The 57,671-nt window shown below is 44.5% G+C and carries 46 protein-coding genes and 1 pseudogene (1 of these 47 cut by a window edge); 29 read left to right on the top strand and 18 right to left on the bottom strand.

Annotation, left to right across the window (positions count from 1 at the left end):
* The first annotated feature begins 850 nt into the window (after positions 1 to 850).
* From AYJ58_RS15225 to trmY, 6 genes are all read left to right on the top strand, one after another.
* Positions 851 to 2,071, top strand: coding sequence for an EAL and HDOD domain-containing protein (locus AYJ58_RS15225; RefSeq protein ID WP_106650781.1), 1,221 nt, complete (start codon positions 851 to 853; stop codon positions 2,069 to 2,071).
* A 35-nt stretch (positions 2,072 to 2,106) separates the two neighbouring features.
* Positions 2,107 to 4,758 carry a hybrid sensor histidine kinase/response regulator gene (locus tag AYJ58_RS15220; RefSeq protein WP_106650780.1) on the top strand — a complete coding sequence of 884 codons (2,652 nt, stop codon included), beginning with the start codon at positions 2,107 to 2,109 and terminating at the stop codon, positions 4,756 to 4,758.
* Positions 4,751 to 5,998 (top strand): response regulator, encoded by a 1,248-nt coding sequence (locus AYJ58_RS15215; RefSeq protein ID WP_157825780.1) that lies wholly within the window; start codon positions 4,751 to 4,753, stop codon positions 5,996 to 5,998. Before AYJ58_RS15220 ends, AYJ58_RS15215 begins: the two co-directional genes overlap by 8 nt.
* A gap of 396 nt (positions 5,999 to 6,394) precedes the next feature.
* Positions 6,395 to 9,481 carry an EAL domain-containing protein gene (locus AYJ58_RS15210; protein WP_106650778.1) on the top strand — a complete coding sequence of 1,029 codons (3,087 nt, stop codon included), beginning with the start codon at positions 6,395 to 6,397 and terminating at the stop codon, positions 9,479 to 9,481.
* A gap of 237 nt (positions 9,482 to 9,718) precedes the next feature.
* Positions 9,719 to 10,000 (top strand): ATP-binding protein, encoded by a 282-nt coding sequence (locus AYJ58_RS15200; RefSeq protein ID WP_269801900.1) that lies wholly within the window; start codon positions 9,719 to 9,721, stop codon positions 9,998 to 10,000.
* 410 nt (positions 10,001 to 10,410) lie between these two features.
* Positions 10,411 to 11,007 carry a tRNA (pseudouridine(54)-N(1))-methyltransferase TrmY gene (trmY, locus tag AYJ58_RS15195; RefSeq protein ID WP_028759682.1) on the top strand — a complete coding sequence of 199 codons (597 nt, stop codon included), beginning with the start codon at positions 10,411 to 10,413 and terminating at the stop codon, positions 11,005 to 11,007.
* 28 nt (positions 11,008 to 11,035) lie between these two features.
* Here trmY and AYJ58_RS15190 read toward each other — a convergent pair whose 3' ends face one another.
* Positions 11,036 to 11,902 carry a LysR family transcriptional regulator gene (locus AYJ58_RS15190; RefSeq protein ID WP_106650777.1) on the bottom strand — a complete coding sequence of 289 codons (867 nt, stop codon included), beginning with the start codon at positions 11,900 to 11,902 and terminating at the stop codon, positions 11,036 to 11,038.
* A gap of 118 nt (positions 11,903 to 12,020) precedes the next feature.
* Between AYJ58_RS15190 and AYJ58_RS15185 the strand changes: the two genes are divergently transcribed.
* A complete protein-coding gene (locus tag AYJ58_RS15185) occupies positions 12,021 to 13,127 on the top strand; it encodes an NADH:flavin oxidoreductase/NADH oxidase (protein ID WP_106650776.1) in 1,107 nt (368 codons plus the stop codon).
* A 414-nt stretch (positions 13,128 to 13,541) separates the two neighbouring features.
* Here the strand turns inward: AYJ58_RS15185 and AYJ58_RS15180 are convergent, their stop codons facing one another.
* Both AYJ58_RS15180 and AYJ58_RS15175 read right to left on the bottom strand, forming a co-directional pair.
* Complete coding sequence (locus AYJ58_RS15180; RefSeq protein WP_106650775.1) at positions 13,542 to 15,329, bottom strand: DUF3413 domain-containing protein; 1,788 nt, start codon at positions 15,327 to 15,329, stop codon at positions 13,542 to 13,544.
* 66 nt (positions 15,330 to 15,395) lie between these two features.
* On the bottom strand, positions 15,396 to 15,614 hold the full coding sequence (locus tag AYJ58_RS15175) for a YejL family protein (RefSeq protein ID WP_011847036.1): 219 nt from the start codon (positions 15,612 to 15,614) through the stop codon (positions 15,396 to 15,398).
* A 77-nt stretch (positions 15,615 to 15,691) separates the two neighbouring features.
* Between AYJ58_RS15175 and yejK the strand changes: the two genes are divergently transcribed.
* Positions 15,692 to 16,720, top strand: a complete 1,029-nt coding sequence (yejK, locus tag AYJ58_RS15170) for a nucleoid-associated protein YejK (RefSeq protein ID WP_106650774.1) — start codon at positions 15,692 to 15,694, stop codon at positions 16,718 to 16,720.
* A 156-nt stretch (positions 16,721 to 16,876) separates the two neighbouring features.
* On the opposite strand, the gene AYJ58_RS15165 is transcribed toward yejK, so the two are convergent.
* Positions 16,877 to 17,875 (bottom strand): cytochrome-c peroxidase, encoded by a 999-nt coding sequence (locus AYJ58_RS15165; protein WP_106650773.1) that lies wholly within the window; start codon positions 17,873 to 17,875, stop codon positions 16,877 to 16,879.
* 482 nt (positions 17,876 to 18,357) lie between these two features.
* Here AYJ58_RS15165 and AYJ58_RS15160 point away from each other — a divergent pair, with 482 nt between their 5' ends.
* Entirely contained in the window at positions 18,358 to 19,230 is an 873-nt protein-coding gene (locus tag AYJ58_RS15160; protein ID WP_106650772.1) for a 6-carboxytetrahydropterin synthase, read from the top strand.
* 445 nt (positions 19,231 to 19,675) lie between these two features.
* Complete coding sequence (locus AYJ58_RS15155) at positions 19,676 to 20,539, top strand: M23 family metallopeptidase (protein ID WP_106650771.1); 864 nt, start codon at positions 19,676 to 19,678, stop codon at positions 20,537 to 20,539.
* A gap of 150 nt (positions 20,540 to 20,689) precedes the next feature.
* Here the strand turns inward: AYJ58_RS15155 and AYJ58_RS15150 are convergent, their stop codons facing one another.
* The 3 genes from AYJ58_RS15150 to AYJ58_RS15140 all read right to left on the bottom strand — a co-directional run bounded on the left by AYJ58_RS15150 (position 20,690) and on the right by AYJ58_RS15140 (position 22,641).
* A complete protein-coding gene (locus AYJ58_RS15150; protein WP_106650770.1) occupies positions 20,690 to 20,950 on the bottom strand; it encodes a DUF5062 family protein in 261 nt (86 codons plus the stop codon).
* Positions 20,951 to 21,257: 307 nt separating this feature from the next.
* Complete coding sequence (locus AYJ58_RS15145) at positions 21,258 to 21,953, bottom strand: VOC family protein (RefSeq protein WP_106650769.1); 696 nt, start codon at positions 21,951 to 21,953, stop codon at positions 21,258 to 21,260.
* A 175-nt stretch (positions 21,954 to 22,128) separates the two neighbouring features.
* Positions 22,129 to 22,641 carry a L,D-transpeptidase family protein gene (locus AYJ58_RS15140; RefSeq protein ID WP_106651838.1) on the bottom strand — a complete coding sequence of 171 codons (513 nt, stop codon included), beginning with the start codon at positions 22,639 to 22,641 and terminating at the stop codon, positions 22,129 to 22,131.
* A 172-nt stretch (positions 22,642 to 22,813) separates the two neighbouring features.
* On the opposite strand from AYJ58_RS15140, the gene AYJ58_RS15135 reads away from it, so the two are divergent.
* Positions 22,814 to 23,668, top strand: a complete 855-nt coding sequence (locus tag AYJ58_RS15135; RefSeq protein WP_106650768.1) for an ion transporter — start codon at positions 22,814 to 22,816, stop codon at positions 23,666 to 23,668.
* A gap of 47 nt (positions 23,669 to 23,715) precedes the next feature.
* Entirely contained in the window at positions 23,716 to 25,263 is a 1,548-nt protein-coding gene (locus tag AYJ58_RS15130; protein ID WP_106650767.1) for an MATE family efflux transporter, read from the top strand.
* Positions 25,264 to 25,494: 231 nt separating this feature from the next.
* Here the strand turns inward: AYJ58_RS15130 and AYJ58_RS15125 are convergent, their stop codons facing one another.
* Positions 25,495 to 25,692, bottom strand: coding sequence for a DUF2986 domain-containing protein (locus AYJ58_RS15125; RefSeq protein ID WP_106650766.1), 198 nt, complete (start codon positions 25,690 to 25,692; stop codon positions 25,495 to 25,497).
* Positions 25,693 to 26,057: 365 nt separating this feature from the next.
* On the opposite strand from AYJ58_RS15125, the gene yqfB reads away from it, so the two are divergent.
* Positions 26,058 to 26,375 carry a N(4)-acetylcytidine aminohydrolase gene (gene yqfB, locus AYJ58_RS15120; protein ID WP_106650765.1) on the top strand — a complete coding sequence of 106 codons (318 nt, stop codon included), beginning with the start codon at positions 26,058 to 26,060 and terminating at the stop codon, positions 26,373 to 26,375.
* 142 nt (positions 26,376 to 26,517) lie between these two features.
* Here the strand turns inward: yqfB and AYJ58_RS15115 are convergent, their stop codons facing one another.
* From AYJ58_RS15115 to AYJ58_RS15100, 4 genes are all read right to left on the bottom strand, one after another.
* Entirely contained in the window at positions 26,518 to 29,565 is a 3,048-nt protein-coding gene (locus AYJ58_RS15115; protein WP_106650764.1) for an efflux RND transporter permease subunit, read from the bottom strand.
* Positions 29,562 to 32,819 carry an efflux RND transporter permease subunit gene (locus AYJ58_RS15110; protein ID WP_106650763.1) on the bottom strand — a complete coding sequence of 1,086 codons (3,258 nt, stop codon included), beginning with the start codon at positions 32,817 to 32,819 and terminating at the stop codon, positions 29,562 to 29,564. The genes AYJ58_RS15115 and AYJ58_RS15110 overlap by 4 nt, the downstream gene beginning before the upstream one ends.
* Before the next feature lie 12 nt (positions 32,820 to 32,831).
* Positions 32,832 to 33,896 carry an efflux RND transporter periplasmic adaptor subunit gene (locus tag AYJ58_RS15105; RefSeq protein ID WP_106650762.1) on the bottom strand — a complete coding sequence of 355 codons (1,065 nt, stop codon included), beginning with the start codon at positions 33,894 to 33,896 and terminating at the stop codon, positions 32,832 to 32,834.
* A gap of 298 nt (positions 33,897 to 34,194) precedes the next feature.
* Positions 34,195 to 35,481 (bottom strand): citrate synthase, encoded by a 1,287-nt coding sequence (locus tag AYJ58_RS15100; RefSeq protein WP_071939348.1) that lies wholly within the window; start codon positions 35,479 to 35,481, stop codon positions 34,195 to 34,197.
* A gap of 415 nt (positions 35,482 to 35,896) precedes the next feature.
* Between AYJ58_RS15100 and sdhC the strand changes: the two genes are divergently transcribed.
* The 10 genes from sdhC (at position 35,897) to AYJ58_RS15050 (ending at position 46,915) form a co-directional block, all read left to right on the top strand.
* On the top strand, positions 35,897 to 36,292 hold the full coding sequence (gene sdhC / locus AYJ58_RS15095) for a succinate dehydrogenase, cytochrome b556 subunit (RefSeq protein WP_012089416.1): 396 nt from the start codon (positions 35,897 to 35,899) through the stop codon (positions 36,290 to 36,292).
* Positions 36,286 to 36,633 carry a succinate dehydrogenase, hydrophobic membrane anchor protein gene (gene sdhD / locus AYJ58_RS15090; protein WP_106650761.1) on the top strand — a complete coding sequence of 116 codons (348 nt, stop codon included), beginning with the start codon at positions 36,286 to 36,288 and terminating at the stop codon, positions 36,631 to 36,633. Before sdhC ends, sdhD begins: the two co-directional genes overlap by 7 nt.
* Positions 36,634 to 38,400 carry a succinate dehydrogenase flavoprotein subunit gene (gene sdhA / locus AYJ58_RS15085; protein WP_106650760.1) on the top strand — a complete coding sequence of 589 codons (1,767 nt, stop codon included), beginning with the start codon at positions 36,634 to 36,636 and terminating at the stop codon, positions 38,398 to 38,400.
* Positions 38,401 to 38,411: 11 nt separating this feature from the next.
* Positions 38,412 to 39,119, top strand: a complete 708-nt coding sequence (locus AYJ58_RS15080; protein ID WP_106650759.1) for a succinate dehydrogenase iron-sulfur subunit — start codon at positions 38,412 to 38,414, stop codon at positions 39,117 to 39,119.
* Positions 39,120 to 39,333: 214 nt separating this feature from the next.
* Entirely contained in the window at positions 39,334 to 42,165 is a 2,832-nt protein-coding gene (locus AYJ58_RS15075; protein ID WP_106650758.1) for a 2-oxoglutarate dehydrogenase E1 component, read from the top strand.
* A gap of 31 nt (positions 42,166 to 42,196) precedes the next feature.
* Entirely contained in the window at positions 42,197 to 43,387 is a 1,191-nt protein-coding gene (gene odhB, locus AYJ58_RS15070; RefSeq protein WP_106650757.1) for a 2-oxoglutarate dehydrogenase complex dihydrolipoyllysine-residue succinyltransferase, read from the top strand.
* A 105-nt stretch (positions 43,388 to 43,492) separates the two neighbouring features.
* Complete coding sequence (sucC, locus tag AYJ58_RS15065) at positions 43,493 to 44,659, top strand: ADP-forming succinate--CoA ligase subunit beta (RefSeq protein ID WP_106650756.1); 1,167 nt, start codon at positions 43,493 to 43,495, stop codon at positions 44,657 to 44,659.
* The gene (gene sucD / locus AYJ58_RS15060; RefSeq protein ID WP_106650755.1) at positions 44,659 to 45,531 is read left to right on the top strand and encodes a succinate--CoA ligase subunit alpha; all 873 of its coding nucleotides are present in this window, start codon (positions 44,659 to 44,661) and stop codon (positions 45,529 to 45,531) included. Before sucC ends, sucD begins: the two co-directional genes overlap by 1 nt.
* A 381-nt stretch (positions 45,532 to 45,912) precedes the next feature.
* Positions 45,913 to 46,320, top strand: coding sequence for a nucleoside diphosphate kinase regulator (gene rnk, locus AYJ58_RS15055; RefSeq protein WP_106650754.1), 408 nt, complete (start codon positions 45,913 to 45,915; stop codon positions 46,318 to 46,320).
* A 97-nt stretch (positions 46,321 to 46,417) separates the two neighbouring features.
* Positions 46,418 to 46,915: a GNAT family N-acetyltransferase gene (locus AYJ58_RS15050; RefSeq protein WP_106650753.1), complete on the top strand. Its 498-nt coding sequence runs from the start codon at positions 46,418 to 46,420 to the stop codon at positions 46,913 to 46,915.
* An 81-nt stretch (positions 46,916 to 46,996) separates the two neighbouring features.
* On the opposite strand, the gene fur is transcribed toward AYJ58_RS15050, so the two are convergent.
* A complete protein-coding gene (fur, locus tag AYJ58_RS15045; protein ID WP_106650752.1) occupies positions 46,997 to 47,428 on the bottom strand; it encodes a ferric iron uptake transcriptional regulator in 432 nt (143 codons plus the stop codon).
* Positions 47,429 to 47,685: 257 nt separating this feature from the next.
* On the opposite strand from fur, the gene cobB reads away from it, so the two are divergent.
* From cobB to corA, 4 genes are all read left to right on the top strand, one after another.
* The gene (gene cobB / locus AYJ58_RS15040) at positions 47,686 to 48,417 is read left to right on the top strand and encodes a Sir2 family NAD+-dependent deacetylase (RefSeq protein WP_106650751.1); all 732 of its coding nucleotides are present in this window, start codon (positions 47,686 to 47,688) and stop codon (positions 48,415 to 48,417) included.
* Positions 48,414 to 48,863, top strand: coding sequence for an ATP-binding protein (locus AYJ58_RS15035; RefSeq protein ID WP_106650750.1), 450 nt, complete (start codon positions 48,414 to 48,416; stop codon positions 48,861 to 48,863). Before cobB ends, AYJ58_RS15035 begins: the two co-directional genes overlap by 4 nt.
* A gap of 336 nt (positions 48,864 to 49,199) precedes the next feature.
* Complete coding sequence (locus tag AYJ58_RS15030) at positions 49,200 to 49,571, top strand: hypothetical protein (protein ID WP_106650749.1); 372 nt, start codon at positions 49,200 to 49,202, stop codon at positions 49,569 to 49,571.
* Between the two features lie 126 nt (positions 49,572 to 49,697).
* Positions 49,698 to 50,645, top strand: coding sequence for a magnesium/cobalt transporter CorA (corA, locus tag AYJ58_RS15025; protein ID WP_106650748.1), 948 nt, complete (start codon positions 49,698 to 49,700; stop codon positions 50,643 to 50,645).
* A gap of 210 nt (positions 50,646 to 50,855) precedes the next feature.
* On the opposite strand, the pseudogene AYJ58_RS15020 reads toward corA, so the two are convergent.
* Positions 50,856 to 52,117, bottom strand: a pseudogene (locus AYJ58_RS15020) (HD-GYP domain-containing protein).
* A gap of 118 nt (positions 52,118 to 52,235) precedes the next feature.
* On the opposite strand from AYJ58_RS15020, the gene AYJ58_RS15015 reads away from it, so the two are divergent.
* The gene (locus AYJ58_RS15015) at positions 52,236 to 52,931 is read left to right on the top strand and encodes a 2OG-Fe(II) oxygenase (RefSeq protein ID WP_106650747.1); all 696 of its coding nucleotides are present in this window, start codon (positions 52,236 to 52,238) and stop codon (positions 52,929 to 52,931) included.
* Positions 52,932 to 52,986: 55 nt separating this feature from the next.
* Here the strand turns inward: AYJ58_RS15015 and AYJ58_RS15010 are convergent, their stop codons facing one another.
* The 4 genes from AYJ58_RS15010 to AYJ58_RS14995 form a co-directional block, all read right to left on the bottom strand.
* A complete protein-coding gene (locus tag AYJ58_RS15010; RefSeq protein ID WP_106650746.1) occupies positions 52,987 to 54,336 on the bottom strand; it encodes an ATP-binding protein in 1,350 nt (449 codons plus the stop codon).
* On the bottom strand, positions 54,327 to 55,001 hold the full coding sequence (locus AYJ58_RS15005; RefSeq protein ID WP_106650745.1) for a response regulator: 675 nt from the start codon (positions 54,999 to 55,001) through the stop codon (positions 54,327 to 54,329). Before AYJ58_RS15005 ends, AYJ58_RS15010 begins: the two co-directional genes overlap by 10 nt.
* Positions 55,002 to 55,185: 184 nt before the next feature.
* Complete coding sequence (locus AYJ58_RS15000; protein ID WP_106650744.1) at positions 55,186 to 55,545, bottom strand: hypothetical protein; 360 nt, start codon at positions 55,543 to 55,545, stop codon at positions 55,186 to 55,188.
* 210 nt (positions 55,546 to 55,755) lie between these two features.
* Positions 55,756 to 57,078, bottom strand: coding sequence for a dicarboxylate/amino acid:cation symporter (locus AYJ58_RS14995; RefSeq protein ID WP_106650743.1), 1,323 nt, complete (start codon positions 57,076 to 57,078; stop codon positions 55,756 to 55,758).
* A 222-nt stretch (positions 57,079 to 57,300) separates the two neighbouring features.
* Between AYJ58_RS14995 and AYJ58_RS14990 the strand changes: the two genes are divergently transcribed.
* Positions 57,301 to 57,671, top strand: the 5' portion of a protein-coding gene (locus AYJ58_RS14990) for an Ig-like domain-containing protein (protein WP_106650742.1). Its footprint extends 3,115 nt past the window's final position; 371 of the gene's 3,486 nt are visible here — the first part of the coding sequence; its start codon is at positions 57,301 to 57,303; the stop codon falls past the right edge of the window.

Raw genomic sequence — 57,671 nt, 5'->3', positions numbered from 1 at the left:
GCCGGCTTGATTGTGTGAGAGACATTAAAGAGTCGTTATTGAACATCGGCAATGTTATTAATTTGCTAGTTTTAGGCGGTGATATTTATAGTGGGTCAATTTAGCCTGCTTACACTTCGATGCGGCCTAGATAATTCCTAGATCCCCTCAAAAAGTTGGGAGTACTCAAACCCATGCAGCAGTGGGGCACAGTCGAGTTATTGCATCAACCCTACAGGAGGATGCAATGACGTGTGTTTGTTGGTCTTGTGTTAATTTTTTCAGGTTAAAAAACGTAAGGGGAATTGCGAGATTTTGCTGATTTACGTGGACTGCAGATCTCAATCGTAAGATCTCTACTCGACATCACGCAACTCAATTTTGGACTAAGAACATTGTGCCTTGATGAGATTTGACAGCAAAAAGTCCTACATCTTCTGGTTAAGAAAAGCCGAAATAGCACTGCTGGTTAGATGAATTAGGGGATATTTAGTGGCGGCTTGAGGAGCGAAAGAGCAAGGGAAGGGGATTGAATGTCGAGGCCGCAGATGCGGCCTTTTTGTTGGGAGATGTTTATTTGTGAATTTAAAAACTATTGCGTCAAGTTTCTAGTTGGTAATTTAATTTGTATATGAATAACAAATGGCTACTACTAAATAGGTATTTTGTCATTAATTTGACAGTATTTTATTTTGGCGGTCACCCAACCTAAAGTTATTAAGTTTAATCCGTTAGTTATAGGTGCTTAAGTTAAATTCAGCGTTCGATGCATTACTTTGTTGAAAGTTCTAGTTCCGAGGTCTAGACTAGGAACTAATGGACTGGTTCACTAAAGATTAAAACTTGAGTGACAAAATTGAAGAGGTGACCTATGCGCTTTTATATGGCTAGACAACCTGTATTAAATAGACAGAAACATGTTGTTGCTTATGAACTACTCTTTAGGAATAGTCGGAACAATAGTTTTCCACAAGGTATAGCTGATAACGCCGCTACAGCAAAATTGCTCGTCAATAGTTATTTAAATATGGATTTAGATGATTTGACGGAGGGGAAACCTGCATTAATTAATTTCCCAACTCACTTTTTGAGTGATTATTTGCTATATATGTTGCCACATAAAAATATTGTGGTTGAAGTGTTGGAAACTGTGGAGCCTAGTGACGAGAATTTCATTGTAATTAAGCAACTATTTAATTTTGGTTATTATCTTGCTTTGGATGATTTCGTTTACTCAGCAGCATGGGACCGTTTTCTTCCATTTTTCAAGCTTATTAAAGTAGATATTGTTTCTACACCGCTAGATAGTATTGCTCAATTAATCCCAATATTTAGGAAGTATAATTTAAAGTTATTAGCTGAGAAGGTCGAGACACTTGCTGAATATAAACAAGCTAAATTGTTAGGATTTGATTACTTTCAAGGCTATTATTTTTTCAAACCTGAATTGATTGAAGGCTGTGAAATTGGTGCTTCTCAACATTTTATATTGTCAATCTATCATGAGGTTTTCAAGCCTGACTTTAGTTACAAAAAACTTGAGAGGTATTTTTCTCAAGATTTAGATTTAACTTATAAGCTACTTAGGTTTGTCAATTCAAGTCAATTTGAACATGTGACAGAATTTACCTCAATAAAGCAGACGATGATTTTCTTAGGAGAAAATAGACTTCGTAAGTTTGTTAGTCTTATTATTCTGGCTGAACTTAACCCAAACAAGCCAATTGTATTGATTCATAATACTATGATGAGAGCTCGGTTATGTGAGGAATTAATATCATTAATGGGATTTTCTTTTTTAAGCGAGTCTGCATTTCTAACTGGCTTATTGTCAACACTTGATGCCATTCTGGATAAGCCAATGGATAAAGCAATAGGTCCTTTACCATTAGATCAAAAAATCAAGAGTGCACTACTTAATAATCATGGGTATTTAGCTCATTGTTTACAGATGGCGGTAGCATATATGGAAGGGGATTGGGTTACCGTTGATTACTTCATAGAGGTTTATAAAATTGATCAAGACCTATTTATTGTAAAGTGTGACCATGTATATGGTTGGTTGAATCAGTATCAACGTTCAGTTCAATAGCGCTGATTGATAGTGAGAGATAAGGATATTTTATAATGAACGTGATTGACTTGAATTTGTTTGACTCTAGTGCTTTTTTGCTTTCTGCCGAGGGCGAGTGGCTAGAGGAGAATAACCTTTTTTTGGCAAATCCATTTTTAGTGAATGCTAGAGAATCTATTGCTTGTCACTTTAAAATAAATAATACCCCCCCCCTTGTTAATGAAAGTCTAGAGTTCAGTGATAAAATAATTAATTTTAAAGTCATAAAAATGATTGATGCATGCTTTGTTGTACTCTGTAATGTAGAAAATGGCCTGTTAATGTTAGATAAGCTTAAAAAACGTCAATTTGATCGCTTAGGCTTTGATGAGCTTTCAACACGTCAAACTGCAGTTGGTGTTATGAGTGTCAGTAACGAGGCTGTAATTGATCATGTTTTTTGTGAGTTTGGCTGTTTCTTTCCATACCTACACCTTCGAGAATATCTTAGTAAATCATTTTTTGATCTAATAAGAGATATTTTTAATAGCGAGTTTACTAGACGGGATAGCAGTAGAGTTTTAAGTTGGTTTAAATACAAGTTTTTAATGAGTAAGGAATTACTTTTAGTTTTTAAAACTAAGTCCGGTATGTATATCGAGTATCGAGACATTTTACTTGAGGATGGAACAAGACTGGGATTGCTTACCGACCTTACAAGTAAATATAAGAAGCAACATATTTTGGAAGAAAAATGCTCTGAATTGATTCAGTTTAATTGTGCTCAAAATGATTTTATTGCAACACTTGGACATGAGATACGTACTCCATTAAATGCAGTATTAGGTTTGATTGAACTTAGTTTAGGCCGTGTAAATGAACAAGATAGAAAGTTACTGTTAGTTGCATTTAGCACGGCAAAACAAGTTTTGTTACTTATTAATAGCATGTTGGACTTTAGGAAAGGTAATGAAATTAATTTAATTATTAAAAGTGATTCTGTAGATGTTAGAGCTCTAGGAGAGTCTATTATTGATGTGTTTAGTCTTCAAGCAAGCAAGAAAAATATTAATTTAGATTTTTATATGCCATTAGGGTTTAGCTCAAAAGTTATCTGTGATGAGGTGAGGCTTAATCAAGTTATTTATAATTTGATTTCTAACGCAATTAAATTCTCGAATAAGATTGAACCATCAATATTGCTTGATGTTGAAATTATCGATCAATCTTTTGAAAATGTGAAGATGAAGTTTTCTGTTATTGACAATGGAATTGGATTGACGCAAGAAGAACAATTAAGAATATTCGGGAAGTATGAGCAGGTGTTATCAGGTTCACATCGTCTGCATGGTGGTGTTGGTTTAGGGTTATATATTAGTCAGAGCATTTGCCATTCAATGGGAAGTGAGCTTGAGGTAGTTAGTCGAATTGGCGATGGAAGTGTTTTTTACTTTATTGTTGAATTTGATGTTGATGATAGTTCAATTGCGCTCGATGAAGCTATATTTCATCGTTCAAATATGAGGCATCCAATTACTTCATATACTAATAGTCCATGTTTTCATGAGGCTGTATCAAGATATTCAAACGATCTAAATTTCGAGTTGTTATTTTTGCCAAGTCATGAGTTGGTGAGTTTTGATACGGATAATTCAATACTTTTTGTTGACCTAAATCAACGTGATATTATTTCAAGGAATGAATTCATAATGAGTTTGTTCTCAAAGAAGGAAAGAGTTGCAGAGTTAAGTAACGTGTCGCTTTCTCGATCCCACTCTGATTACGATGTCATATCATACCCTCCACTTAAAATTAATCAGGTTATAGATTTTGTTAACGATAAAAACAAATCTAACATCACCGTTCTTGATAATACGATGGATTATAGTAGTGTAAGTGTGTTAGTTATTGATGATAGCCAAGACAATTTGTTTGTGATTGAGAAGCAATTATTATCAGTTGGGGTAGTGGTGACATGTGTGCAAGATCCTATGCAGGCCATTGAACTTTTTAAAACTAGTAAGTTTAATGTAATTATTTCTGATGTTGTAATGCCAACTATTTATGGCCCAGACCTTATTGCAGTTATTAGAGATATTGAGAACTATCGACAACTTGCTCCTTCGATTATTGTAATGTTGACGGCAGAACATGGGGATGAATGTAGGGATGAGTGTGTGCAGGCCGGAGCTAATAGTGTACTTGTTAAGCCGCTCGCTTTGGTTGAGCTAGTCCAGTTTTTAGATGATGTTAAAATGACCTTAAAAAATCACTCAAGTTTAGATATCAAAACTGTTAATAATGATGATGTTTCGTTGGTCAGTGACTTTTTCTGTTTAGATGACACAGTAGAGGAAATTGCTGATGTTTTACAGATAGTCGATTTTTCTGCGATATATAAGTTCGTTGGCCAAGATGTTACTGATGATGAGTTAGAATTTTTTCTTGAGCAATATTACAGTAATTTGCTGGTGAAGCGCGAAGCTCTGAGAACTGCAATTATGGATAATGATATTCGTTCTATTACTGCAATAAGCCATACTCTTAAGAGTAATTCTCTTTATGTTGGGGCTAAAAAATTAAATTTATCTTGTCAAGAGTTGGAACGTGTGTCTCGTAATAGTAATGTCGAATACAAGCAACTATTAGAGTTTTGGCAAGAAGTTGATGATGATTTATTCGCATTATCGGAATTTTTTATGCGTAGGAGTGATGTCCGTGGATAGGGTTAATTTTGAACATATCGTCCTCTTTACAAATGATCAAGATAATGACCGTTTATTGATCACTGTTCTTATACGTCACTTTTCTCGTATTCACGTGATTAAATCAAATACTGAACTTATTGAGCAGATCAAGCAGTCAACACCAAAAGTTATTCTTGTGGCAGCAGAAACATTGCAAGAGACTTTACTCATTTATTACGAAGCGATTGAAGAATTGCAAGCAGTAGATATTTGTGAGCATGCGGTTGTTAGTCTAATTCCAAAACACCAAGAAAAAGAAGCATATGAGGCTTATCGTAGCGGAGTGATTAATGATTATCTGATTGCAAGACCTATGTATGAAATTCATCGTGCAATTATTATATGTACTCATTTATTACGAGAGATTGGTCTGAGAGGTAAGAATAAAAGAGTTGAAGATTTTATAAATATTCAGGAAAATTACTCTTCGCATATTAAAGAAATTGTGCTTAAAGGTGTTCAACGTAAAATTGATTTAGAGCAGAGCTTTGAGTCAAACATAGCTGATATTGAGGCGTCGTTGGATAGGGCTGAGATGCACCTTGCAAGTAATAAGACTGCAGAGCTTGATTTAGCGTCATTGAAAAAAATATTATCGTTTATTCGTTCTAACGAGATTAGACCTGCTTTGTTGAAGTTGCAGAGTAAGGCGCTTCACTTACTTGAACTTGTTGTTACTGATGTTTCTAATGTGGCTATTGTTGCTGAAGCTCCTCTACCTGATGAGCTTTTAGAGGTTGAAAGTAAGACCGTGGAGAGTGTGGATACCACTAAGTATTCGTATAATAAATTATACACAGATTCAAAAAACGCTAATGTACCGATTGAGATCCCCGTGGTGCCAAAGATGTTAATTGTTGAAGATGATCATATTAGTTTGAACCTGACCATTATGCTTTTGAGAGCTTTTGCGATTGAACTCGATACCTCTTTGTCCGGTCGAATGGCCTTGGACTTACTGTCAAAGAAAAAATATGATGTGATTTTAATGGACATAAATCTTCCAGATACTAATGGCTTTTATCTTATAGACCACATTAATAAATCAAATGGCATTAATGCCAGCACGCCGATTGTTATGTTAACGGGTAATAAAAATAAGTCATCGGTACAGCAAGCCGTTTCTGTTGGTGCAAAAGGTTATATTATCAAACCACTTTACAAAGATTCGATTGTAAAACTATTTAGGAAATATGATATACCACTACATTTAAGATGATGTTATAAGATTTATTCATGAAAATAATGGAAGTTCTGACCTGTAATTCATGTCTATGAGTAAAGTATTACCTTTTAGGTATTGCGGTTTCGGATTAATTTTGTTTTACATCAGTGATCACTCTTCCTGATTTCACTCCATTTGCCTTTTAAAATCATTTGCATAGCTTAGTTGCAGTTTTTGAGTAGGTGACTATATTTTAGAAAGCTATTTATGTTGCATTTCAATGTTACCTATTGTTTTAATAGGTACTCATTGATAAATGCTTTGTTTTTGCACTATTGTCTTTAGCTTGAATGTGACTTTATTGAATGGCCATTTAGTTACTGGTTGATGAGAGTGGCAAACCAAGATAGAGGAAGTCGTTCGACTGGCGCTAGCTGTAATGGAGTGAGAATGTTAGATAATCAAAAGTCACGTACTCAATATATTGTATTGGCAGTGGCTATTTACGCGCTCGCGGCACTGGGTTGGATTTTTTTGTCTGACCAATTATTGCTAGTGCTGATTGATACTGAAACGGTATTTCGTCTTTCACTTGCAAAAGGGGTTTTCTTTGTATTTACCAGTGCGTTTATTTTTATTTTTGTTCTAAGAGCCGTTCCTGATCGACATCAAGTTCTTGCGAGAAATTTATTAGATATCACATTTTCCCATTCTGCTCCTATCCGCAATTTCACTTGGATTAAATACACGGTAATCTTTGTTTTCACCTTAATAACGCTTTGGTTTGCTAGTTATCTTACCGTTGAGCAACAGCAGCGTTTGTTGCTGCTTATCTTTATGCTACCCATTTCATTGAGTGCCATTTGTGGAGGATTAGGCCCGGGATTGCTGGCGACGTTACTGTCAGTTTTGTGCGTTTATTATCTCAATCCATCTATCAACAATTTAGACAATATCCATTCTATCGATTTTCTCCAAACGATTAGCCTTAGTGTTTATGGCATATTGATCAGTGCGTTAACTGGTTATTTACGGGCCTCATTGAAAAAGTTAGATGTCAATCATCAGTTACTAGACTCTATCGTTTCTCAAACTACTGATGGCATTTTTGTTAAGGATTTAGCAGGACGCTATCTGCTTATCAATCACGGTGCTGCCGCGCTGGTCGATAAATCTGTCGATAAAATTCTGGGCAAAGTTGACGCTGATATTTTTGACAATGAGTCTGCCAGTATTATCGAAGAAAAAGACCGTATGGTATTAAGTTCTGGACAGGTTATCACACAGAAAGAGCTGTTACATATAAAGGGTGAGCCTGCGATATTTCAAGTTACAAAAGGACCTGTTATCGATTCACAAGGAAAGATTTGTGGCCTATTCGGCATTGCGCGAGATGTTACGCTTCAAGAAACGAGTGCTGAGCAGCTACGCATTAGTGAGTCAAGTCTGAGATTGGCCCAGCAGTTGTCTGGCATTGGGAGTTGGGAGTGGGATTTAGTTACTGATATACACACTTGGTCCGAACAAGTGTTTGTGATTTATGGACTCCCATATATGCAAGATGCTCCAACTATGCCTCAGGTTGAGCCTTTATTTACTCCTGAAAGTTGGCAAGCACTCAGTGTTTTAGTATTGCGGTGTGTGGATACTGGTGAGGACTATGAATGCGAAGCAGAGTTTATTCGTCCCGATGGCTCTCACCATTGGATTATGGCGCGAGGACATGCGCAGCGCGATGAGAACGGCAAAATTGTTAGGTTGCATGGTACCGTGCAAGATATTACCCAAGCTAGGATGCTAAAACACCAATTAGTGGCACAAGCTGAACAGTTGCAACGGGTAATTGAAGGTTCTGAACAGGGCTTCTGGGATTGGAATGCGAGGACGGGTGAAGTACAAATTAGTCCAAGATTTGAGGCTATTTTAGGTTATCAAGCGGGTGAGATGAAGTTGACGGTGAAGAATTGGCGTCAGTATGTCTATGCTGAGGATATTCCTGAGATAGAAAGACAGGTTCAAAAGCATCTTACACATATCGCGGACAGTATAGATTTAGAAGTTCGTTGCATTAAAAAATCCGGTGAAATGTGTTGGATCCTGTGTAAGGGGCGGATTGTTGAAGTAGATAGTCACGGAAGAGCGTTAATGATTTCAGGAACCCAAGCTGATATCACTCTCATTAAAACCCATGAGGCTGAATTGGACCGAGTGGCAAATTTTGATGCACTTACGGGACTACCAAACCGTCGTTTGCTGTTAGATCGTTTTCAGCAAACTATCGCTCGTGTTAATCGTAATGGCAGTATCTGTGCAGTGTGCTTTATGGACCTAGATGGTTTTAAGGCGGTAAATGACCATTATGGTCACGGTGTGGGTGATCAACTGCTCGTTGCGATTGTAAATAATGTGTCGGTTGTTATACGTCAGCAAGACACTCTCGCTAGGGTTGGTGGTGATGAGTTTATTATTTTATTTGAAATGATGTCTGAAGAGGAATGTACTCAAGTTTTACAGAGAATTTTAACTGCCGTCGATCAAGATATTGTGTTAGATGGTAATAAATTTGTGCGCTTAAGTGCGAGTATTGGTGTGAGTTTATATCCTGAAGATAACGTTGATCCTGATATCCTACTGAGGCATGCCGATCAAGCTATGTATATGGCAAAAGCGGCAGGTAAGAATCGTTTTCAAATGTTTGACCCAGAAATTGACCGAAGCATTATTGCGCGTCGAACTTGGTTAGAAGAACTTAAAGCGGCTTTTGCGCGTAATGAGTTCGTCATGTTCTACCAACCCAAAGTGAATTTAGCTACAGGAAAAATTATTGGCGCCGAAGCATTAATCCGTTGGGATCACCCGCAGCGCGGTATAGTGGCACCAAGCGAGTTTTTACCTGATATTGCCGGAAGTGACTTTGAAATTACTTTGGGTGAGTGGGTTATTAATACTGCTGTAGCTCAATGTATGCATTGGCGAATGGATGGAAGACCACTTGCCGTCAGTATCAATGTGAGTGCCAGGCAATTACTGGCGGAATATTTTTGCGATTTCCTGCAGTCATCTTTGATGCAGCATCCTGATTTGGTTGTATCAGATGTTGAATTGGAGATTTTAGAAAGTGCCGCCATCGAAGATATGGCATTAGCGATTGAAATCTTAAAAGAGTGTAAGCGTTTGGGAGTCCATTTTTCCCTCGATGATTTTGGCACTGGTTATTCATCATTAACTTATTTACGCCAATTGCCGGTATCCAGTATCAAAATAGATCAGAGCTTTGTGCGTGGAATGCTGGAGAGTGATGATGATTTACGTATTGTGGAGGGTGTTATCCGCTTAGCTTCGGTGTTTCATCTCAATGTCATTGCTGAAGGAGTAGAGACGATTGCCCACGGTAAGAGTTTGGCTGATTTGGGCTGTCAGTTATGCCAAGGCTATGGCATTGCGCGACCTATGCCTGTGGGTGAATTTGCTATTTGGTATGACAAGTGGCCATCACAATATCAGCATATAAAAGGTGAGTTTGAGAAGATGGCCTAGTAAGTGATCTGTTCAACTAGGGTTGGACACATCACTATGATTACAGATGTATTGACCAGCGCTAGTACTCTGTTAGATCGTGTACGAGACATTCCTACGGAGCATTAGCGCGGTTAGACGTCAGCTCATTTCCTTAGACAGTCATGAGGCTAGCGTAATCTGTAATGGTCAGCAGCAGGCACTGGATCTGACCTTGACCGAGTTCAAAATGCACGCCAGCATGCTGATCCTGGCACTTTGACTGTACGATTTTACCGCTCGGGGGCAAGCTGTTATCTCAGCGTCGAAGGTGAAGGCCCTGGTATCCCTGATGAGGCAGCAAGCTACGTATTCGAAGCATTTCGCCGAGTAGATCCGTCTCGCTCTCGAAAAAGTGGTGGCAGTGGACTCGGTCTCGCAGGGGTTAAAACAATAGCTGAAGCTCACGGCGGCCACGTGGCCTGCCAGCCATCGGGTCGTGGAGGAACAATATTCGTCCTTTCTTGGCCTGTTAAGGCAAGTTTAGAGCCCCTTTCTTAATTTGTTTGGATGTTGGAATTATCTATAGGAAAGGTGACGTCCTGAGTGATTCCTGCACGTATGGCCACCGCGCTAGAGCATTGTTTAATCGGGAAATGCAGGTATTCCCTAATGCCCATTCGTTGTTATCCGAAATTGATTACAACTAATAGGATGTTATTTTGTTTGAATACGCTCAATTTGCTGTACTTGTCGCCTTGATATCGTATTTTCGTGTAAGTGTACATAAATTGTTGAGGTAATTAAAACGTGCAAAATCATATAATTTATGTTTAAATTTAGCAGGTTATGATTAAGCGGCTTACTATCATAGAGTACCAGGGAGTGGAGGTTCGAATACTTTCATACCGACCAAATTATATGCATTCGCCATTTAGCATTTAAGACATTATTGAGTAGGACATTTACCTATGCGCGCGTTTGTTTTACGAGCAAGATCAGCACCTACTGACAGTCAGTTGTTTTTGGCTTCTGTCGGCCAAGAGGCGCATACCGAGATTTTAGCTCATACCCTAATGAACACTATCTTTGTGGCTCAGTCCCATCGAAACGATGTTGTCGTTTATTTGGTGCTAGAAAGTACCCATGATTTTTCCCGCACTATTTGCTTCGATACGCGAAATATTTGCCATATTGGTGGTTTTCACGAACAAGCTTTGCTGACCAAAATTGCCAAGGCCTTAGATATTTCTCGGGGTATGACGAAAGAGCAAACTCGCGTTGTTGACGAGGGCATCAGTGTTAGCACTATCAGTTTTGAAAAGCTGGTGCAGGACCTCGCGGTCGATTATCAATTATTTATGATGGATAAGAAGGGCACTTCTATCCGTGAGCAGGAGTTTGTGGGCAATCCGTGCTTTTTGCTGACCGATCACATTCCTATGCCGAAGAAAAGTTTTAATACTTTGAAACGACTCGGTGCGCAAAAGATCAGCCTTGGGCCTAAGATGCTGTTTGCTTCCCAGTGCGTAGTACTGATCCATAATGAATTGGATATCAATCAGTAGCCAGTAGCCAGTAGCCGCTGAGCCCTATCTATATCTTGCCCTTTAAAAACGCGATCGCTTTTTGGGCTCTGCGTGACAAGGGCCATTCCGCGCGGTGGATAAGCCAAATGGTGTCTACAACTTGGCTGCCACATTCAACAACATAGATATCTTGTTGTCGTTCAAAGGCTTTGCGGGCGTATTGCGGGATGACTGTAAATCCGAGCCCTTTTGCGACAGGTTCGAGGATCAGGCTGATTTGGTTGGTAAATCCCCTACAGGGAATGTCTTGAATACCGGGATGACTTGGATATTTACGACTAAGCAGCCGAGTGGCCATGGCTTCGCCATCGGGATGGGAGATAAACCCTAGCCGTTGTAAATCAACCCACTCATGTTGTTTATGGCTTGCAGGTACCACAAGCTCAAGCGGCTCTTCGGTGAAATGCGTGCTGTGAATACGAGGATCGGATGGTTTTAAGGTTACCATGCCGATTTCATGTTCATTGGCTAACACTGAGGCGACTATTTCACTGTCAGGGGCAAAACGGTGGCGAATGTTTAACGCCGGAAAGGCTTGTTGTAGTTCGATTAATAACGGAAAGAGCGTTAAACCAATACTCCCCGGAGTGATAAGGCTAATATCGCCGACTTCAGCATCATCATGGACTAGTTTCTGCTGTAGGCGTTTTTGCGCGCATTCGACGTCTTTAACGTAGGTCAGCAGGTTTTCGCCAATCGGAGTTATTTCAAGTTGACGGGGGCGGCGTAAAAACAGTGTGCCGTATTCTTCTTCTAAGCGACTGATATGTTGGCTCACTGCCGCTTGGGTGATACCTATGGCTTCGGCGGTTCGGGTGAAGTTACCTTTCTCGACCAGAACCGCAAAGGTGTGTAACCACTGTGGATTTATCATAAGCAAACTTTATCAACTCTATAATCTGTGCGTGCTTTTAATTATGGCATGATAAGGCTAGTCTGTCGTCATTCAGTATTCCATTTCTTTTTGATTCTATTTGACACAGGAAACACCTATGGCCGATCTATTTTCATCCTTCAAACTTAAAGACATTACTCTCAAAAATCGTATTGCCGTTGCGCCCATGTGCCAATATCAAGCCACGGACGGACTCATCAACGACTGGCATCAGGTGCATTACTCTAGCCTTGCCCGTGGCGGAGCGGGTCTTGTTGTGGTTGAAGCCACTGCGGTTTCTCCTGAAGGACGTATTACCCCAAAATGCCTTGGACTGTGGAATGACGAGCAAGCCCAAGGTCTAGCTAAGGTGGCCAGCGCGATTAAAAATGCCGGCGCAGTGGCGGGGATTCAGATTGGTCATGCGGGCCGTAAAGCGAGTGCCAATATCCCGTGGGAAGGCGATGATCATATTCCCAATGGTGAAGGACAAGGCTGGCAACCAATTGCGCCGTCTGCTGTTGCTTTCGGTGCAAACTTACCTAAAGTACCAACGGCTATGACGATTGAAGACATTGAGCGCGTTAAAGCAGACTTTGTGGCGGCGGCAAAACGGGCTTTAGCGGCAGGATTTGAATGGTTAGAGCTGCATTTCGCCCACGGTTATTTAGCCCAAAGTTTCTTCTCAACCTATGCCAATGAACGCACCGACCAATATGGTGGTAATGCCGAAGGGCGTGGACGTTTTTTGTTAGAAACCATTGCCGCAGTCAGAGACGTTTGGCCACAGCATTTACCCTTAACGGCGCGATTTGGTGTGATTGAATTTGACCATAAAGATGAAGAAACGTTAACTGAATCAATCGCCTTGGTGAAGCAATTTAAACAAGCTGGGCTCGATATGTTAAACGTCAGCATTTGTTTCTCGACCCCAACGGTAAATATTCCATGGAGTCCGGCGTTCTTGGCGCCTATTGCTGCGCGGGTTCGCCAAGAAGTGGGTTTCCCTGTTGCGACGTCGTGGGGCATGGATAATCCACACCATGCCAATGCGGCTATTGAAGATGAACAAATGGATTTAGTGATGATAGGTAAAGCCTTTTTAGCGAATCCACATTGGCCATATCAAGCGGCGCAAACCTTAAAGATAGCGCGCCCATCTTGGGTATTACCCGCATCTTACGCCCATTGGTTAGAGCGTTACGCCACGGTTAAAGCCGATTGATTTTGAGCTGACGTGATTGCGAGCTGACATGATTGTGAACTGGTTGCATTGCGAGTTAACTTGAGAGTGAGCTGAGTTAGTTATCGTACTGGCTTGATTTTGTACAAGGTAAAGCAGGCCTCAAGATTCAGCACAAGTCTTAAAAGCCGTTATCCATGGATAGCGGCTTTTTGCTTTGTGAATACACCATATTTAGGTTGAAGGCACCGCGCGGCTGTAGCTTATATCAGACTCAGACTCAGACTCAGACTCAGATACTGTACTCTGATATTAATCTCTTATAGTGAGCTTTGAGCTGGGATTAGTGCGGTATTGAGAACTGGACTCTGATTTTTAGGCACTCATCCTGCCGTGTAGGGAATAAAAAAGCCCCAATCCGCAGGGAGTGGGGCTTCTTCAAGCAGAGGATTGAGATTAGTGATTATAGAAACGTCGACCTTCGCGCATCACTTCAATCAACTCAGGCGCACTCATTTTCTTATTGAGCCTATGTTCATAGTTTTCATCGTAAATACGGTATTTGCCGTGGCGGTCAATCACTGTCACTTCCGCTTCTTGATAGATAGCAAAAATACGGCTATCACCTATGTAGATCCACGTTTCTTTACTCGGTTGCAATAAGCTGCGGCCAGCGCTGTAATCTGTGGTGTTATTGGTGCAGCCGAGCACGTGGGTCATCAAAGTCGGCGCTATGCCGTAATGGCTGGTGCGGTATTTGACCTTAGACGCGCCCGTATTAGGCCAGTGGATCACTAAGGGCACTTTGACACTCTGTGGTGACAGGTTGCGATTCGCTTCGTCACTGTTACTGGTGAACATCTTGCCATTTACCCCAGTGATAATCACTAAGGTGTCGTTGGGCACATTGGCCAGCATTGCCTTAAGCTGTTGATCGACAAAATACAGTGATTGGCGATATTGATTAAACAGCACCTTTTGCGCAGGCATAAGGTCGGGATTGGCTTTCACGGTTTCAATGCCAAGGAAACCCACAGGAGTATCGAAATTTTCCGGCGCTTTTAAATTAACGAGCGCAAACCAAGGTTTATTTTGGATGCTGTGCCACTCGTTAAAACTGGCCACTGTGTGCAAGTCGGCATCGGCGCTGCCATTGGTTTCTTCAGCTATCACAGGATTGAAGTCATTAAACATCGCCTGTGACGAACGCAAATTAAGATTGGTTTCTGGCAGGAACAATCCCAGTTCATAACCCGCTTGCTGGAAACTTCTGGTCATTAGCGGACTGGTGCTATTAAAAATTCGCGCATCGCCATAACTGCCTTGCAGGCCGTAGAGTAGCGAAAACATACCGGTTCTAAATTGGTTGCCGCCGCTGAAATGCTGTGTAAAAGACTGATTATTTTCAGTGTATTGCTGCAAGAATGGCATGCTTTTGCCATCGACCATATCGGCACGCAAACTATCGATGGTGATCATCAACACATTGATTTTAGTGTCAGCTTGGCAGGTCAGTGGTTGCTCTGGATAATTGAGTACACTGGTATTGTGATTGACATCATCTCCTTGTGACGAGCCATCAATACCGTGACTTTCCATAAAGGAGCGCGCTGTCGCAGGGTACGATAAAGGATAAGTATCATCGAAACGGGTAATTTCAGTGATATCGGCGGCATCGGCCCAAATGTGGATTAAGTGGCTACTGACAAAACAGATACCCACTAAGGTGATGACTTTATTGCCTAAATTCAGTTTTTGGATTTTCTCTATCCGCTTCCACAAAAAGTTCGCTGCCGTGAGTTCGATTGCGATAATGGCGAGTGGCGTGACGATATAGGAAGTGCCATGGAGCAGGGCATTGAGATCCGCCCAGGCCAAATCGAAGGCGAAGGGGCTCAAGTGCATGCCGTAATCGGCGTAAACAATTGTATCGTACAATAAGATACAGAGACTTAGAGTCGCGATCACCGCCGCGACGCCTCTTAATATCTTCGAATATGGCAATATCAAGGTCAGTGGGAACAGACAGATCAAATAGGCGATAAAGGCGAGAAAGCTAAACTGACCAATAGTGCTGACGCTTAGATAAACCCAGCCATACCAAGTTTCTGGATAACCCACGCTGCCAAGATATCGGCTGCCGACTATCATGGCTAATATGCCATTGAAGAAGGCGAACCAATGTCCCCAGTTGATGAGCCGGGAAACCCGATCGCGGCTCATTTGCTTTTTTCGCTCGACCATAGTGATCCGCTTATTCCTAAAAGACCTTGTATCTTATATTCTTTTGACGATTATTACCCAGTTAACTTACTGGGATTTAACCGATTGTGCGAGTGCTTTTGCAAATTGTTCGGCCACGGCTTGGCGCGATTCGCTGGGCACTTTACGTTCTAGCAGGTTTGTCACGCAGTTACCCAATGCCATCAGGCTCAGGTCAGTCGGTGCTTTATGCTTTTCTAACACAGCCAATATTTCGGCGATTAATGATTCAACTTGGGTGTTTGAGTATTTCGATTGGATTGCCATAATCAAAAAATGTTTCACTTTGGAATGGATTAGCGGCATATAATAGCGGATTTATCCCAGTATCACTATCAGGGCTTATGAGTATTAACATCGAACACGCAATTATTCACGAGATTTCTCAGGACAGTCAGGGGCAATTGCGCTGCCGTTTGCGTCCTCAACCTCTGCTGAACGGTCAGGCGGTCGAGATGATGCTCGACGAGCTGCATCAGACTTATACGGGAAAGGCCGGTAAAGGTTTTGGCTATTTTGGGGTCCATGGCGACGACGGCGAGGCCAATCCTGCCTTTGCTAACGCACTAACCCAATACCGTGGCGGCGACTTAGGATTTGTGGAATTTTCGGGCCAAGCCAGTAAATTACTGCAAGAAGAGTTGTCGAAGTACGATTTCAGCCAAGGCGGTTTTTTGCTGATGTCTTGCTACACCAGTATCACCAGTGATTATCTGTTTGTCGCCTTATTAAGTGCTAAGTCGTCGATGACTGTGTTAGACGATATGGAACTGTCGCAAAATAATCATTTGGATTTAAACAATATCCAACTGGCGGCGCGTATCGATTTAACCGAGTGGCAAGCTGATAAAGACTCGCGTAAATACATTTCCTTTATCCGTGGCCGCGCGGGACGTAAAGTGGCCGACTTTTTCCTCGACTTTATGGGCTGCGTCGAAGGTGTCAACACTAAGGCGCAAAACAAAACCTTAATGAATGCGGTTGAAGATTTTGTTGCCAGCAGTGAGTTGACGAAAGACGAGCGTCAGCAGTGCCGTAATAAAGTGTTTGAATATTGCAGTGAGCGCTTCGATGAAGGCGCTGACATTGAGATCAAAGACTTGGCTGATGAGTTAGCCGATCAAGGTATGGATTCTTTCTACGATTTTGCCCGTGGCGGCAGCTATGATCTCGATGAAGAGTTTCCGGCCGACAAATCGACTCTGCGCCAATTGAAGAAGTTTTCTGGTACGGGTGGCGGCGTAACCTTAAGTTTTGATGGCGGCCACTTAGGCCAACGGGTGATTTACGATCCCATTTCGGACACGATTTTAATCAAAGGCGTGCCAGCTAACTTGAAAGATCAGCTCGACCGTCGTCTTAAAGGCGAATAGCACTTAATTAATCCATCGTTTTTTAAGCGAACGAATAACCAAAGGCCGAGCGTGTTGACTCTCGGCCTTTTTGCTAACCCAATCACCAAATCACTAAGTGTCGCGCTGACTCAGTTTCTAAGTGAGAACTTCTTAGTCAGTGACTCGTTGCCTATGTTAATTATTAGAACTAAATGGCACAGGACGTGGTGTATCTTTATTCGATGGTGGCAGAATCGGCAGCGTGATTTGTGGCTGTTCGCCCGTTAAGGCTTCAAGGAAGGCGACCATTTCTTTCACTTCTTGGTTAGAGAGTTTTTGCCCTAATTGAATGTCTGCCATGGTATTCACCGCTTCTTCTAAGGTCCAGACGCTGCCATCATGGAAGTAGGGATAGGTGAGCTCAATATTGCGTAGTGTCGGCACTTTAAACACAAATTTATCAGCTTCTTTACCTGTGACGCCCTTACGACCTTCTGCAGGATTATTGGTGTGGAACGGTTTGATGAGGCCCATTTTCATATACATAGTGCCACCGACGGCGGGGCCATTATGGCAACTTACGCAACCTTTATCCTTGAAGAGTTGGTAACCCGCTTTAGCATTCGCGCTGATGGCATCTTGTTTGCCCAGAAGAAATTGATCGAAGGGGCTATTAGGGGTGACTAAGGTTTTTTCAAAGGTGGCAATGGCATCGGTTAAACGGTCAATTGTGACTTTGTCATCGCCATAGACCTTGGCGAAGTGCGCTCTGTAGGCGGGCATAGAGGCGATAGTTTCAGTGGCGAGTTCATGGGTAAAGCCCATCTCTTTCGGGTTGGCGATAGGGCCCGCGGCTTGTTCTTTCAAATCACTGGCACGACCATCCCAAAATTGAGCCAGCATAAAGTCTGCATTTAGCACTGTGGGCGAGTTAATTGGGCCTTCCTGCCAATGGTGACCAATGGATGTGGGTAGAGCATCGACACCACCAGTGGATAAATTATGGCAAGAGTTACAAGAGATAAAGCCAGATTTAGACAGTCTGGGTTCGAAGAACAGCATTTTACCTAATTCAACTTTTTCAGGTTCAGTGATCTTGGCTGTTGTGATCACTTCGATGGGTTCTGCACTGATAGCATGGGCACTGGCTAACATACCTGCGATGAAAATGGCGATAGATGTAAGTTTGGTCATCTTATTTCTCCCTATATAACCTTGGTATTTGTATGGTTTAATTGGGATGCTAGCGGTTAATAAGGCTGGGTGATAATGCTTTGTTTCGATTGGGTCTATCGCTGTTGCGGATTAAGCTTTTGCGATCTAATTCTCTGTTTTTATTCTATTATTCTGCTAGGTTGAACTGTGTTCCTGTTAAGGCTTTATCTGTTAATCGACAAGGTCGATGCATTGTTGCTTTCTGTCTAACGACATTTGATGGTTGCAATGAGTTACATTGCTGGATTTTCGACTACCTGATATACACATCTGATACAAACATCTGAGACAAAATATTGAACCGAGTGGATTCATTTGTCGCGACAACAGACGGAATTGATTAGAATCTCTGTTCATGTTGAGTTGACTCGTGTTGAGTGCCTCAAGTTAGCACGCTCGGCCATCGCCAAGCGGTGCTATAAAATTACATAGGTGGACTGTTTTTCTGCCGAGGAGCGTTAATGCAATTGTTTGTCAAAGATTTAACTGTGATCGATTTTTCCTATTTGTGCCCAAAGCGCGGCATGGTGGGGGAGAGTTGGATTGTCGATGTTCTGCTTGAGGGCGGATTAGACGAGCAAAACATGGTGCTCGATTTTGCTAAAGTCAAACGTACGATCAAGCAGACCATAGATGCGGTGGCCGATCATCGTTTATTAGTGCCTACGGCCTGCAGCAGTGTGCGATGGCAACAGCAGGGCGATAGAGTGTGGATGGATTTTGATAGTCAGTTAGGTGAAATTCATTTGGCCTGTCCTTCCCAAGCCTTTGCCTTAGTGCCGACCGAAGAGATTGATATTCCCAGTGTGAATGCCTTTTTACAGAAAGCGTTACGTGAAGCTTTACCTAAGAATGTCGAAGGGATCACGCTCACCCTGAGACATGAAATCCTCGATACGCCTTACTACCATTACAGCCATGGTTTACGTAAACACGATGGTAATTGTCAGCGTATCGCCCATGGACATCGTAGCCCTATTCACGTTTATGAAAATGGCAGCCCAGCACCAAAGTGGGATGAGTATTGGGCCAAGCGATGGCACGATATTTATTTGGGCAGTGAAGAGGATTTAGTTTCAGTTGACACTCTCAATCTTTCGTCGCAAACACGGATCACCGATAGCAGCCACTATGGTTTTCACTATCAAGCGCCCCAAGGGGATTTCCAATTGGCAATGCCAAAGGAATGCTGTGATTTAATTCCCCACGACACCACAGTTGAGTTGTTAGCCGATTATATTGCCACGACATTAGTCGCTAAAGTGCCAGGAAGTCAGTTTAAAGTGGTGGCGTTTGAAGGTGTAGGTAAAGGCGCGATTGTGTCTAAGGGATAAGCGCTAAGTTTGGGTAGCTAAGTTTAGGTAAATAGAGCCGAGTAAATATAAATTACTTGCTGAATGAGCCTCGGCAGATTGTCGGGGCTTTTTTGTGTCTTCATAACCTTAGATAAAGCGCGATTGCTATTGTATGCAATACATCATTAGGTATTTGCGCCGCTGTGGATCGATTTTTAGGGCGGGTTAGGTTAACGTGACGCATGGATTTAATCGGTCAGAGTTTAGTGATTCAGTGTTAGCGATAAGTTAGTGGTGTGCTGGTGATGCGTTAGTGTCGTGCAGAACGCATTCAATGGGCATTGCCCTGAGTTGACCATCGAGAAGATTTTTTGTGAAGATGTTTAGGGCTATGATGTTCGAGGCTAAGATGCCCGATAATAGAATATTAGGAACTCAGATTTTGGAAACTATTGGTTTGGGAAACGTTTCGGGAAGAAATAAGATGTTGGGAAATCGTTTAACGGCATGGTTAACCTTGGGCCTAGTGCTCATTGCGCCTCAGGTGCAAGCAGCGGTGACTTTGCAAGGCAAGTTAGAGCAAGGCGCATTAATGCGGGGTCAAGCGCCAGCGGGCACTCAGATTAGCTTAAATGGTGAAGCCATTAAGGTCACGCCTGACGGTCATTTTGCCTTTGGTTTTGATCGTGACGGTGAATTGAGCCAGCAGCTAACCTTGGTTTATCCCGATGGTTTGACTGAGGTTAAGCCTTTAACTTTGGCCAAGCGTGAGTACGATATTCAAAGTGTCAAGGGCATTAGTTCTAAGATCATGAAGCCCGATCCCGTCGCGCAGGAAAGAGCGGCGAAAGACACGGCGCAGGTAAAAGCAGCGCGGGCAACATTTAGCGAGCAAACGGCCTTTTTACAGGCGTTTATTTGGCCGCTGACGGGGCGTATTTCCGGGGTTTATGGTAGCCAACGTATTTATAACGACGTACCCGGTAATCCACACTTTGGTGTGGATGTGGCGGCGAAAACCGGCACTGTCGTGGTAGCGCCCGCCGATGGTGTGATAAGCCTGTCTGTTCCCGACATGTTTTATTCGGGTGGGACTATGGTGATCGACCATGGCTATGGCGTAAGTTCGAGCTTTTTGCACTTGAGTAAGTTGTACGTCAACGCGGGTGAAGCGGTTAAGCAAGGTCAAGCCGTGGCAGAGGTGGGCGCAACAGGTCGTGCTAATGGCCCGCATTTAGATTGGCGAGTGAACTGGTATCAAATGCGCCTCGATCCCACAACCATAGTGCCACCCATGGCAACAGTGCTAGCGAATGAGAAAGCCAGTAAAGCGGCTAAAAAAGGCTAGGTTCGATATCCAGCTCTGGCTCAATTAAATGGCGCTATGATGCGCCATTTTTTATGATTCTTATCGTTAGCACTCGACAAGTTGGATTCTTTATATTTGCTTTCACTGCCCGCTTGCAGATAATGAATTTCAACCGCTTAGCTCAAAAGATTACTTCAATAATGGATGATCGGCAGGTAGCTGGCGGGTGATCCATAAAATCAGTTTGTGTTTCATGTTTGGCCCATCTTCTTTATCTTTGGCCAGTGGCTGGATTAAGTTGTCTGTGACCAATAAACGGTAAATACATTCCACTTTATCTTTGGGCGAGATGCCTTTGTCGAAGTCCGCATATCCGCGTTTTTTGGCATAGCCAATCCCGATTTCCATGGCGAACTTCAATATTTGCGCTTCGTTCTTGTGTGGTTTCATTGGCGATCCTCTGTTTGCACATCGAATCCATCAAGTGGACTCGATAATGTATGCCTGATGGCATCTGCGAGTTATACGTCCTAAGTTACGCTAAATATGCTGGTTTCTAGATTTAATTTTGGCAATTTTTGACAAAACTACCAAAAAAAACGCCTAAAGATGATCTGGATACTGAGTCTGAACACTGAACCTGATTGATATAGTCATCAACAGATTTGTTCGTTAAGACAAGTGCGGTAAGTGCCAATGGAAATCTAAGCTCAATGCTATCTTCTTGCAGATATTAAGCCCGCCTAAAATAGGCTGTCTACGTTTGCTCGCTGGCGATCACTGCTTTTATGCCATGGGGATGCACTTTAATGCACACATCATCGCGCTTAAAGGCAATCGTCGGATTGGCTAAACGCTCTTTATCCCCTTTGGGCGAGCTCATCTTAATTTTTATCCCAGCAAGGGATGCTAAGCTTTGTGAGTTCAAGCCTTGTGAACTTAAGCCTTGTGAATTTAAGCCTTGTGAGCTTGACTGAACGGGCTCTGCAGTGTGCTCCGATGGCAGTAAGGCGCTGAGTTTGGGACATAGTGCGAGCAAATCTTGGCTCAGGGTATCGCAATCTTTGGCTTTAGAATCAATGACTAGCTCTATGTGTTCCCAGCCTTCCTGCGGATAGACTTTGTCGCTGGGGTAGGGAAGTTCGACACAGGCAATGCTAAATTGACCCAGCGTAAGTGGGATATCTAGTTCGATAATCAGAATCGTACGACCATTGATGATATTGTCTGAAATGATCTTACCGACGCGGCTAAAGGCATAGCGCAGCGCATCGGCACTGTCGATGGAATTGACGCGCAGCGCGACATGATCGCAAACCAGTGCTTTATCCGCTAAGTCTAAGGTTTCAAGCAAGGCTAAAATCTGTGCTTCGAAGGCGGGCCAGCTTTGGGTTAATTGTTCATAGCTGATGATTTTGCTCTGCGGCGTGGCAGCTTCATTGGATGATGACATATAGGCTCCAAGGCATGTGTATTACCGTTAGTTTTTATCCCTTACACAAAATCACGGGGATAATACGGCTAACGATATGATGTAAATGGCTAAATAAAAACGCCCATTAAGCTGGGCGTGTTTGATGTTGCGACATTATCTATTCGGCGTGTTGCCATGGCTAAGTAGGCTAAGGTTACGGCCAAATCTCAATTGGTGTTCCTTCATCGACCACTTTCCACACTTCATCCATTTCGGCGTTGGTTATCGCAATACAACCGTCGGTCCAGTTGTATTGCTGGGCTTGTTCTGGCGGCAACGGCGACTTAGGGTTCTGACCGTGGATCATGATCATGCCTCCGGGTCTAATGCCTAAGGCTTTGGCTCTGAGTTTATCTTCTTCATTGGGATAGGAAATATGGATCGATTTATAATAGGCACTGTCGGGCTTTTTATAATCTAGGGTATAACGTCCCTGTGGTGTGCGTTGATCGCCTTCCTTTAATTTGTGTCCTGCGGGTAAGTCACCCATGGCAATGCGATATTGTTTGAGTATTTTGCCATCGCGCAATAAAGCCATACTGGATTCGGATTTTGTGATCACCACAAGATCCACTTTACCCATGCCTGAGGCATGTAATCCGGGTGAAACGAGTGCCGCGATAGTCACAGTGAGGGTGGTCAATGTGGAAAGTAGGGTGGCGCGCATGAATTCCTCGAAAATTAACACTAGTTGTTGGCTTTTTTCGGCATCATACCGCAATTTTATCCTGCTGTGAGTAGATAATTTTGAGCTGAATGCAATTGCATGGCAGACTCGTGGGATATTTATGATGTAATCCCAGAGTTACTCAGTTTGTTGCAAGGAAGTAAAAGCTTTTATGTCTGAAAACATCGAATCCGAAAGCCCACTAAAACGTCAATTACGCACCATTATTTTTGGCACTGATACTCCCGCTGGCCGCTATTTTGATATCGCCTTAATGGTGTGCATTGTGCTGAGTGTCGCTCTAGTGTTTCTCGATACGGTAGAAGTGTTTCATCGTGAATACGGGCAGATTATTCGCGTCTTGGAGTGGGTCTTTACGATTATATTCACCCTTGAATATGGCCTACGTTTGTATTGTGCGACTCATCCCGTGTTATATGCCCGCAGCTTTTATGGCATAGTCGATTTGTTATCTGTATTGCCAAGTTACCTCGCCTTACTGATCCCTGGCGCCAACTTTACCTTAGTCATCCGAATTCTCAGGTTATTCAGGATATTCCGCGTACTCAAATTACTGCGTTATTTGAGTGAAGGGAATGTGTTGCTTAGAGCCATGATGCAGTCGAGTCGTAAGGTCTTTATATTTTTCTTCTCGGTCAGTTTGATCGTTATGGTGCTCAGTGCGGTAATGTATGTTGTTGAAGGGCCTGATAATGGTTTTAGTTCAATACCTAAATCTGTCTACTGGACAATTGTGACTATTACTACTGTCGGTTACGGTGATATCACCCCAAAAACGGGATTAGGTCAGGCGATTGCCGCTTTTACTATGTTGATTGGTTACTCGATTATCGCGATCCCAACGGGGATTTTAACCGCGGAGATATCCCAAGAAGTGGGGCGCCATCGAGATTTACGCTCGTGCAATCAATGCCATAAAACCGGCCACGATCTTGATGCCATGTACTGTAGCCGCTGCGGATGCGAGTTAGATAGCTTAGATGCCCCCGTTGAAAATGACGCTTAGTCATTGTTTTAGCTAACACTTATTATTTTTGCAGGTAACACACACGTATGACGCAAGCCAAGTTTGTTGAAGGCCCCATATTACGTCACATCTTAGTGATGAGTTCGACTGCCGCTGTGGGAATTTCTGCCTTATTTGTGGTGGATTTACTGGATATCTTTTTCCTGAGTTTATTGGGGGAGCATGAGCTGGCGGCGGCTGTGGGTTATGCTGGCAGCATCTCCTTTTTCACGACATCCATTGGGATAGGCTTATCAATTGCTTTAGGCGCTTTAGTGTCTCGCTCGATTGGCGCAAAAGATGTGGTGTTAGCAAAGCGGCTATTGCTCAATAGCGCCGTTGTGACAACGCTGATTAGCGTGCTGGTGGCCGCGGTGGTCACCACTTTCATCCCTGAGTTGGTTGCCTTAGTGGGCGCAAGTGGCCATACGGCTGAGCTCGCTGCCAGCTACTTGTATATCTTAGTGCCTTCCTTGCCTTTTATTTGTCTTGCGATGGCGCTCGGCGGGGCTTTGCGCGCCGTGGGTGATGCAAAGTTATCCATGATGTCGACCTTAGCGGGCGGCGGCGTTAATGCTGTACTCGACCCGATTTTTATCTTCTTGTTCGCCATGGGGATTGAAGGCGCGGCATTGGCATCCGTTTTAGCGCGGGTGGCGGTATTTTTAATTGCTGGCCGCGGCGTTGTAGTTAAGCATAAGTTGTTAGGTAATTTCGATAAGGCGCATTTTATCGCCGATCTAAAACCCATCTTTGCCATAGCGGGACCCGCTATGTTAACCAATGTGGCGACGCCTATCGGTAATGCCTTTGTGACCCGAGCCATTGCCGATTTCGGTGACGCTTACGTGGCGGGCTGGGCGGTATTAGGGCGTTTAATCCCTGTGACCTTTGGGATGATCTTTGCGCTTTCGGGTGCGATTGGCCCTATTGTTGGTCAAAATTTTGGTGCGGGACAGTTTGACCGAGTGCGCGAGAGTTTAACTCGTGCCATCCAGTTTTGTGCTGTGTATGTGCTGGTAATGTCTCTGTTGCTGTTTGCGCTTAAGTCACATTTGGTCAATGTGTTTGATATGAAGGGCGATAGCGCCGACCTTATCCACTTTTTCTGTAGTTATATTGCGGTTTTCTTTATCTTTTCGGGGATTTTATTCGTGGCTAATGCGTCCTTTAATAACCTCGGTAAGGCTAAATATTCCACCTTGTTTAATGTTGGTAAAGCCACCTTAGGCACAGTGCCCTTTGTGTATTTGGGTGCACTTTGGGGCGGGGTTTATGGCGTGTTGATTGGGCAAGTTTTAGGGTCTATTTTGTTTGGTACTTTAGGTGTGTGGGTTGCCTACCGTTTAGTGGATAAAGTGGCGGCGCAGGCCCAGTTGTCCGCGATGGTGAATGTTGGCGGTATCAATGCCGCTCCCCGTAATGTTGAGCTGAGTGAAGAGGAGGAAATCGCGAACTGTGTGGCTGAGAACCTGCCGAGTGCGACCAATCCACTTTCATCTTCTTGCGTGCAGATGGCGCAATTAACCGAGGAGCAAGAGAGTGAGTCGGTATTGCCAATAACGTATTTAGAAGAAGGCAAAAAGCCGAACTGACTTTAGCAGTTAATGGTTCACCTGTTTTAGTGACGCTCCAAACTGTCAAATAACGTTATTGAATCAAACATAAACACTCAAGCTGGTTCACCGCGCACCGTTAGGAATACAGAAAAACAAAATGCCACAAGATTGCTTGTGGCATTTTGTTTTAAGCGGCGTTTGCAGTTAATCGAGTCGGGTTAACAATGCAAAAATAGGCCGCTAGAAAGCGTTATTCTGCGGTACTGCTTATTCTTCAATGCTTGGCGTGTCTTTTTGGCCTTCGACTTGTTCAGTCGTGGCTTCTAATGCCGCCATTTTTGCGCGTTCGGCCTTAGAGATGTAACCTGATTTTGCTGGCGAGCCGATAGTTACTGGGTCGACTTTATTCAGTCTGGCCTTAGCGCGTTTAGCAATTTTCTTGATGATCTTTTGTTTCTTGTTCATGACGTCTCTAATTTCGTTTCGCACCCGCTATGCGCAGGAATATGAGGCCAAGGGCTCAATTGAGGGCGGATTCTAACTCAATCTGAGCGAACTGACCATGTTTTGCTGAATTGTTTTACTGAAAGCTGTCGAAAAGAACTGCAACTTTTGGGCGTCTAATAATTGGTAGTCAATTCGGCAATAGCGCGTTTGTACGGGAGTTTGACTCAATGGGCAGTACAGGGATGAGTGCAATCGATGCCGAGTATTTACCGCTATATGCTGTCAGTAGGCGTTAAAAGCCATTATATTGCCCCGCATGATTCGTTCGATAAACTGACGCCAATGTCATTTTTTATTGCTTATGTACAATCTGAGGAAAAGCTGTGTTACTCACTAAAATCACTTTTTTCGAGCGTTTTGAACACGATATCCTAAGTGGTTCGAAAACCATTACCCTGCGCGATGAAGCCGAGTCCCATGTGATAGCGGGGCAAATTCTACCTGTGTCCACCTTCGAAACGGACCGCTGGTTTTGTGATATCCAGATTATCGATGTCACGCCAGTAAAGTTAACTGAGCTCACCGAAGTGCATGCCAAACAAGAGAATATGACTCTGCTACAGTTACGCGATGTGATTGCCGAGATTTACCCCGGTCTTGAGCAATTGTTTATGATCCGCTTTAGGATTTTGCCGCAGTAATTTGTCGCCGTAGTATGTCGCAGCAATGAGTGTTGTAAGATGTTCTGGTTCGATTCATAAATAGAAAAGGCTGCGCTGCAGCCTTTTGGTTCATTGTTTTAATGTCATTTGCTTCAAAAGCAAATTCAGTTGTGCCGGCTGACTACACTGTCCAAGGTAGCAGTTTTTGAGCTACGCGGTCGGCTTGGCCTAAACGAATAGCGGCACGATGGCGCATTCGATACAAGGCTTGGTAGCACAAAGGCACTAAGTACAAGCTAGTCAATGTCGAGAACGACAAGCCACCAATAATGGCGATTGCCATGGGGTAATATGGCGGGCCGCCGCCACCAATTTGGGTATCACCCATCGCCAGTGGAACTAAGCCCAACACTGTGGTGCCCACTGTCATCAATACTGGCCGCAAACGCGTGATACACACGTCTCGAATGGTGGCGGACAATTTGTCGAGATCCGGCGTCATCTGGTTAATTTGATCCACCAGAACTATGCCGTTATTCACTACAATTCCCATTAAAATCAATATGCCTATCATGGCCATCACAGAAATAGGCGTGCCCGTGATAAACAGCGCCCAGAATACCCCTGTGATCGAAAATAGGATTGAAGTGATAATCGCCGTCGGCAATAACAGCGACTCAAATAGCGCCGCCATAACGATGTAAATCATCGCAACAGCCAATAGCATATTGGTTGCCATCACATTCTGATCTTCATCTTGACGCTCGAATCCACCGCGCAGTGAATAGTCGTAGCCATTAGGGAAATGGATATTTTCCATCACTTGCTTGATCTTAGTTTGCGCTTCTTCCGTGGTGAGGTTTTCTAAGTTTGCGCCAATCGACAAAGAGGTTTGGCGATTAAAGTGCTTAATGGTATCGAAGCGAGGTTGGATCTCAATCTTCGCTAAGTTATCTAAGGTGTACACCCTTTGGTCGATGCGCACTATTGGTAACTGCTTGAGTTTTTCGAGCGATTTTTGCCACTCTTTCTCATAGGCCATTTCGATGCGCAGTTCGCCATTGGGATCGTGGCGGAACGAGCGCAGCGGTGAACCGCGCAGTGCCATAGAGATACTCGAAGCGATTTCATTGAGTTTTAAATCTAACCGCGCCGCCATTTGCCTGTCGATGCGGATGACCACTTCCTGTTGCGCACCGTTAAGCTCGGAGCGAACGTCTTGCATTCCTTTGATATTTTGCAGTAAAGGGATCACTTGTTCGCTTAAGTTAATCAGCTCAGAGGTTGAGCGCCCTGTGAGCGTCACGCGCACACCAGAGTTGTCATTGCCCCAACCAAATTGCGGTTTAGCGATGGAATACTTAGGAAAGCCGCTGCGGATTTTCTTTTTCAACTCATCCAATGGCATAGGTAAGTCTTTCTTTAGCAATATCACCGATGAACCGTCGTCGGATGAATAGTAGCTGTAGACAGAATCAATATGAAATTCCTCTTTATTTTTATAAAGATACTCTTCCATTTGATTAATCATCGCCTCAGTAACATTGAGATTATGCCGACCTTCCACTTGGTAGTTGATGTAAATCCGCTCCTTGCTCTGGCTGTCTTCTTGATCCTGTTTGACCATCGACAGCGGCAGGGCGGTAGAGGCGAGAATGGCCACCGCAATCAAGCCTGAACGCCAAGGCCTCAGCAATACCCAGTTAAGCGTATTGTTGTAGAAGCGCTGTAACTTACCGGCATCCTTTTCGGGCGCGATATCGAAGTGGAACTTAGTCAACATCAAAGGGATCAAGGTTTTAGCAACCAGTAGTGATGCCGCAAGCGAGATACAAATCGCGATGGCAACATGCTCGAGGAAAATCGTCAGTTCCACTTTCACGCCAAAAATATTGGGTAAAAATACGATGGCAGTGGTCATAGTACCCGCCAATACGGCGAGGGACACTTTATCGACCCCAGTCATCACTGACTCTTCATTATCCTTGGGTGATTTGCCCTGTTTCTCCTGCAACACGCTCTCGGTCACCACCACAGCGTTATCAATTAACATACCAATGGCGAGCAAGAGTCCCATCATAGACAGGATATTCAAGCTGTAACCGAGTAAATACATGGCGGCGAGCGTCATACCGATGGAAATTGGCACAGACGACACGACCACTAAGGTCATTTTCAAATTACGCAGGAACAAGTACAGCACCACAAAGGACAGCAGGGCACCGATTAAGCCCGAAAGTAAAAGGTCCATCAGTGACGATTTAACACCAGAGGCTTGATCTTCCATGATAAACAGACGAATACCTTGGAATTGCTGATCTTGTTTCGCTAGTTCAATGACTTTTAGTACGCGTTCAGACACTTCGACTAAGTTAGCGCCTGATTCCTTAAACACATCTAAACCGACAGCATAGTGCTGATCTAAGTGCCGGCCTTCGATACGCTCGGGCAAAGCAAACTGCACATCTGCAACATCGCCTAAGGTCAATCCGGGGATTAGCACCAGTGCTTTGATATCTTCAAGGTTTCTAAACTCGCCCTTCGGCGACACTTGATAAACTATGTTACTGGCCCTGAGTGTGCCTGCGCTAATGACAAAGTTTTCTCTGCCAAGGCGTGCTTGCAAGTCGGTGGCTGAAAAACCACTGGCGGCAAGACGGTCGGCATTGATGCGCACTTCAATTTGCTTTTGTTCAACGCCGTACAGGCTGACTTTAGAGACACCTTCAACACGTTCAAGTGGACGCTTGAGCTGTTTATCGAGTAAATCGAATGCGCCTGACAGCTCGCGGTCGCTCGATATACGTATCGTGAGCACAGGCATGTCGGCGGTGGAGAATTGGCGGATAAAGACCCGCTCAACGTCCTTTGGCAGTAAATGCCGCACCGCATCGATTTTTTCCCGCGCTTCTAGGCTCTTAGTGGCAACGTTCTCACCCCACTTCATATTGATTTCGATTTCAGAACCTTCTTGAGAAGATTCAGATTCGAGCTCATCAATCCCACCCATAGTGGCGAGGGATTCCTCCAGCACTTTAGTGATATCGCGCTCCACTTCTGCGGGGGTCGAGCCCTTGTAGGGCACTTGCACCACAATTTGCGGAATATCGATACCGGGGAACATTTCCAGCGGTAACAGACGACTCGAGGCGAGACCAAATAGCAAGATAGCAAAGAAGAACATGCTGGTAGTCACGGGACGCTTAATGGCTAAACGGGTGAGGTTCATGGGCGAGCCTCCTCAACGTCATGCGCTATATCAGTGGCTGCAACGTCATACACTTTACGGTCGAACAGGGCATAGAGCACTGGGAGCACAATTAGAGTCAATAAAGTCGATAAACTCAGACCAAAAATCACCGTAATCGCCATAGGTGCACGTACCTCAGAACCATCGCCCAACCCCAGTGCCATCGGCAATAAGCCTAAGGTGGTGGTGAGCGTGGTCATCATAATGGGACGTAGGCGCGATTTAGCAGCGGCGCGAATGGCATCTAGTTTTTCAACACCTTCACTGCGCAGTTGGTTGATGCGATCCACCAAAACAATCGCGTTGTTCACTACAATACCCGCCAACATAATAAGGCCGATAAACACCACCACACTCAAATGGGTTTGGGTGATGTAAAGCCCCAGCACGCTACCCGCCAATGCCATAGGTACAGCAAACAGGATAAGCAAGGGGTGTAGTAGTGACTCAAACTGACTCGCCATCACTAAATACACTAAGAAAATCGCTAAGATAAGGGCAATTTTGAGTGACTGGAACGAGTGCTCCATTTCCTCATTTTGACCACCAAAGCGGGCTTGCACCGATGCGGGCAGCACTTGTTGCGACAGTATTTGCTGCGCCTGTGCCACTGCATCGCTTAAGTCACCGTAGGCGAGGTTCGCCGACACCAATGCCACACGTTGCTGGCTGATACGGTTAATCGCCGAGGGGCCTAATTGTAATGACACTTCGGCAACCGCGCTTAAGGCAATGGGTTGGCTGCTGTTCGGGTTGATGATTAAGGCATCGATATCGCTGATATGATCGCGCTCGGCGAGTTCACTGCGCACCAGAATATCAATCTTACGATCACGTACTGTGTATTGACTGGCAATAGTGCCGCCAACCCGCTGGGCAATGCGATTCGCCACCGTTGGTGCGTCCATTCCGAGCGCTGCTAACCTTGCATGATCGAAACGGATACTCAGCTCAGGTTGACCATCACGCAGACTGGTATTCACATCAGCAAAACGATCTGATGCCGATAACGCTTTGACTAGACTATCGGCACTGCGCTTGAGCAAGCTCAAATCGTAGCCTGTGAGCTCAATCTCCAGTGGCGTTTTAAAGCTGAACAACTCAGGTTGCTCGATTTTCGCTTCAAGTTCAGGAATACGGCGTGCGGTATCACGCAGCACTTGAGTGATTGCGTTATAGGCACTGTGATCTGTCAGCACCACTTGTAAGCGGCCCCAATTTTCACCACCGCGAGCAGTATCCGAGGTCATCAAACCACCGCTACCAGCTTGGCTATAGGCATGTTTGACTTCGGCTCTGTCCTTGATAGACAACGCGAGTTGTTGCAATACCTTATCGGTTTCGCTCACTGCAGTACCCGGTGGCAGTAGGATTTCTACATAGAATTCGCCCTGATTCATGGGTGGAATAAGCTCCATACCTAGGCGAGGTAATAGGCTAATACACGCACCTGTTATCGCAATGGTGAGCAGCAGCGTGGTCATTTGTTGACGTAGCGCCGAGGCTAGCAGCTTGTGATAAACCTGCTCGATACTGTGGTAGACAAAGTTAAACCCTGAACTTAAAGGACGCATGATAAGACCGATTAGCCAGGAGAAGAAGCGGCCTAAAATCAGCACTAAGGTCAGTAATGCACTAGGTAAGTAACTAAATATCAACAGAATAGGGAATGAGAATACCGTCGCGCTGTAGTGCTTAAGTTTACCCATTTTAGTGGTGGGTTTATCCTTTGGCGTGGTTTTTATCAGCGAGGGTAAGGTTTTAAAGCCTTCGCGTGATGCCAGCATAGGGATAGAGGTTAAGGCGACTAACAGCGAGGCTAATAAAGCAAAGGTGACCGTCAGCGCTTGGTCGGAGAACAGGGCACCAGCAATCCCATCTACAAACACTAAGGGTACAAATACCGCAAGGGTCGTCAGTGTGGAGGCGAAAATCGCGCCCGCTACTTCTTTAGTTCCTGTGACTGCAGCGTCTAACTTACTCATGCCTTCACTGCGACAGCGGTCGATGTTCTCTAATACCACAATGGCGTTATCGACTAACAGACCAATGGCCAGCGCAATACCACCTAATGACATGATGTTTAAGCTGATATCGGCAAAATACATCATGTTAAAGGTAGCGATAACTGAGAAGGGAATCGAGATGGAAATAATCAGCGTTGGGATGATGTTACGCAGGAATAGGTAAATCACTAGCATAGACAATAAACTGCCCATCAGCGCCGAAGAGGTGACTTCGCTGACCGCACTTTCGATAAACTCGGATTGATCGTAAATCACTTCGAGTTTGTTTTGCTTAGGATCTTGATTGATTTTGACAAGCTCATCGCGCAGTTTTTTGGCGACAGCGACAGTGTTAGCATCACCTTCTTTATAAATCGCCAGTTCAATCGATTCTTGGCTACCGATGCGGGTGATATCACTGCGCTCTTTATAAGCATCCGTAATTGTCGCGACTTCGAATAAACGCACTAAGGTTTGCTCGTCACGATAGACGATCACTTGGCCAAGTTCATCCAATGAATTGAATTGGTTTAGTGTCCGCACTAAGTATTCGCGATCACCTTGGATCACTTTACCGGCAGAGAGGTTGATGTTTTCCTCATTAATACGACGTTTAATGTCGTCGGCATTGAGATTAAGTTGCGATAGTTTTTCTTGATTGAGCTGAATGTGTACTTCTTGCTCTAGGCCGCCAGATAAACGCACGGCGGCGACCCCAGAAAGCGCTTCTAAGCGACGCTTAAGCTCTTCTTCTGCGTAGGTGCGCATTTGCTTAAGATCGGCTTCTGAGGCATTGGGCACAGACAACGCAAGACGCATAATCGGGTCAAGGTTGGGGTTAAAACGCAGCAGTAATGGCTTTTTTACATCAAGCGGCAGGGCGATAGTGTCGAGTTTTTCGCGCACATCTAAACTCGCCATGTCCATTGTGGTGCCCCATTCAAACTCGAGCACTACATCTGACATGCCTGAGCGCGAAATAGAGCTGATCTTACGTAAGCCTTTGACCACGCCAACGGCTTCTTCAATGGGTTTTGAGACGAGCTGTTCAACTTCTACTGGCGCCGCACCGTCATACATAGTGCGAATGGTTAATGTGGGATAGCTTAAGTCTGGCAGTAACTTTACCGCTAAGCGGGAAAAACCCACCATGCCGAATAAAATCACCGCCAGCATGAACATCCATACCGTGACTGGCCGTTTAACGGAAGTGCTGATAATTGACATGAAAGGCTCCTATCAGTTCTTAGCGGAAGCAAGATCGAGTGGGGTGATCACTTCGACTAAGGATTGGTCTTTCAAGTTTTGCTGGCCGCGGGTAACGACTTGTTCGCCTGGGTTAATGCCTGCAACTACTTCCACAAAGTCACCTTCACGGTAGCCAATTTCGACTTCACGGCGGTTAGCATTGGTGCCATCGATAACATACAGAGCTTGCCTGTTATCTTGGTTGATCAGTGCACTGTAGGGAACGGTAATCACGTTTTCGTGGGTGTCATACTTAAGCTCAACACGGGTAAACATCCCTGCTTTTAGGCGCGCTTCTTGATTCGGTACCGCTAATGTCACTTTAAACGTGCCACTTTGCGGGTCAACAATCGGGCTTATCCGCAGCACTTTGGCATGGATAGCATTTTTACTTTGTTGATTGCTGAACACTTGTGCTTCTTGGCCAAGTCTTAAGCTGGCAAGTTGTTGCTCTGGCAGATGGACAATTCCGTGGAGTTCATCTTGATTGACTATGTAGAACAAGTCGCCAAATTCCTTCGCCATGTTGCCTGCTTTCACATAACGCTTAGCGACGACGCCGCTGATAGGGGAGAGTACGCGGCTTTCTTTTACTTGTAGCTCGGCAAGATCTTTCTTGGCGATGGCGGCTTGCAAGTTATATTCAAGTTTGGCCATCGAATCTGCGCTGATAAATTCTTTGTTGCCCATTTTCTTCAGACGATTCAATTCCTGCTCAATGATTTTAACTTCGGCTTCTGAGCGGTCTAAATCGTATTGCTGTCTTTTGGCATCGATAACGGCGAGCACTTGGCCCTTTTGAACGCGGTCACCTTCTTCAACGGCCAATGATTCAATGAGTCCAGAAATGCGGCTGACGACATTGGCTTCTTGAGGCGCTTCTAAGGTGGCTGTTGTGCTGTAGAAAGATGAAACGTTTCCTTGCATCACAGTGGTGGTTTCGACGGGAATGGCATATTTTTCTTCTTTTTTTGCCACTTCTTCCTCACCACAAGCTGCCAGCATTGAAATCATGAGCAGGGGGAGGGCGAATTTAGCAATGTTTGACTTTTCCATAAGAGTGTTACCTGTTGTCTTTATTGTGATGCCATTTGATAGCAGAAACCGTGCCAATGTTAAATGTAGCTTAATTTCATATGGTTAAGCTATATTTAAGTTAGGGCTAATGTGTGGATTTCACTAAATGTAGCTAAAAAGTTTAAAAAGTGATGAGAATAACTAAAGGCGGTTAACAGCGGTTATGCAAATAGGCAATTGCAACAATGTATTTTGTGTAACAAGGGGAGTGTAAAAGGTGATTGTTCGATATGAAAAAAGCGCCCTCAGGCGCTTTTTAATGCGTAAGCCGTGTGACTTAGCGTTTGTCTTGTGCGACGAAATCACGTGCAGTTTCGCCAGTGTATAACTGACGTGGACGGCTGATTTTGTGGCCTGGTTGATCTAACATTTCTTTCCAGTGAGCAATCCAGCCTACAGTACGAGCCAGTGCAAACAGCACAGTGAACATACTGGTTGGAATACCAATGGCTTTCATGATGATGCCAGAGTAGAAGTCGACGTTTGGATACAGCTTCTTAGAAATGAAGTATTCGTCTTCAAGCGCAATGCGCTCAAGCTCCATTGCCACATCCAATAGTGGATCGTTAACTTTCAGTTCTTTCAGCACTTCGTGACAGGTTTCACGCATAACTTTGGCACGTGGGTCAAAGTTTTTGTAAACACGGTGTCCAAAGCCCATCAGACGGAATGGATCGTTCTTGTCTTTAGCACGTTCAATGAATTCAGGAATACGGTCAACTGAACCGATTTCTTCTAACATTTGCAAACAGGCTTCGTTAGCGCCGCCGTGTGCAGGGCCCCAAAGAGACGCGATACCCGCTGCGATACACGCAAATGGGTTAGCACCTGAAGAACCCGCTAAACGTACGGTTGAAGTCGATGCGTTTTGTTCATGATCAGCATGTAAAATGAAGATCCTGTCCATTGCACGTTCAACAATAGGGTTAACTATGTATTCTTCACATGGTACAGCAAACATCATGCTTAAGAAGTTGCCCGCATAGCTTAAGTCATTACGTGGATACACGAATGGCTGGCCTGAAGAATACTTGTAGCACATGGCTGCTATCGTAGGCATTTTTGAGACTAAGCGATAAGCGGCGATTTCGCGGTGACGTGGATCGTTAACATCCAGAGAGTCTTGGTAAAATGCAGATAATGCACCCGTCACACCACATAACATGGCCATAGGATGAGCATCACGACGGAAACCTCTAAAGAAGAAGGCTAGCTGCTCGTGAACCATAGTGTGGGTTTTAACTGTATGTACAAACTCAGTATATTGCGCTTTCGTCGGCAGTTCACCGTAAAGCAGCAGATAACACAGGTCTAGGTAATCGGAGTCAACGGCTAGTTGATCGATTGGATAGCCACGGTGTAACAATATACCCAGATCACCATCAATATAGGTAATTGCAGATTCACAGGAGGCAGTCGCAAGAAAACCTGGATCAAAAGTAAAGTAACCTTTGCTGCCAAGTTTACTGATGTCGATTACGTCAAAACCAGCGGTTCCCTGCTTTACTGGCAATTCTATCGAGTCGTTCCCTGGTAATTCTAATTTGGCTTTTAAATCAGCCATACCCCGTTCTCCTTACTTAGTTCTTATCTGTGAGTGCGGCATGTCAAACCGCCATTACTTTACAGCCATTCTAGATCACATTTCAATTTAAATAAGCGTTTAAATTTGTTAGACCATGGTATAAATGCCTTTACTTTCCCATGCGGAACTGGCACTTACAGTAAAAATTCGTCAAAAAAACATAATTTGCATTCTGTGATGTTTGTATTTGACATTTGCCGCGAGTATACTTGCCTCGCCCAATAAGGGCCGCAAACAACGATTATAAAGCACCCTCTGTTTACATGTTAAATGAGTGCGTGCTCAGATAGTTAACTGTTTGTTTAAACTTTGCTTTTGTGTTTACTTTTGCCGTGATTCACATCCCAGTTTAAAGTTTGTACAAAAGCGGTTCACATAACAAAAAAAATGCTCAATGGAGCTGAGTGAGCAGAACGTGAAAAAGCAAAGACCTGTCCATTTAGATCTGCAGACCATTCGCTTTCCTGCAACAGCGATTGTGTCAATTCTTCACCGTGTTTCCGGTGTCATCATGCTGTTCGCAGTTGGCATTCTCATTTGGTTGCTAAATTCATCTTTAGCATCAGCTGAAAGTTTCGCTGGCGTACAATCTCTATTTGATAACTTCGTTATGAAGTTCATCCTATGGGGCATTATGACTGCACTGGCGTATCACTTGTTTGGTGGCCTACGTCACTTAGTAATGGATACCGGTCGTTGGGAAGAATTGTCATCGGGTGCCGCATCAGCGAAAGCTGTATTTGCCTTAACGGTAGCCTTTTCAATCATAGCGGGGATCTGGGTATGGTAACCAATGCAGCAAGTTTTGGACGCAGTGGTGTTCATGACTTTATTCTACTACGCGCTAGTGCAGTGATCCTCGCCTGTTACACCATTTTCTTGGTTGGCTTTATTGCATGTAGTTCCCCTCTCACCTACGACGTCTGGCATAGCCTTTTTAGCGCTCTGCCAATGAAAGTGTTTACACTTCTGACGCTGGTTGCATTACTCGTACACGCTTGGATTGGTGTATGGCAAGTGCTGACAGATTACGTCAAGTGCACGTCGTTACGTGGTGTTTTACAGTTCACCTTTGTCGTTACCGTATTTTGTTATTTAGCGGCCGGCATTGTTATTGTGTGGGGTGTCTAAGTGAGTATTCCAGTACGCGAATTTGATGCTGTAGTGATCGGTGCCGGTGGCGCTGGTATGCGTGCAGCGCTGCAGATTTCCAAAGAAGGTAAAAGCTGTGCGCTTTTATCAAAAGTATTTCCAACTCGTTCTCATACCGTATCTGCGCAGGGTGGTATCACTGTTGCGTTAGGTAACGCCCATGAAGATCATTGGGAACAGCACATGTACGATACCGTGAAAGGTTCCGATTTTATCGGTGACCAAGAAGCGATTGAATTCATGTGTAAAACCGGTCCTGAAGCCGTTATTGAACTTGAGCAAATGGGTTTGCCTTTCTCTCGTTTCGAAAATGGCACGATTTACCAACGTCCGTTTGGTGGTCAATCTAAGAACTTTGGTGGCGAGCAGGCTGCACGTACTGCGGCAGCTGCCGACCGTACTGGTCATGCTTTGCTGCACTGTTTATACCAACAAAACGTGAAGCATAAGACGCAAGTCTTCTCAGAATGGTATGCATTAGATCTCGTTAAAAACGATGATGGCGCCGTTGTGGGTTGTACTGCGATTGAAATTGAAACGGGCGATATCGTTTATTTCAAAGCCAAAGCAACGATTCTAGCGACCGGTGGTGCAGGGCGTATTTACGCTTCTACTACTAACGCGCATATCAACACCGGTGACGGTGTCGGTATGGCAATGCGTGCTGGCGTGCAAATGCAAGACATGGAAATGTGGCAATTCCACCCAACTGGTATCGCCGGCGCGGGTGTACTTGTGACTGAAGGTTGTCGTGGTGAAGGCGGTTATCTGCTGAACAAAGACGGCGAGCGCTTCATGGAGCGTTATGCCCCTAACGCGAAAGATTTGGCATCACGCGACGTGGTAGCACGTTCAATGATGACTGAAATCCGCGAAGGTCGTGGTTTAGACGGTCCATTAGGTCCACATTGTTTACTCAAGCTTGATCACTTAGGTAAAGAAACATTAGAAGCACGTTTACCAGGCGTGTGTGAATTGTCTCGTACCTTTGCCCATATCGATCCGGCCGATGGTCCAATTCCAGTGTTGCCAACCTGTCACTACATGATGGGCGGTCTGCCAACTAAAGTCAGTGGTCAAGTTATTCGTAAGAATGAAGATGGTACTGAACAAGATGTTATCGGTCTGTTTGCTGTGGGTGAGATTGCCTGTGTATCTGTTCACGGTGCAAACCGCTTAGGTGGTAACTCATTGCTCGATTTAGTGGTCTTTGGCCGCGCAGCGGGTCAGCATTTAGGTAAAGCTTTGGATGAGACTGACGATCCAAAAGACGCAAGCGATGCGGATATTCAAGCATCACTGGCTCGTCTGAATCGTTGGGAAAGCAACAAAGATGGCGAAGATCCAGCGCAAATCCGTAAGGATCTGCAACTGTGTATGCAATTAAACTTCTCTGTATTCCGTCGTGGCGATGCTATGGCTGAAGGTTTAGAGCAGTTGAAAGTCATCCGCGAACGTCTTGCAAAGGCGAAGTTGTCAGATAACTCTCGTGAATTCAACACTCAACGTATTGAATGTTTAGAGTTAGATAACCTAATGGCAACAGCAATCGCTACGGCCTATGCTGCTAACTTCCGTACTGAAAGTCGCGGTGCTCACTCACGTGAAGATTATTTAGAGCGTGATGATGAGAACTGGTTATGCCACAGCTTATTTGACCCTGTGACTGAAACGATGGATCGTCGTGCAGTGAACATGGCACCTAAGTTACGTGAAGCATTCCCACCGAAGAAACGTACCTACTAGGAGTTGCAAAGATGAAATTGACATTTGCAGTTTATCGCTACAATCCTGACGTAGATACTAAACCGTATATGCAGGATTACAGCTTAGAAGTAGCTGACGGCTCTGACATGATGGTGCTCGATGCACTGATTAAGTTGAAAGAGCAAGATCCGACTCTGTCATTCCGTCGCTCATGCCGTGAAGGTGTGTGTGGTTCTGACGGTGTGAACATGAATGGTAAAAATGGTCTGGCGTGTATTACCCCAATTTCAACCTTCAAAGGCAAGAAATTAGAAATACGCCCATTACCAGGTATGCCAGTTGTTCGTGACTTAGTTGTTGATTTAACTCAGTTCTATAAGCAGTATGAGAAGATCAAGCCTTACCTCATCAATGATGAGAAAGCACCAGCCCGTGAACACTTACAATCACCTGAAGAGCGTGCTCATTTAGATGGTCTGTACGAATGTATCATGTGTGCCTGTTGTTCAACGGCTTGCCCATCATTCTGGTGGAATCCTGATAAGTTTATCGGTCCAAGCGGTCTGCTTCACGCATATCGTTTCTTGATCGACAGTCGCGATACAGCAACAGAAGAACGTCTTTCTGAGCTGGACGACGCCTATAGCGTGTTCCGTTGCCACGGCATCATGAACTGCGTTGACGTGTGTCCAAAAGGTCTTAATCCGACTAAAGCAATTGGTCATATTAAGTCCATGCTGTTGAAGCGAGCAGTGTAATGCGAGAACCCGAGCTGAAACCAATAATAATATAGCTCTTGAAGAGTCACTTTCTGGTAGCAGAAGGTGACTCTTTTGCGTATGTAATGGAAGACAACGCGCCGTATATCTGGACATCTAGGGGCGGCAGAAATTATGCGTCGAAGGTAATCTCTACAGACTGCATATTTAATACTATGGCTAAGCACGTGTATAAAGTTTGAAAGGAATAGAAATGCACCAAGGCATCATGAAAGCCTGGCTCGAATCATCTCACTTAAGTGGTGCAAATTCGACCTACGTAGAAGAGATGTATGAAGCCTATCAAGAAAACCCACAGTCAGTCGCTGATGATTGGCGTGCGGTATTTGATAATCTCCCTCCTGTGAACGGTGCCTCTGTTGATGCGCCTGAAGCTGCTCACTCAAAAGTACGTGATTATTTTCGCAGTTTAGCGTTAGAAGGACGCCATAAGAGCTCTGCTCGTGTGACGGATCCTGAACTGGATGCTAAGCAAGTTAAAGTCCTGCAGTTAATTAACGCCCATCGTTTCCGTGGTCACCAAGGTGCTAACCTTGACCCGCTTGAACTGTGGAAACGCGAACCCGTTGCTGATTTAGATCCTGCCTTCCACGGCCTGACTAAAGAAGACATGGATCGTGAGTTTAATACAGGTTCTTTTGCTCATGGTGGCGAAACCATGAAGCTCGCGGATTTGGTAAAAGCGCTGAAAGCCACCTATTGTGGTTCTATCGGTGCTGAATATATGCACATTACCGATACCGATGAGAAACGCTGGATCCAACAACGTCTCGAACCTTCCTTAGGTAAAGCTAACTACGATAAAAGTGTTAAGACACGCATTCTTGAAGGCTTAAACGCCGCAGAAGGCATTGAAAAATACTTAGGTGCTAAATTCCCTGGTGCGAAACGTTTCTCGTTAGAAGGCGGCGATGCGTTAGTGCCTATGATGCGCGAAATTATTTATCGTGCAGGTGAAGCGGGTACTAAAGAAATCGTCGTTGGTATGGCCCACCGTGGTCGTCTAAACGTACTGGTTAACGTATTAGGTAAGCGTCCTGCTGAACTGTTTGATGAGTTCGCGGGTAAGCATGCTGATACCCACGGTTCGGGTGACGTTAAGTACCACCAAGGTTTCTCCTCTGATTTCGAAACGCCGGGCGGCAATGTGCATTTAGCACTGGCCTTTAACCCATCGCACCTTGAAATCGTTAACCCTGTGGTCATTGGTTCGGTACGTGCCCGCCAAGACCGTCGCGGTTGTAAGGATGGCTTACAAGTCATGCCTATTACTATTCACGGTGACTCAGCCATTGCGGGTCAAGGGATAGTACAAGAGACATTCAACATGTCTCAAACCCGCGGTTTTAAAGTGGGCGGCAGTATTCGCATCGTAGTGAACAACCAAGTGGGTTTCACTACGTCTAACCATGCGGACGTGCGTTCAACTGAATATTGTACTGACATCGCTAAGATGGTTCAGGCGCCGATTTTCCACGTTAACTCTGACGATCCAGAAGCGGTTGCATTTGTATCGCAGTTAGCCGTTGACTATCGTAACGAGTTCAAACGTGATGTGGTGGTTGAATTAGTCTGTTATCGCCGTCATGGCCATAACGAAGCCGATGAGCCAAGTGCAACTCAACCGCTGATGTATGCCAAGATCAAGAAACACCCAACGCCACGTAAGATTTATGCAGACAAGTTAATCGCTGAAAACGTGATTGCTGCCGATGAGGTGACTGGTCTTATCAATAATTACCGTGACGCATTAGATCAGGGTGATTGTGTGGTGAAAGAATGGCGTCCAATGACGCTGCATTCTGTTGACTGGACACCTTATATTGGTCGTGAGTGGGACGAAGCGTTCGAATCTGCGATGTCGGCAGAACGTTTACAAAACCTTGCGGACAAATTGAGCTACGTTCCTGAAAGCCATCCATTACAATCCCGTGTTGCTAAGATTTATGGCGACCGTGTTGCTATGGCAAAAGGTGAGAAACCACTCGATTGGGGCTTTGCAGAAACTTTGGCTTATGCCTCGATTCTGGAAGACAACAAGCGCGTTCGTATCACAGGTCAAGATTCTGGCCGTGGCACTTTCTTCCATCGTCATGCTGTGCTGCACAATCAAAACGATGGCACGACTTACATGCCACTACGCAACATTGCCGATGAGCAAGGTCCGATTGATATTACTGACTCAGTATTATCTGAAGCCTCAGTATTGGCATTTGAATACGGCTATGCGACGGCAGAACCTGGCGGCCTGACCATTTGGGAAGCCCAGTTTGGTGACTTTGCCAACTGTGCCCAAGTGGTTATTGATCAGTTCTTGTCATCGGGTGAACAAAAGTGGGGCCGTTTATGTGGTCTGACTATGTTGTTGCCCCATGGTTATGAAGGTCAAGGCCCAGAGCACTCAAGCGCCCGTTTAGAGCGTTTCTTGCAAATGTGTGCTAACCACAACATGCAAGTGTGTGTGCCTTCAACACCTGCACAGGTTTACCATATGTTGCGCCGTCAAGTGGTGCGCCCAATGCGTCGACCACTTATCGTGATGTCGCCTAAATCATTGCTGCGTCATCCATTAGCCGTGTCGAGTTTGGAAGAATTGGCCAGTGGTAGTTTCCAAAATGTGATCGGTGAAATCGATACCTTGGAAGCAAGCAAAGTGGATCGCGTTGTTTTCTGTAGTGGTAAAGTTTACTTCGAACTACTGGAAAAACGTCGTAAAGAAAACATCACTAACGTAGCGTTAATTCGTGTTGAACAGTTATATCCGTTCCCACATGATGAAATGATCGTTGCTTTGGCTGATTACCAACATGTTAAAGATTTTGTTTGGTGTCAGGAAGAGCCACAGAACCAAGGTGCTTGGTACTCGAGTCAACACCATTTCTGGGCCGCGATTCCTGCAGGTGCACAGTTAACTTATGCCGGCCGTGAAGCGTCAGCTGCGCCAGCATGTGGTTACCCTGAGTTGCATACACATCAGCAAGAATCTTTAGTGAACAGTGCCCTGAAACTTACAATCACACTGTAGTAATAGACATTTTATAAAAGGATAGTTTTTCATGAGTATCGAAATCAAGGTACCTGTACTACCAGAATCTGTTGCCGATGCCACTATTGCCACTTGGCATGTGAAAGTGGGCGAGCAAGTTTCTCGTGATCAAAACCTGGTTGATATTGAAACCGATAAAGTGGTTCTTGAAGTGGTTGCGCCAGAAGATGGCCACATTGGCGAGTTTTTGTTTGAAGAAGGCGCCACTGTTTTAGGTGAACAAGTGATCGCTAAGTTCATCGCTGGTGCAGTTTCTGGCCAAGAAGTGACTAAAGCTGAAGCAGAAGCGGCAACGCCAGCAGCTGCGACAAGTGACGAATCTAACGATGCGTTAAGCCCATCAGTACGCCGTTTACTGGCCGAGCACAATGTTGATGCTAGCAAAGTAAAAGGTACGGGTGTGGGTGGTCGTATTACTAAAGAAGACGTTGAAGCTTTTGTTAAGTCTGCCCCTAAAGCAGCGGCGCCAGCAGCACCTGCTGTGGCTCCGTTAGCGGCTGGCCGTAGCGAGAAGCGCGTGCCAATGACACGTCTGCGTAAGACAATCGCTAACCGCTTGTTAGAAGCGAAAAACTCTACCGCTATGCTCACGACATTTAACGAAGTGAACATGAAGCCAATCATGGATATCCGTAAGCAATATCAAGATATCTTTGAAAAGCGCCACGGTATCCGTTTAGGCTTTATGTCTTTCTACATCAAAGCTGTGACTGAAGCGCTGAAACGTTTCCCAGAAGTCAACGCGTCTATTGATGGCGACGATATCGTTTATCACAACTACTTCGACATCAGTATCGCAGTATCAACGCCACGTGGTCTGGTAACACCAGTGTTACGTGACACAGATACTATGAACTTAGCTGAAATCGAAAAAGCGGTTCGTGACTTAGCCCTTAAAGGCCGTGACGGTAAGCTGACTGTAGCTGACATGACTGGCGGTAACTTCACTGTGACTAACGGTGGTGTTTTCGGTTCATTGATGTCTACCCCAATCCTTAACCTGCCACAAAGCGCGATTTTAGGCATGCATGCCATTAAAGACCGCCCAATGGCAGTTAATGGTCAGGTTGAAATCCTGCCCATGATGTACCTAGCACTCTCATATGACCATCGTATTGTTGATGGCCGTGAGTCTGTTGGTTTCTTGGTTGCGATTAAAGACTTCCTAGAAGACCCAACTCGTCTGCTGCTTGATCTGTAAGACAACTCGCTAAGAGTTCGCGCTTAAAGAAATAGCCAGACATACCCTCGTGACTGGCCCAAACGGGCCAGTTGGATTTGATTAGAAGTATACGGATAGATCATCATGAATTTGCATGAGTATCAGGCAAAATCCTTATTTGCCGAATATGGTTTACCAGTGTCAGAAGGTTTTGCATGTGATACAGCCCAAGAAGCTGTAGAAGCGGCAGGCCATATTGGCGGAAATTTATGGGTTGTTAAGTGTCAAGTACACGCTGGCGGCCGCGGTAAAGCGGGTGGCGTTAAAGTCACTGGAGATAAAGAAGAAATCAGAGCCTTTGCCGAACACTGGTTAGGCAAAAATCTGGTGACTTATCAAACTGATGAGAAAGGTCAGCCAGTTGCTAAAATTTTAGTAGAAAGCTGTACCGACATCGCTAACGAACTGTACCTTGGTGCCGTTGTTGACCGCGCGACTCGTCGCGTTGTGTTCATGGCGTCGACTGAAGGTGGTGTTGAAATTGAGAAAGTGGCAGAAGAAACGCCAGAACTCATCCACACTGCAATCATCGATCCTTTGACTGGCCCACAAGGTTATCAAGCTCGCGATCTTGGCTTCAAGTTAGGTTTAAACCCAACGCAAATGAAGCAGTTCACTAAGATCTTTATGGGTCTGGCGACTATGTTCGTTGATCATGATTTCGCACTATTAGAAATCAACCCACTGGTTATTACCACTGAAGGCAACCTACACTGCCTAGATGGTAAAATCGGTATCGACGGTAATGCACTATTCCGTCAACCAAAAATCAAAGGCATGCACGATCCATCACAGGATGACGCGCGTGAAGCTCACGCGGCTAAGTTCGAACTGAACTACGTAGCATTAGACGGTAACGTTGGCTGTATGGTGAACGGTGCTGGTCTGGCTATGGGTACTATGGATATCGTTAACTTGCACGGTGGCAAGCCAGCGAACTTCCTAGACGTAGGCGGCGGCGCGACTAAAGAACGTGTAGCAGAAGCTTTCAAAATCATTCTGTCTGACAGCAATGTGAAAGCGGTTCTGGTTAACATTTTCGGCGGTATCGTACGTTGTGACATGATCGCAGAAGGTATTATCGGCGCCGTTAAAGAAGTGGGCGTACAAGTCCCTGTTGTGGTTCGTTTAGAAGGCACTAACGCTGAACTTGGCCGTGAAGTATTAGCTAAATCAGGTCTTGATATCATTGCAGCTACCAGTCTGACTGACGCGGCTGAGCAAGTAGTTAAAGCTGCGGAGGGCAAATAATGTCTGTCTTAATCAATAAAGATACCAAGGTAATTTGCCAAGGTTTCACTGGCGGTCAAGGTACATTCCACTCACAACAAGCTATCGATTACGGTACGCAAATGGTGGGCGGTGTGTCTCCTGGTAAAGGCGGTCAAACTCACTTAGGTCTACCAGTGTTTAACACGGTAAAAGATGCTGTTGCTGCAACTGGCGCAACGGCAACTGTGATCTATGTACCGGCACCATTTTGTAAAGACGCCATCCTTGAAGCTATCGACGGTGGCATCGAGCTTATCGTTTGTATCACTGAAGGCATTCCTACACTGGACATGCTGCAAGTTAAAGTGAAGCTTGAAGAAACTGGCGTTCGCATGATTGGCCCTAACTGCCCAGGTGTTATCACCCCAGGTGAATGTAAGATCGGCATCATGCCAGGTCACATCCACTTAAAAGGCAAAGTGGGTATCGTTTCACGTTCAGGTACTCTGACCTATGAAGCGGTTAAGCAAACGACTGATGAAGGTTTCGGCCAATCTACTTGCGTAGGTATCGGTGGTGACCCAATCCCAGGTACTAACTTCATCGACGTATTGGAAATGTTCCAAAACGATCCACAGACTGAAGCGATTGTAATGATCGGTGAAATCGGTGGTAACGCTGAGGAAGATGCGGCGGCTTTCATTAAAGCACACGTGACTAAGCCTGTTGTGTCTTACATTGCTGGTGTAACTGCACCTGCTGGTAAGCGTATGGGCCACGCTGGCGCGATTATCGCTGGCGGTAAAGGTACTGCAGAAGACAAATTTGCTGCATTAGAAGCAGCCGGCGTGACAACTGTCCGCTCGCTAGCTGATATCGGCAAAGCGCTGCGTACTCGTACTGGTTGGTAAGCTAAACCGTTCGATACTAAAAGGCGCCTAAGGCGCCTTTTTTATTGGCTGTAAAATGACAGGAATGGGATTGAGCTAACACCATGAAGACTAGATATTTTTTCTTCTACGGGTTAGATTGATGCTTCTCTACTCAGCAGTCGCCTGCGCCATTGGCGAGCATAGCGTGATGAGAGCCATTAACCATGAGCTAAGTGCTTATGGCTTCAGTGCTGTTTCTGCAAAATATCTTGAATTCAAATTTTTATCACACGGTTGCAGCCTATCGCTGCGAGCGTATTTGTATTATGGGGCTTACTGCATTGGGGGAGGGTAAGCCACTGAGTCGATGTTAGCCTGAGTCACGGCTTGAACATCACGTTTCTTTACGAGGGAAAGACTGTGAAAACACCTAAAATCATTATTTCGGAAATCGATTTAGAAAGACTAGAGCGATTATTGGAGTCACTGCCGGCAAATGCGTTCCCGGGCAAAGCGGCATTGGAGGCTGAATTAGACAGGGCCGATATCGTGCCTGCATCTCAGATGCCAGCAAATGTGGTGACCATGAATTCGGAAGTGAAGTTTAGCGTTTCATCCAGTAATGAGACCTTCTGTTTACGGTTAGTGTATCCAAAAGACGTAAACGGCGCGGGCACGATTTCTATTTTGGCGCCAGTGGGGAGTGCATTATTAGGGCTGTCACAAGGCGATGAGATTGAATGGCCAGGCCCTGGTGGTTCCATGGTAAAAGTGCGTATTGAAGAAATCCTGTATCAGCCTGAGCGCAGTGGTGATTACCACCGTTAAGCTTAAGGTTCTGGCGTAGTGTCGTTGACGTTACGCCAATAGTAACCATTTATCGATAGGCTGATGTATTAAGCGATCCATTTTTGAAGGAGTAAAGATGATAACCCAAACTGAACGATTAATTATTCGGCCATTTACTGAGCAAGATTGTGAAGCCCTGTATTTGATGAACAGTAATCCTGCGATGCTGAAATACATTCCCACTGCTGCTTTTACGTCTCGTGAGCAGGCGGTTGAGTTATTTCACCAAGTGATCCAAGCCGATTACCAGCAACATGGTTTTGGTCGCTGGGCAGTAGAGCATAAAGCCGATAAACGTGTGATCGGTTTTTGTGGCCCGAAATTCATTGCAGAATTTAATGAAGTCGAACTGGGTTATCGTTATTTCCCTGAGTATTGGGGCACAGGGATTGGCACTGAGGCCGCATCTGCTGCATTAGCCGAATTTAAGCGTTTTGGCATAGAGCAGACAATTGCACTTATCTTAGAAGGGAATCTCGGTTCAGAAGGCGTAGCTAAGCGAGTGGGGATGCACTGGCGCGAGCAAAATGAGTTTATGGGCCATAAAGTGAATATCTACGCCAAATTATTATAACGATTTGCCGATTAACATCATCCAATAAAAAACCAGCCTAAAGCTGGTTTTTTGTGTCTCTGCGATGAAAGCTGAAGTCGACTAAGCGTCGTTATGCTCACAGGTATCATTGGTGCAAGTGCCGTACAAATATAAGCTGTGATTCGTCAGCTTAATGTTGTGTTTCATGGCAATTTCATCTTGACGACGTTCGATAACTTCATCTGAAAACTCAATCACTTTGCCACACGACAGGCAAACTAAGTGATCATGGTGATGCTGAGTTGAGAGTTCGAAAACAGCTTTACCGCTTTCAAAATGGTGACGACTGACAATGCCAGCATCATCAAATTGGTTTAACACACGGTAGACGGTGGCTAGACCAATTTCTTCACCCAAATCCAGCAGCTTCTTGTACAAATCTTCTGCACTGATATGTTGGTTTTCAGGTCCTTGCATCAGTTCTAGGATCTTGACTCGTGGCAGGGTAATTTTCAAACCCGCTTTTTTTAGCGCTTGATTTCCATCTGTCATTGCTAATCTCTTGATTGCAGAACCAATAGGTTCATCCGTGGATAGTGTTTGCCATTATAGGGGCTCAGGTTGAAAACTTAAACCTTTGTTCTGGCTTTATAGCGCGATATGCAGATAAATTGTGTCAATAGGCGTTAAATCACAATATTTTGCGGCAATTCAAGCATAGTTTTTGTATGGTTATACCAAGGAATAATATTCACGGCTGCCAAAGTCAGTAAGAATAATTCAAATAAATAAAATAATAAGGAATCGGCATGTACCAGCAAATTGTGGTGTTAACCGGCGCGGGGATCTCTGCGGAATCGGGACTACGCACCTTTCGCGATCAAGATGGTTTGTGGGAAGAACATCATATTGAAGACGTTGCCACACCTGAAGGGTATGAACGTGATGCTGAACTTGTGGAACGCTTTTACAATAGTCGTTGGCAGCAATTGCACAGTGGTACGGTTGAGCCCAATGCCGCGCACCTTGCCTTGGCAAAGTTAGAGGCAGAATTTCAAGGTCAGTTATTGGTCGTGACCCAAAATATTGATGATCTGCATGAGCGTGCGGGTTCACGTCAATTGCTGCACATGCATGGCGAACTATCCAAAGGCCGTTGTCCGCGTTCGCGTCAGACTTTTATTTTACGTGAGCCTTTTGGTGCCGATAACTGTTGTACCTGCTGTATTCCTGCCCAGCGTTTGCGCCCCCATGTGGTGTGGTTCGGTGAAATGCCCTTAGGGATGGATCGAATTCACGATGCGCTCGATAACTGCGACTTGTTTATTGCCATTGGCACCTCTGGTACTGTTTATCCTGCCGCAGGCTTTGTCGATACCGCTAATCATCACGGCGCGCAAACGGTTGAAGTGAATATGATGGCACCCGATAGACACAGTCAGTTCCAGTATCATCTGACGGGCAAAGCGGGGGAGTTAGTGCCCCAGTTGGTCGAGACTATTTTAGCGGGTAGAGTGATTGGCAGTGAGTCAAACGCATGAGTGATAAAATCGCGATTATTATGCGTGGCTTACCGGGCAGTGGTAAGTCACATTGGGTTGAAACTTATATTCTTTCCCTTGCTTTAGAAAAAGCCATTGACGTGCGCCAACGCGGTGTCTTTTCGACCGATAGCTTTTTCTACCATCAAGATGAATACCGTTTTGATGCTAAGAGGTTGCCTGAGTATCATCAATGTAATCTGACGGGGTTTATTCAGGCACTGTCTTCAGGCGAGCCCGTGGTGATTTGCGACAACACTAATCTGTGCCGCTGGGAATACATGGCCTATGAAGCGGCGGCAAAAGCCTTAGGTTATCAAGTTAGAATTGTGCTTGTGGGCGAACCGAGTAATCCTGCCCATCAGTTGGAATGCGCCAAACGGAATCGCCATGGCGTACCTTTGGCCCAAATTCAACGAATGGCAAAGGTATTTGAGGATTTTTAATCTAAATGGCTTAGTCATCTTGAGTGCTGTGGCGCTTTTGTCACAGTAATCGGATTAGGCCTTTATCTTTATCTTTATCTTTACCTCGCAGTGTTTTTTATCCTGTCATTTTTCGTCCTGCCACATTGTTGTAGTACTCTGTTTCAAATCATTGCTTTTGTGTAATGTCACTTGCCATTTGTCTTATCTCTTCGACCGTGAGCGTTAAGCTTGATCCCAAAGACAGTTTATCCACTTGAGTCAGCGTATAATGGCCTTTGTGACGGGTTAATGCTCGATTGCAGCATGTGTTATATCGTTGACTGCGCGTAGGCGAAGTACATCAAAGGAAGGGTCATGCTCACTAAAGTTTTACTGACATTCTTAATCATTGCTGGTGCTTGGTTTTTATTGATGAAACGTCAGCGTCATATTGTGCCTCAGGCCGCGAATATCAGCTCTAAACGTTTAAGTGAACCCCTGTGGCGTCGTTATCTGCTCACTGGCGTGTTTGTGGTGCTCGGACTGAGTGTACTCAGTTATAGCGTTTGGTATTGGCGAGACCAGCACACAATAGTCACGGTAAGAATCGTGTCACCCAATGCTGACAACAATGGTGAGTATCGCGTGCGTAAGGGTGATATTTCAGATTCGAAAATGGTGACGCTCGATGGCATCCATATTCGCTTTTCGACCCAAGAACGGCTGACGATCATCGAGACCGATTAAGGCATATTTATTTTACTAAATTATCCTTCGCGCCTTTTCATTGCCAACTTATGCGGTAAACTAGCGACAATTTTTTAGCCTGCACTTAAGTGGGATCGTTAACTTAAGTTTTTTTCAGGAGGACAAATGATTACTGCTTATGTGTATGAAAATCGTCACCTTACTGTGACAGAGCTCGGCATACTGGACAGTATTCCCGCGTCGACCATTTGGTTAGATCTGTATAAACCCGATGATGCGGAGCGAGAATGGTTAAGTCATTTTTCTGTTGAAGAAGTGCCTGACGAAGAAGATATCAATGAAATTGAGGCCTCTGCACGTTTTTATCAAAACAGCGATGGCTTGCACATCAATTCGTTATTTCCCCAGCGTGTCGGCCAAGATGTGCGTGGTGTTAACGTGTCCTTCAACCTTCGGGCCAATTTTTTACTGACAATCCGTGAAGAAGACGTCGGTCTGATCCGCTTGCTACGTAACTATTTACGTCTGGGCCGGTTAGATGTGTCGACACCGCAGGAATTATTTCTCGAATTGTTTAATCTGAAAGTGGATTATCTGTCTGATTTAATTGAAGATGTTTACACAGTCCTCGAAAATGTCGGTGAGCAAGTGTTTGATAACGATGAGCTTGACGATGTATTTAAGCTCATCACTCTGCAAGAAGACTCCAATGGTAAAATCCGTTTAAGTTTGCTCGATACCCAGCGTTCACTGCGTTATATGCAGCGTTACTATCGTGGTCAGCTATCCGATGAGCACTTGAAGGATTTGCGGGAAATGTTATCGGATATCGAGTCGCTGATGCCCCACAGTCAATTTATTTTCGATAAATTAAACTTCTTGCTTGATGCGGCCATGGGTTTCAGTGGCCTGCAACAGAACAAAATCATTAAAATCTTCTCGGTTGCCGCTGTGGTGTTTCTGCCGCCAACCTTGATTGCCAGTAGTTATGGGATGAACTTTACCAGTATGCCTGAGCTTGAGTGGCAATACGGTTACCCTATGGCGATTGTGATGATGTTAGCCAGTGCCGCCGGTACTTACTTCTTCTTTAAACGTAAACATTGGTTATAAGTCAGCCGCTAGACGCGTTGGTTTTGTCGAATAAAAAAATAAGGGTCGAATATAATATTCGACCCTTATTCTTATCACTGCGATTGTATCACTGTGATTTAATCACTTCACTTGATTTAATGAGTTTTACGTCACGAGTCTAACTCTATGACTTTGATTAAATCAGTGCCGCCAGTTATGCACCAACTGTAAGGCTATTTAACCCAGTCATCATTTACGGCTGTCACCACCAAAGTAGTAACTCACTCGTTCGCGGGGATTCAAGTACTCGTGAACTTTTTCAGGAAGCGCCGCAGGGGGTAAGCAGCGCACTATGCTGATCCCTTCAATCTCTAAATCAACGATAGGTGCTTGATCTTTAGGGACTAACGCATCGTAAACCAATATCTTAGGGCATAGCAGTTTAGTTAAGTTAACCGACATCACCATGGCATATTGACCGCTGGATAATTCCACCACACTGCCGGGGGATAAATGCCCAGCATCTTGATCATCTTGCCAATATACTCTTGATTTAGCTTAGTTTTATATTGCTTATACAAATGCCCCAGTGCGGCGTAGGGCATTCTGGCTTTGCCCTGTTGGCTTGGGTAACATAGGGAGTCATATTCGTTCACTGCCGCAATCAGTTGCGATACCTTGTCGAGAGCCTCTTCCTTTAGGCCTTTGGGATAACCACTGCCATCGAGAAACTCATGGTGATTGATGATTGCAGGTAAGGCTGCTTGGGGAAAATTATCGGCTAATTTGAGCAGTTCAATCCCAAGTAACGGATGCTGCTTGATGAAATTAAGCTCTGGCGCCGACCAAGGAGTCGATTTTTTAAGAATTTGGGGTGGAATTTTTAATTTACCCACATCGTGGAATAGGGCACTGAGACCCACAGTTTCAATCTCACTTCTATCCCATTCCAGTTCTTTAGCAATCAGCATAGAAAGAATCGCGACGTTCAAAGAATGGTAATAAATACTTTCGTCTTGCTTGGCATCGCTCATTAAATGCAGCACTAAGTTATCTGAATTAAGCAGCTGTTCGACGATGGAGTGTACTAAATCTTTGGCGTCATCGACCGCATTTAAGGGGCGATTACGCAGCTTAGAGATGAGACTGCGCATCATGGCGACCGAACGGGTAAAGTTTTGCTCGGTTTTATGAATATCGCGGCGTAATTTTTTTTGCACTTCGATTTGTTCGGCCTTGTACTGATCCATGTCGTTCTTAAGCACATTGATCTCAGCACTTGGCGGTAATTTGATTGGGTTGACTGCGTCAGCATCTATGGGAGCGACATCACTGCGTTCTAAATCGACAATGACATGCTCGATGCCTAGATTTTTAATCAACTCGATTTGTGCAGCTTGTTTAATATGAAAGCTACTGAATAAAAAGGGATGATCTTTCCAAGCCACAGGCAAACGCACAAAGTTGCCGACTTGAAGTTGATGGACTGAGACTTTACAGCTTTTTTTCATATTCTTGTTATCGTGAAGCCTAATGTGAGTTATTTTATCTCAATGATGCTGCTTTACAATTACTTAACTAACATGTCAGCATAGTAAGCCTAGAAAGTAGTCAATCCATTGAGGAAGTATGGACTTTATTGAAGTATACCCTAATGCGTTGCCGAATGACTTGTGTGACCGTCTCATTCTGGCATTTGAGCAACACGCTGGCGTTGTTGATGGACAAACGGGCAATGGCGTTGATTTGGAGAAGAAGATCAGCCGCGATTTGACCTTAGATAGTTTCGTCGACCTGCAGCCCATCAGAAACGAACTCTTAGGTTATACCTTAAAGGGCGCAGTAGATTATTTCACAAAGTACTCAATGGCGCTAATGGGCGCGGTCGCAGTGTCTGTGGGTGATGAAGAAGGCCAACCTGTGACGCTAACTCCGACTAATTTTGCGACGCTGGGTGCGCCTAGGGCCGATGGCTTAGTCAAGTATTTGTATCGCAGTGGCAGTATTAATATTCAAAAGTATCAGCAAAATAAAGGCGGTTATCCCCATTGGCATTCGGAGCAATTCCCGCAGAATGGCCACAATGAAGCCTTACATCGCGTCGTACTTTATATGTTTTATTTAAATGATGTGGAAGAGGGCGGTGAAACCGAATTTTATTATCAGCAACGTAAAATTTCGCCGAAAAAAGGCACTATGGTGATAGCGCCTGCGGGATTTACTCATTCACACAGGGGAAATAAACCTGTGAGTGGTGATAAATATATTGCCACCTCTTGGATCATGTTTAATCACGCCGAGCAGTTATATGCGGTGATTGCCTGATAAAGTCCAGCATCCAGATGTTTGTCAATATCTTTGTATTGAGCTATCCCTGTTGTTAAACAGGGATACGGATCCTGAAGAGTGCACCTTCTAAGTGGCTTTCTTCAATCTTTAAACTGCCACCGTAGCTGTGAACAATTTCATCACACACAGCTAATCCGATACCTTGTCCTGGTGACTGAGTATCTGCCCGAACGCCGCGTTGGATAATCTTTTGTCTTAGGTTTTCTTCAACACCCGGGCCATCATCCTCAACGATAAGTTCAAATTCGCCATGCGAATTAATTTGAGCTGAGACATGCACTTGACTGATACACAAGCGGAAAGCGTTTTCCATTAGGTTGCCACACAGTTCCATCAAGTCGCCCTTGTTGCCAGGGAACATTAAGGCGGGAGGAATGTTTGCTGAGAACTGCACTTGCTTGTCGCGATAAATTTTAAACAACATTTGCGCTAATTGGTCGACTAAGGGCGCAATCACCGTTTGTTCTTGCTTCAGGCCTTGGCGGCCTAACATAGCGCGTTTTAATTGATATTTGACCAGCTGATCCATCTGGCTGACTTGTTCCATGATTTTTTCGCTCGCCGATTGTTTACTCAAGCTGGCGTCATCTGTGATGGCATGCACAGCGGCTAAGCGGGTCTTTAGGCTGTGTGCTAAGTCATTCATGGCATTTTGATAGCGTTGTTGCTGGGCACTCGATTGTTGCAGCATTTGGTTGAGTGCTTGAGTTACGCCTTCGAGTTCAACAGGATAGCCTTCAGAAAGCGACTTACTCTTACCTTGGTTAATCGATTGCAGTTCATTTTGCATCCGCACTAAGGGGCGCATACCCCAATAGGCGGCGCTAACTAATAGAATTAACGCTAAGGCTAATACCATGGCTAAACGAATATAAGTGCGTTTACTGAATTTACTGTATTCCTGCTCGAGTTTGGCGGCATCTTTGAGGACGAGCAGGTTGTAATGTACGCTGGCAATTTCCACTGCGAGCAAATAGACGAAGTAACCTCTGTCATCGGCCATAGTAAGATAATAGGGCGGTGAGTCGTTGCGAATTTCGTTAAAACGCTCGCAAGTATCAAATAAGCCACGGTCTACCGCGAGGGATGAAGTCCAAACCTGTTTGAATTTTTCATCACAACTCGCAATCACATAGCGTTCTTGCTTATTATTTTCCTCTAGCCACGCACTGGTATCAGGGATGAGATCGTGCTCCCGTAATTCGGCGGCGACTTGGGGGATTTCGGCAATGAGTTGTGCGGTTTCTTCGTTATAACTATTCTGCGCATGCAGGATATTGACCATCCATGCGAGTCCAAAACCCACTAAGGCAATAATCGATAGTGAGGTGAGAAACATCCGCGTCAGCAGACGTTTCTTAAATTTTAATCTTAATTGCATGGCAGGTTAAATTTATATCCTTGGCCGCGAATGGTGACGATGGGATTATCAATTCCATCGCGGGTCAGTTTTTTGCGCAGGCGGCTGACCATGACTTCAATGGTGTTTGGATCGCCTTCTTTATCGCCATATATCACATCGAGCAAACGTTGTTTGGCAACTACCTCGTGGCAATGACGCATTAAATATTCGAGGATTAAATATTCAAAGGCCGTGACTTCCATGATTTCATCACTCAAGGTGACTTGTTTGGCGGCGAGATCGAGCTTCAATTCCCCACTGCAAATTACCGGCTTAACAAAGCCTGCACTGCGGCGCACTAAGGCATCTAACCTAGCAACGAGTTCTTCTTTTTGAAAGGGCTTAACTAAATAGTCATCGGCTCCGGCATTTAGGCCTTCGACCTTATCCTGCCAATTGACACGTGCGGTGAGGATTAATATCGGCGCTTTAAGATCGGCTTCTCTGAGTTGTTCAATTAAGCTAATGCCATCTTGATCGGGTAATCCTAAATCGACAATTGCGACATCGATCGGGTAATTTGTGGCCTGATAGAAACCTTCTTTGGCTGTGAGCGCCACTTGAACTTGATTGCCGAGATCGCTTAATTGCACTTTTAAGTGGTGGGATAAAATAGGATCGTCTTCAACAACCAAAATTCTCATAATATACATGCCTTAATGTGGATGATCTAAGCCTTAGCAAAGCAGTCTACGCAAAATCACACTGATAACCAAATAGAGTCTTAGCATATCTTAGTCGAACTTAACCTTTGCTGACCGAGCGGAACTTGTGGTCAAAATAAGAACTTATTTATTGTTGAATAAGAAAGTATTACCGCAAAAAGTATTAGCGTATCGGTGAATTCCCCCAAGGAGACTTTTGTCTTCTGATCCGCAAAATGCCGTTACCACAGATAATTGCACCTAAGGTAAATAGCATCACCGCCATCATAATAAAAGATAATCTCAACCAAGGCGCTTCTTGCGCTAAACGCATTTGTATCGCTTCAATCGTGGTGACACCCCAGACGGTAAAGACACTCACAAATAATAGAACTTGTAATAAACGCAGTAAGTAAACTGAATTAAAGCATAAAGCTAAGGGGGCTATTGCAAAGGGGGTAGCAAAGTTGATTTGTTCATAACGTACGAAGTGGGCACACAATAGCCAGCACGCTATCAGGATCCAAAGACTTCTCCACCACATTTGTTTAACTCCAATTAACGTATCAAAATAGTAAACATAATGTATCTAAAAACAAACTTCCGTACTATTGGCATGTTCACATTTTGCTAATTTTAGAAAAATGAATTGGCATCATTAATGTAAACAAACAGCGCAGGTTTAAGTGTGAACAAAAAATATAAATAAAAACGCCCAACACAGAGGCTGGGCGTGATGGGTATTTAACTAAGTCTAGTTAGATTTATCTGAATGATGAACTTGCTCATCAAAACTTCTAGCAGCCTTACCCGCTTGTGTGTTGTTAAACACTTGCTCGTTAAATTCACCTTCAGATTTCGCAATAATCAGTGTTGCGACACAGTCGCCCGTCACGTTAACTGCGGTACGTACCATGTCGAGTAGGCGATCAACACCGATAATCAATGCAATACCTTCAACCGGTAAGCCAACTTGATTCAAAACCATGGCCAGCATGATAAGTCCTACACCCGGAACGCCCGCTGTACCAATGGATGCCAATGTTGCTGTCACCACAACAGCGGCATAATCGGTGAGCGAGAGTTCAATGCCAAAAACCTGGGCGATAAATACAGTGGCCACACCTTGCATAATTGCAGTGCCATCCATGTTAATGGTCGCACCTAAGGGGAGCGTGAAGGCAGCAATCTTATTATCGACCCCTAATCTATGCTCAGAGGCTTCTATGGTAATAGGTAAAGTGGCATTTGAACTTGCTGTTGAGAAGGCAAACAATTGCACATCGCGCATTTTACGAATAAATATGAATGGATTGAGGCCTGAGAAGAGTTTTAGAAGTGTCGGATAAACAATAAACGCATGGACCAGTAATACACCGAGAACTACGAAGAAATATTTAACTACGCTACCAAAGGTCTCTAAACCGAGCGTTAATGCTAGTTTTGCCATCAGCGCAAACACACCATAAGGTGCCAATTGCATAATAAGTGTCACGACGCGCATGATGACTTCATTTAAATCTTCAAACAAAGCCGCAACTCGTTTACCTCGCTCACCAATATGGGCAATAGCAAAGCCAAAAATAACCGCAAAAATAATGATTTGCAGCATATTTCCTTCACTCAATGCCTGCATCGGATTGGTGGGGACTATATTGATAATCACGCTTGAAAGACTGGGCGCTTCTTTGGCAATGTATTCCATTTTTTCTGAAGCGAGTGAAGCGTTCCCAGGATGTATAAGGACGGCACTGACAATCGCAACTACGAGAGCAATTGCGGTGGTGAATAAATAGAAAGCAAGGGTTTTGCCCCCTAAACGGCCTAATTTTGAAGGCTCACTCAGTGAGCAAGTGCCACAAACTAATGAAATAAAGACTAAAGGAACAACTAACATCTTTAAGCTTGAGATGAAAATGGTGCCGATAACATGTAAAAAACCTTCGGTAATATAGTCTTTTACGATATCGCTTTCTGGAAAGGCATTGCGGAGTATGAGACCTAAGACAATACCTGTTCCCATACCGATCAGAATTTTACTTGTAAGGCCGAGTTTATTTTTTATCGAAATTGCCATAGGGAGTCCTGTGTGTTTTTTATACATTCTATTTTTTGGCGCTCACAAGACTAGCAAGAAAACGGCGAAGATGAAATGACAAATAGCGTTAAAGTATTTGTGTTATTTGTGAAATAAAATAAGGTTGTAGCGAGTAAAATTAGTGAAAATTGTGTAATGTTAGCCTATAAGTAATAAGCGTCTAGCTTAAGTATCATCATCAGAGTAACAGGGAGCCTGACAATGAAGTCAGCGTATAAGGTTTTTCTCGCAGGATTGTGTTCACTTTTTTTAATTGCATGTGGTGGAGGAGGCAGCATCTCCGATGATGGTGGTACAACGCCTGATCCCGTTACAATATCCGTTAAGTTATCGGTAAGTGATCCCCAAGTATCGTATGTAAAACCTGCGACACTTACGGCCAAAGTATCTGACTCAAAAGGTAATAATCTAAATACATTAGTATCATTTTCCTTAAACAATAATACTTATGGCTCTTTTAGTCCTTCAACCGGTCAAGTCGCAACAAATTCTGATGGTGTTGCAACGATACAACTTTTCACTGGGGCAATTAATACTGGTGCCACAGTTACAGCAAAGATTAGTACTGGTGA

It is taken from the genome of Shewanella sp. Pdp11 (genome assembly GCF_002838165.1).
In the GTDB taxonomy this organism is placed as follows: domain Bacteria; phylum Pseudomonadota; class Gammaproteobacteria; order Enterobacterales; family Shewanellaceae; genus Shewanella; species Shewanella hafniensis.
The sequence above is the reverse complement of the archived record's forward strand: the minus strand, read 5'-3'. Positions and strand labels throughout refer to the sequence as shown.

Excerpts from the sequence above, each read along its gene's own strand:
- AYJ58_RS15225 (WP_106650781.1), top strand. The coding sequence starts at position 851 with ATGCGCTTTTATATGGCTAGACAACCTGTATTAAATAGACAGAAACAT.
- AYJ58_RS15220 (WP_106650780.1), top strand. The coding sequence starts at position 2,107 with ATGAACGTGATTGACTTGAATTTGTTTGACTCTAGTGCTTTTTTGCTT.
- AYJ58_RS15210 (WP_106650778.1), top strand. The coding sequence starts at position 6,395 with ATGTTAGATAATCAAAAGTCACGTACTCAATATATTGTATTGGCAGTG.
- trmY (WP_028759682.1), top strand. The coding sequence starts at position 10,411 with ATGCGCGCGTTTGTTTTACGAGCAAGATCAGCACCTACTGACAGTCAG.
- AYJ58_RS15190 (WP_106650777.1), bottom strand. The coding sequence starts at position 11,902 with ATGATAAATCCACAGTGGTTACACACCTTTGCGGTTCTGGTCGAGAAA.
- AYJ58_RS15185 (WP_106650776.1), top strand. The coding sequence starts at position 12,021 with ATGGCCGATCTATTTTCATCCTTCAAACTTAAAGACATTACTCTCAAA.
- AYJ58_RS15180 (WP_106650775.1), bottom strand. The coding sequence starts at position 15,329 with ATGGTCGAGCGAAAAAAGCAAATGAGCCGCGATCGGGTTTCCCGGCTC.
- AYJ58_RS15175 (WP_011847036.1), bottom strand. The coding sequence starts at position 15,614 with ATGGCAATCCAATCGAAATACTCAAACACCCAAGTTGAATCATTAATC.
- yejK (WP_106650774.1), top strand. The coding sequence starts at position 15,692 with ATGAGTATTAACATCGAACACGCAATTATTCACGAGATTTCTCAGGAC.
- AYJ58_RS15165 (WP_106650773.1), bottom strand. The coding sequence starts at position 17,875 with ATGACCAAACTTACATCTATCGCCATTTTCATCGCAGGTATGTTAGCC.
- AYJ58_RS15160 (WP_106650772.1), top strand. The coding sequence starts at position 18,358 with ATGCAATTGTTTGTCAAAGATTTAACTGTGATCGATTTTTCCTATTTG.
- AYJ58_RS15155 (WP_106650771.1), top strand. The coding sequence starts at position 19,676 with ATGTTGGGAAATCGTTTAACGGCATGGTTAACCTTGGGCCTAGTGCTC.
- AYJ58_RS15150 (WP_106650770.1), bottom strand. The coding sequence starts at position 20,950 with ATGAAACCACACAAGAACGAAGCGCAAATATTGAAGTTCGCCATGGAA.
- AYJ58_RS15145 (WP_106650769.1), bottom strand. The coding sequence starts at position 21,953 with ATGTCATCATCCAATGAAGCTGCCACGCCGCAGAGCAAAATCATCAGC.
- AYJ58_RS15140 (WP_106651838.1), bottom strand. The coding sequence starts at position 22,641 with ATGCGCGCCACCCTACTTTCCACATTGACCACCCTCACTGTGACTATC.
- AYJ58_RS15135 (WP_106650768.1), top strand. The coding sequence starts at position 22,814 with ATGTCTGAAAACATCGAATCCGAAAGCCCACTAAAACGTCAATTACGC.
- AYJ58_RS15130 (WP_106650767.1), top strand. The coding sequence starts at position 23,716 with ATGACGCAAGCCAAGTTTGTTGAAGGCCCCATATTACGTCACATCTTA.
- AYJ58_RS15125 (WP_106650766.1), bottom strand. The coding sequence starts at position 25,692 with ATGAACAAGAAACAAAAGATCATCAAGAAAATTGCTAAACGCGCTAAG.
- AYJ58_RS15115 (WP_106650764.1), bottom strand. The coding sequence starts at position 29,565 with ATGAACCTCACCCGTTTAGCCATTAAGCGTCCCGTGACTACCAGCATG.
- AYJ58_RS15110 (WP_106650763.1), bottom strand. The coding sequence starts at position 32,819 with ATGTCAATTATCAGCACTTCCGTTAAACGGCCAGTCACGGTATGGATG.
- AYJ58_RS15105 (WP_106650762.1), bottom strand. The coding sequence starts at position 33,896 with ATGGAAAAGTCAAACATTGCTAAATTCGCCCTCCCCCTGCTCATGATT.
- AYJ58_RS15100 (WP_071939348.1), bottom strand. The coding sequence starts at position 35,481 with ATGGCTGATTTAAAAGCCAAATTAGAATTACCAGGGAACGACTCGATA.
- sdhC (WP_012089416.1), top strand. The coding sequence starts at position 35,897 with ATGGAGCTGAGTGAGCAGAACGTGAAAAAGCAAAGACCTGTCCATTTA.
- sdhD (WP_106650761.1), top strand. The coding sequence starts at position 36,286 with ATGGTAACCAATGCAGCAAGTTTTGGACGCAGTGGTGTTCATGACTTT.
- AYJ58_RS15080 (WP_106650759.1), top strand. The coding sequence starts at position 38,412 with ATGAAATTGACATTTGCAGTTTATCGCTACAATCCTGACGTAGATACT.
- AYJ58_RS15075 (WP_106650758.1), top strand. The coding sequence starts at position 39,334 with ATGCACCAAGGCATCATGAAAGCCTGGCTCGAATCATCTCACTTAAGT.
- odhB (WP_106650757.1), top strand. The coding sequence starts at position 42,197 with ATGAGTATCGAAATCAAGGTACCTGTACTACCAGAATCTGTTGCCGAT.
- sucC (WP_106650756.1), top strand. The coding sequence starts at position 43,493 with ATGAATTTGCATGAGTATCAGGCAAAATCCTTATTTGCCGAATATGGT.
- sucD (WP_106650755.1), top strand. The coding sequence starts at position 44,659 with ATGTCTGTCTTAATCAATAAAGATACCAAGGTAATTTGCCAAGGTTTC.
- AYJ58_RS15050 (WP_106650753.1), top strand. The coding sequence starts at position 46,418 with ATGATAACCCAAACTGAACGATTAATTATTCGGCCATTTACTGAGCAA.
- fur (WP_106650752.1), bottom strand. The coding sequence starts at position 47,428 with ATGACAGATGGAAATCAAGCGCTAAAAAAAGCGGGTTTGAAAATTACC.
- cobB (WP_106650751.1), top strand. The coding sequence starts at position 47,686 with ATGTACCAGCAAATTGTGGTGTTAACCGGCGCGGGGATCTCTGCGGAA.
- AYJ58_RS15035 (WP_106650750.1), top strand. The coding sequence starts at position 48,414 with ATGAGTGATAAAATCGCGATTATTATGCGTGGCTTACCGGGCAGTGGT.
- AYJ58_RS15030 (WP_106650749.1), top strand. The coding sequence starts at position 49,200 with ATGCTCACTAAAGTTTTACTGACATTCTTAATCATTGCTGGTGCTTGG.
- corA (WP_106650748.1), top strand. The coding sequence starts at position 49,698 with ATGATTACTGCTTATGTGTATGAAAATCGTCACCTTACTGTGACAGAG.
- AYJ58_RS15015 (WP_106650747.1), top strand. The coding sequence starts at position 52,236 with ATGGACTTTATTGAAGTATACCCTAATGCGTTGCCGAATGACTTGTGT.
- AYJ58_RS15010 (WP_106650746.1), bottom strand. The coding sequence starts at position 54,336 with ATGCAATTAAGATTAAAATTTAAGAAACGTCTGCTGACGCGGATGTTT.
- AYJ58_RS15005 (WP_106650745.1), bottom strand. The coding sequence starts at position 55,001 with ATGAGAATTTTGGTTGTTGAAGACGATCCTATTTTATCCCACCACTTA.
- AYJ58_RS15000 (WP_106650744.1), bottom strand. The coding sequence starts at position 55,545 with ATGTGGTGGAGAAGTCTTTGGATCCTGATAGCGTGCTGGCTATTGTGT.
- AYJ58_RS14995 (WP_106650743.1), bottom strand. The coding sequence starts at position 57,078 with ATGGCAATTTCGATAAAAAATAAACTCGGCCTTACAAGTAAAATTCTG.